The organism is Streptomyces sp. B8-7 (genome assembly GCF_058833805.1).
On the sequence record NZ_JBYRRL010000002.1, the window covers coordinates 1318220 to 1375890 of the forward strand.

The 57671-nt window shown below is 71.5% G+C and carries 52 protein-coding genes and 3 pseudogenes (2 of these 55 running past the window's edge); 32 read left to right on the forward strand and 23 right to left on the reverse strand.

The window, feature by feature from the left end:
• Both AC5K6T_RS14350 and AC5K6T_RS14355 read right to left on the reverse strand, forming a co-directional pair.
• A protein-coding gene (locus AC5K6T_RS14350; RefSeq protein ID WP_493208969.1) for a DUF7848 domain-containing protein crosses the window boundary here: on the reverse strand, positions 1-218 show its 5' portion. The gene continues 28 nt to the left of window position 1, outside the view; the window shows 218 of its 246 coding nt (coding positions 1-218); its start codon is at positions 216-218; the stop codon falls past the left edge of the window.
• A complete protein-coding gene (locus tag AC5K6T_RS14355; protein WP_493208971.1) occupies positions 206-457 on the reverse strand; it encodes a hypothetical protein in 252 nt (83 codons plus the stop codon). The genes AC5K6T_RS14350 and AC5K6T_RS14355 overlap by 13 nt, the downstream gene beginning before the upstream one ends.
• Positions 458-730: 273 nt before the next feature.
• On the opposite strand from AC5K6T_RS14355, the gene AC5K6T_RS14360 reads away from it, so the two are divergent.
• From AC5K6T_RS14360 to AC5K6T_RS14395, 8 genes are all read left to right on the forward strand, one after another.
• Positions 731-1450, forward strand: coding sequence for a DUF5919 domain-containing protein (locus tag AC5K6T_RS14360; RefSeq protein WP_493209359.1), 720 nt, complete (start codon positions 731-733; stop codon positions 1448-1450).
• Positions 1451-1452: 2 nt separating this feature from the next.
• Positions 1453-1923 carry an NUDIX hydrolase gene (locus tag AC5K6T_RS14365; protein WP_493208973.1) on the forward strand — a complete coding sequence of 157 codons (471 nt, stop codon included), beginning with the start codon at positions 1453-1455 and terminating at the stop codon, positions 1921-1923.
• Between the two features lie 130 nt (positions 1924-2053).
• Positions 2054-2491, forward strand: a complete 438-nt coding sequence (locus tag AC5K6T_RS14370) for a DNA/RNA non-specific endonuclease (protein ID WP_493208975.1) — start codon at positions 2054-2056, stop codon at positions 2489-2491.
• Entirely contained in the window at positions 2439-3026 is a 588-nt protein-coding gene (locus AC5K6T_RS14375) for an SMI1/KNR4 family protein (RefSeq protein ID WP_493208977.1), read from the forward strand. The genes AC5K6T_RS14370 and AC5K6T_RS14375 overlap by 53 nt, the downstream gene beginning before the upstream one ends.
• Before the next feature lie 187 nt (positions 3027-3213).
• A complete protein-coding gene (locus AC5K6T_RS14380) occupies positions 3214-3525 on the forward strand; it encodes a S1 domain-containing protein (RefSeq protein ID WP_493208978.1) in 312 nt (103 codons plus the stop codon).
• A gap of 335 nt (positions 3526-3860) precedes the next feature.
• The gene (locus AC5K6T_RS14385) at positions 3861-5108 is read left to right on the forward strand and encodes a helix-turn-helix domain-containing protein (protein WP_493208980.1); all 1248 of its coding nucleotides are present in this window, start codon (positions 3861-3863) and stop codon (positions 5106-5108) included.
• A 157-nt stretch (positions 5109-5265) separates the two neighbouring features.
• Positions 5266-5604, forward strand: a complete 339-nt coding sequence (locus AC5K6T_RS14390) for a hypothetical protein (protein ID WP_493209361.1) — start codon at positions 5266-5268, stop codon at positions 5602-5604.
• Positions 5597-5809, forward strand: a complete 213-nt coding sequence (locus AC5K6T_RS14395; protein WP_493208982.1) for a hypothetical protein — start codon at positions 5597-5599, stop codon at positions 5807-5809. The genes AC5K6T_RS14390 and AC5K6T_RS14395 overlap by 8 nt, the downstream gene beginning before the upstream one ends.
• Positions 5810-5816: 7 nt before the next feature.
• Here AC5K6T_RS14395 and AC5K6T_RS14400 read toward each other — a convergent pair whose 3' ends face one another.
• Together AC5K6T_RS14400 and AC5K6T_RS14405 are read right to left on the reverse strand one after the other, a co-directional pair.
• A complete protein-coding gene (locus AC5K6T_RS14400; RefSeq protein ID WP_493208984.1) occupies positions 5817-7070 on the reverse strand; it encodes an IS256 family transposase in 1254 nt (417 codons plus the stop codon).
• Positions 7071-7409: 339 nt separating this feature from the next.
• A pseudogene (locus AC5K6T_RS14405) lies at positions 7410-8484 on the reverse strand (IS630 family transposase).
• Between the two features lie 609 nt (positions 8485-9093).
• On the opposite strand from AC5K6T_RS14405, the gene AC5K6T_RS14410 reads away from it, so the two are divergent.
• Complete coding sequence (locus AC5K6T_RS14410; RefSeq protein WP_493208986.1) at positions 9094-9438, forward strand: hypothetical protein; 345 nt, start codon at positions 9094-9096, stop codon at positions 9436-9438.
• A gap of 273 nt (positions 9439-9711) precedes the next feature.
• Here the strand turns inward: AC5K6T_RS14410 and ctaD (AC5K6T_RS14415) are convergent, their stop codons facing one another.
• The gene (gene ctaD, locus AC5K6T_RS14415; protein ID WP_493208987.1) at positions 9712-11433 is read right to left on the reverse strand and encodes an aa3-type cytochrome oxidase subunit I; all 1722 of its coding nucleotides are present in this window, start codon (positions 11431-11433) and stop codon (positions 9712-9714) included.
• A gap of 497 nt (positions 11434-11930) precedes the next feature.
• Between ctaD (AC5K6T_RS14415) and AC5K6T_RS14420 the strand changes: the two genes are divergently transcribed.
• A complete protein-coding gene (locus AC5K6T_RS14420) occupies positions 11931-12401 on the forward strand; it encodes a Dps family protein (RefSeq protein ID WP_493208989.1) in 471 nt (156 codons plus the stop codon).
• Between the two features lie 214 nt (positions 12402-12615).
• On the opposite strand, the gene AC5K6T_RS14425 is transcribed toward AC5K6T_RS14420, so the two are convergent.
• From AC5K6T_RS14425 to rpmB, 4 genes are all read right to left on the reverse strand, one after another.
• Complete coding sequence (locus tag AC5K6T_RS14425) at positions 12616-13200, reverse strand: rhodanese-like domain-containing protein (protein ID WP_493208991.1); 585 nt, start codon at positions 13198-13200, stop codon at positions 12616-12618.
• A gap of 97 nt (positions 13201-13297) precedes the next feature.
• Entirely contained in the window at positions 13298-14683 is a 1386-nt protein-coding gene (locus tag AC5K6T_RS14430; RefSeq protein ID WP_493208993.1) for a rhodanese-like domain-containing protein, read from the reverse strand.
• A 542-nt stretch (positions 14684-15225) separates the two neighbouring features.
• Positions 15226-15531, reverse strand: a complete 306-nt coding sequence (gene rpsN / locus AC5K6T_RS14435) for a 30S ribosomal protein S14 (protein ID WP_493208995.1) — start codon at positions 15529-15531, stop codon at positions 15226-15228.
• Positions 15531-15767 carry a 50S ribosomal protein L28 gene (gene rpmB, locus AC5K6T_RS14440; protein ID WP_493208996.1) on the reverse strand — a complete coding sequence of 79 codons (237 nt, stop codon included), beginning with the start codon at positions 15765-15767 and terminating at the stop codon, positions 15531-15533. Before rpmB ends, rpsN begins: the two co-directional genes overlap by 1 nt.
• Positions 15768-15848: 81 nt before the next feature.
• On the opposite strand from rpmB, the gene rpmG reads away from it, so the two are divergent.
• The 4 genes from rpmG to rpsR all read left to right on the forward strand — a co-directional run bounded on the left by rpmG (position 15849) and on the right by rpsR (position 17869).
• Positions 15849-16013, forward strand: coding sequence for a 50S ribosomal protein L33 (gene rpmG, locus AC5K6T_RS14445; protein WP_493208998.1), 165 nt, complete (start codon positions 15849-15851; stop codon positions 16011-16013).
• Positions 16014-16018: 5 nt separating this feature from the next.
• Complete coding sequence (locus AC5K6T_RS14450) at positions 16019-16276, forward strand: type B 50S ribosomal protein L31 (RefSeq protein ID WP_493208999.1); 258 nt, start codon at positions 16019-16021, stop codon at positions 16274-16276.
• Positions 16273-17466: a GTP-binding protein gene (locus AC5K6T_RS14455; RefSeq protein ID WP_493209000.1), complete on the forward strand. Its 1194-nt coding sequence runs from the start codon at positions 16273-16275 to the stop codon at positions 17464-17466. The genes AC5K6T_RS14450 and AC5K6T_RS14455 overlap by 4 nt, the downstream gene beginning before the upstream one ends.
• Before the next feature lie 163 nt (positions 17467-17629).
• The gene (gene rpsR, locus AC5K6T_RS14460) at positions 17630-17869 is read left to right on the forward strand and encodes a 30S ribosomal protein S18 (RefSeq protein ID WP_493209001.1); all 240 of its coding nucleotides are present in this window, start codon (positions 17630-17632) and stop codon (positions 17867-17869) included.
• A gap of 173 nt (positions 17870-18042) precedes the next feature.
• Here rpsR and AC5K6T_RS14465 read toward each other — a convergent pair whose 3' ends face one another.
• Genes AC5K6T_RS14465 through AC5K6T_RS14475 form a run of 3 tightly spaced genes read right to left on the reverse strand, consistent with a single transcriptional unit; the run spans position 18043 to position 21583 of the window.
• Positions 18043-18834, reverse strand: a complete 792-nt coding sequence (locus AC5K6T_RS14465) for a 3-oxoacyl-ACP reductase (RefSeq protein ID WP_493209003.1) — start codon at positions 18832-18834, stop codon at positions 18043-18045.
• Between the two features lie 6 nt (positions 18835-18840).
• Positions 18841-20208, reverse strand: coding sequence for an aldehyde dehydrogenase family protein (locus AC5K6T_RS14470; RefSeq protein WP_493209005.1), 1368 nt, complete (start codon positions 20206-20208; stop codon positions 18841-18843).
• Between the two features lie 10 nt (positions 20209-20218).
• A complete protein-coding gene (locus AC5K6T_RS14475; protein ID WP_493209006.1) occupies positions 20219-21583 on the reverse strand; it encodes a glutamine synthetase family protein in 1365 nt (454 codons plus the stop codon).
• Positions 21584-21661: 78 nt separating this feature from the next.
• Between AC5K6T_RS14475 and AC5K6T_RS14480 the strand changes: the two genes are divergently transcribed.
• The 11 genes and pseudogenes from AC5K6T_RS14480 (at position 21662) to AC5K6T_RS14530 (ending at position 40355) form a co-directional block, all read left to right on the forward strand.
• The gene (locus tag AC5K6T_RS14480) at positions 21662-22390 is read left to right on the forward strand and encodes a FadR/GntR family transcriptional regulator (protein ID WP_493209008.1); all 729 of its coding nucleotides are present in this window, start codon (positions 21662-21664) and stop codon (positions 22388-22390) included.
• A 201-nt stretch (positions 22391-22591) separates the two neighbouring features.
• Positions 22592-24052 (forward strand): ethanolamine permease, encoded by a 1461-nt coding sequence (gene eat, locus AC5K6T_RS14485; protein WP_493209009.1) that lies wholly within the window; start codon positions 22592-22594, stop codon positions 24050-24052.
• A 384-nt stretch (positions 24053-24436) separates the two neighbouring features.
• Complete coding sequence (locus AC5K6T_RS14490) at positions 24437-25126, forward strand: gamma-glutamyl-gamma-aminobutyrate hydrolase family protein (RefSeq protein WP_493209010.1); 690 nt, start codon at positions 24437-24439, stop codon at positions 25124-25126.
• 302 nt (positions 25127-25428) lie between these two features.
• The gene (locus AC5K6T_RS14495; RefSeq protein WP_493209012.1) at positions 25429-25632 is read left to right on the forward strand and encodes a cold-shock protein; all 204 of its coding nucleotides are present in this window, start codon (positions 25429-25431) and stop codon (positions 25630-25632) included.
• A gap of 99 nt (positions 25633-25731) precedes the next feature.
• Positions 25732-27375, forward strand: coding sequence for a DEAD/DEAH box helicase (locus AC5K6T_RS14500; RefSeq protein WP_493209013.1), 1644 nt, complete (start codon positions 25732-25734; stop codon positions 27373-27375).
• A 376-nt stretch (positions 27376-27751) separates the two neighbouring features.
• Positions 27752-28696, forward strand: coding sequence for a DUF1918 domain-containing protein (locus tag AC5K6T_RS14505; protein WP_493209015.1), 945 nt, complete (start codon positions 27752-27754; stop codon positions 28694-28696).
• A gap of 303 nt (positions 28697-28999) precedes the next feature.
• Entirely contained in the window at positions 29000-30700 is a 1701-nt protein-coding gene (ctaD, locus tag AC5K6T_RS14510) for an aa3-type cytochrome oxidase subunit I (RefSeq protein ID WP_493209017.1), read from the forward strand.
• 16 nt (positions 30701-30716) lie between these two features.
• Entirely contained in the window at positions 30717-31073 is a 357-nt protein-coding gene (locus tag AC5K6T_RS14515) for a cytochrome C oxidase subunit I (protein ID WP_493209018.1), read from the forward strand.
• Positions 31074-31581: 508 nt separating this feature from the next.
• Positions 31582-32835 (forward strand): annotated as a pseudogene (locus AC5K6T_RS14520) (DNRLRE domain-containing protein); the annotation flags it as partial.
• Positions 32775-33398, forward strand: coding sequence for a LamG domain-containing protein (locus AC5K6T_RS14525; RefSeq protein ID WP_493209020.1), 624 nt, complete (start codon positions 32775-32777; stop codon positions 33396-33398). The pseudogene AC5K6T_RS14520 and the gene AC5K6T_RS14525, both read left to right, overlap by 61 nt.
• A 210-nt stretch (positions 33399-33608) precedes the next feature.
• Positions 33609-40355 carry a polymorphic toxin-type HINT domain-containing protein gene (locus AC5K6T_RS14530; protein ID WP_493209022.1) on the forward strand — a complete coding sequence of 2249 codons (6747 nt, stop codon included), beginning with the start codon at positions 33609-33611 and terminating at the stop codon, positions 40353-40355.
• A 503-nt stretch (positions 40356-40858) separates the two neighbouring features.
• Here the strand turns inward: AC5K6T_RS14530 and AC5K6T_RS14535 are convergent.
• Positions 40859-41206, reverse strand: a pseudogene (locus AC5K6T_RS14535) (tyrosine-type recombinase/integrase); the annotation flags it as partial.
• Between the two features lie 370 nt (positions 41207-41576).
• Between AC5K6T_RS14535 and AC5K6T_RS14540 the strand changes: the two are divergent.
• A complete protein-coding gene (locus tag AC5K6T_RS14540; RefSeq protein WP_493209024.1) occupies positions 41577-42143 on the forward strand; it encodes a dihydrofolate reductase family protein in 567 nt (188 codons plus the stop codon).
• Positions 42144-42349: 206 nt separating this feature from the next.
• Here AC5K6T_RS14540 and AC5K6T_RS14545 read toward each other — a convergent pair whose 3' ends face one another.
• Entirely contained in the window at positions 42350-43345 is a 996-nt protein-coding gene (locus AC5K6T_RS14545) for a LacI family DNA-binding transcriptional regulator (protein WP_493209025.1), read from the reverse strand.
• A gap of 395 nt (positions 43346-43740) precedes the next feature.
• On the opposite strand from AC5K6T_RS14545, the gene AC5K6T_RS14550 reads away from it, so the two are divergent.
• Positions 43741-44685, forward strand: a complete 945-nt coding sequence (locus AC5K6T_RS14550; RefSeq protein WP_493209027.1) for a nitrilase-related carbon-nitrogen hydrolase — start codon at positions 43741-43743, stop codon at positions 44683-44685.
• 151 nt (positions 44686-44836) lie between these two features.
• Here the strand turns inward: AC5K6T_RS14550 and tsaD are convergent, their stop codons facing one another.
• The gene (gene tsaD, locus AC5K6T_RS14555; protein ID WP_493209029.1) at positions 44837-45910 is read right to left on the reverse strand and encodes a tRNA (adenosine(37)-N6)-threonylcarbamoyltransferase complex transferase subunit TsaD; all 1074 of its coding nucleotides are present in this window, start codon (positions 45908-45910) and stop codon (positions 44837-44839) included.
• Positions 45911-46334: 424 nt separating this feature from the next.
• Here tsaD and AC5K6T_RS14560 point away from each other — a divergent pair, with 424 nt between their 5' ends.
• Together AC5K6T_RS14560 and AC5K6T_RS14565 are read left to right on the forward strand one after the other, a co-directional pair.
• Positions 46335-46907, forward strand: a complete 573-nt coding sequence (locus AC5K6T_RS14560) for a phosphoesterase (RefSeq protein ID WP_493209031.1) — start codon at positions 46335-46337, stop codon at positions 46905-46907.
• Positions 46904-48475, forward strand: a complete 1572-nt coding sequence (locus AC5K6T_RS14565; RefSeq protein ID WP_493209033.1) for an alkaline phosphatase D family protein — start codon at positions 46904-46906, stop codon at positions 48473-48475. The genes AC5K6T_RS14560 and AC5K6T_RS14565 overlap by 4 nt, the downstream gene beginning before the upstream one ends.
• Positions 48476-48819: 344 nt before the next feature.
• Here AC5K6T_RS14565 and AC5K6T_RS14570 read toward each other — a convergent pair whose 3' ends face one another.
• The 6 genes from AC5K6T_RS14570 to AC5K6T_RS14595 all read right to left on the reverse strand — a co-directional run bounded on the left by AC5K6T_RS14570 (position 48820) and on the right by AC5K6T_RS14595 (position 53333).
• Entirely contained in the window at positions 48820-50148 is a 1329-nt protein-coding gene (locus tag AC5K6T_RS14570; RefSeq protein ID WP_493209035.1) for a hypothetical protein, read from the reverse strand.
• Between the two features lie 143 nt (positions 50149-50291).
• Positions 50292-50801 (reverse strand): SigE family RNA polymerase sigma factor, encoded by a 510-nt coding sequence (locus AC5K6T_RS14575; RefSeq protein ID WP_493209036.1) that lies wholly within the window; start codon positions 50799-50801, stop codon positions 50292-50294.
• Between the two features lie 239 nt (positions 50802-51040).
• The gene (locus AC5K6T_RS14580) at positions 51041-51589 is read right to left on the reverse strand and encodes a hypothetical protein (protein WP_493209038.1); all 549 of its coding nucleotides are present in this window, start codon (positions 51587-51589) and stop codon (positions 51041-51043) included.
• Positions 51590-51860: 271 nt separating this feature from the next.
• Positions 51861-52022 carry a hypothetical protein gene (locus AC5K6T_RS14585; RefSeq protein ID WP_493209040.1) on the reverse strand — a complete coding sequence of 54 codons (162 nt, stop codon included), beginning with the start codon at positions 52020-52022 and terminating at the stop codon, positions 51861-51863.
• A 35-nt stretch (positions 52023-52057) separates the two neighbouring features.
• Complete coding sequence (locus AC5K6T_RS14590; protein WP_493209363.1) at positions 52058-52225, reverse strand: CAP domain-containing protein; 168 nt, start codon at positions 52223-52225, stop codon at positions 52058-52060.
• 148 nt (positions 52226-52373) lie between these two features.
• Complete coding sequence (locus AC5K6T_RS14595; protein WP_493209042.1) at positions 52374-53333, reverse strand: helix-turn-helix transcriptional regulator; 960 nt, start codon at positions 53331-53333, stop codon at positions 52374-52376.
• 144 nt (positions 53334-53477) lie between these two features.
• On the opposite strand from AC5K6T_RS14595, the gene AC5K6T_RS14600 reads away from it, so the two are divergent.
• The 3 genes from AC5K6T_RS14600 (at position 53478) to AC5K6T_RS14610 (ending at position 55607) form a co-directional block, all read left to right on the forward strand.
• A complete protein-coding gene (locus tag AC5K6T_RS14600; protein ID WP_493209043.1) occupies positions 53478-54176 on the forward strand; it encodes a YbhB/YbcL family Raf kinase inhibitor-like protein in 699 nt (232 codons plus the stop codon).
• 292 nt (positions 54177-54468) lie between these two features.
• Complete coding sequence (locus AC5K6T_RS14605; RefSeq protein WP_493209045.1) at positions 54469-55071, forward strand: thioredoxin family protein; 603 nt, start codon at positions 54469-54471, stop codon at positions 55069-55071.
• Positions 55062-55607: a hypothetical protein gene (locus AC5K6T_RS14610; protein WP_493209047.1), complete on the forward strand. Its 546-nt coding sequence runs from the start codon at positions 55062-55064 to the stop codon at positions 55605-55607. Before AC5K6T_RS14605 ends, AC5K6T_RS14610 begins: the two co-directional genes overlap by 10 nt.
• Before the next feature lie 212 nt (positions 55608-55819).
• Here the strand turns inward: AC5K6T_RS14610 and AC5K6T_RS14615 are convergent, their stop codons facing one another.
• Both AC5K6T_RS14615 and AC5K6T_RS14620 read right to left on the reverse strand, forming a co-directional pair.
• A complete protein-coding gene (locus AC5K6T_RS14615) occupies positions 55820-56503 on the reverse strand; it encodes a hypothetical protein (protein ID WP_493209048.1) in 684 nt (227 codons plus the stop codon).
• Between the two features lie 337 nt (positions 56504-56840).
• Positions 56841-57671, reverse strand: partial view of a cytochrome c biogenesis CcdA family protein gene (locus AC5K6T_RS14620; RefSeq protein WP_493209049.1) — the 3' portion only. 33 nt of this gene lie beyond the right edge of the window; the window shows 831 of its 864 coding nt (coding positions 34-864); the start codon falls outside the window, past its right edge; its stop codon occupies positions 56841-56843.

The window sequence follows — 57671 nt, forward strand, 5'->3', positions numbered from 1 at the left end:
CGGGTGATGATCTCCCGGTAGGTGTGGTGGGACGGGTTCTGGCCGCAGTGCCGCAATACCCAGTCCTGCGGTTCGGCGAAGTCCTTGCTTGTCGGTGAGGTCTCTCCGTCCACGGCGCACTGCATCGCGTACAGGACTGGCTCCGCGTCCGGTTCGCGGTCGGGCTGGAGCGTCCAGGTCTCGTAGCGCAGGACTGAGCGAGGGGTCACCGTCCCCACCTCCGGTTGGCCACGGCCACCTTCGCGCTCAACTCCTCCGTCGGAGCCGGTGGGCGAACGTCCTCGGGCGGCACGTCCCACTCCCGGCCACCGTGTGGCGGTCGAAGCTGCACGTACGGCCCCACATGCCCCATCACCACGCCTACCTTGCCGTTCCGCCGGTCGACCACCAGGGCGCCGGTATCGGGCGAGACGGTGTGCTCGCCGGTATCAGGGGTGGGGGCCGTCATCGTGACCACCCCGGCGAGGCGGCGCGCGACCGGCCGTTCAGTCGCAGGGCGGGAACACATGGGGTGGTGCTCATTCGCACGGTGACGCTCCTCGGCGGCGTTGATGCGTGCCCCTGGGCCTGTTGGTGCCGCAGGGTCGGCACCGATCCTCACGCCGGTCACCGGGACGAAGGAACCTCCACCAAACCCCACTTCGGGACGTCCTGCACCGTGTAGAACGTCCCTAGTGCCGTCCTGGGACGAAGGGGGAGACTCGTGCCGAACGAGAGACTTCGAGCCGTCATGGCAGCCGGAGGCTGGACGTACGCCGCACTCGCTCAGCAGGTCGAGGTCGACCCCAAGTCGGTCGAGCGCTGGGTGAACCTCGGGCGTATCCCACGTCGTGCCACCGCCCTCCAGGCGGCCAAGGCCCTGGGAGAAGACGTGCACGCACTCTGGCCGGCGCTCCGCCAGGCCCGCCCCGCCCGCGCCATCAGCCCCGAACTGGTCGCGCTCTACGAACAGCGGGCCGACCTCCCCGTCTCGACGTTCACCGACCTGATGGCCCAGGCCCGGGAACGGATCGACATCCTCGTCTACGCGGCCGTCTTCCTCCACGAGGCGTACCCGCGGCTGAACGAACTCCTCACCGAACGCGCCGCCGAAGGCTGCACCGTCCGCATCGCGATCGGGGACGCCGACAGCGACAACGTCCAAGCCCGCGGCCAGGAGGAGCGGTTCGGCCACGGCATCGAATCCCGCTGCCGCCTCGCGCTCATGCACTACAGGCCGCTCGCCAACACCCCAGGCATCGAAGTCCGCACCCACGAAACCACGCTCTACAACTCCCTCTACCGCGCCGACGACCAGCAACTCGTCAACGCCCACGTCTGGGGCGTCAACGCCTACGCCGCCCCCGTGTGGCATCTTCGCCGACACCAGGAGAGCGGCATGTTCGACACCTACACGGAGAGCTTCGACGCCGTATGGGCGACGGCAACCTCCGTACGAGAGGAAGGCTGACCGTGGCGCGAACCGAGTACTACGACGACCCGAACGCCCCCAAGCCGAACAACATGGTCGTCGCCGCATCCGCCGTCGTCACCGACGACCACGGGCGCATCCTCCTCCAGCGTCGCCGTGACAACGACCTATGGGCCCTGCCCGGCGGAGGCATGGACCTCACCGACTCCCTGCCAGGCACGGCCGTCCGCGAGGTCAAGGAAGAGACCGGCCTCGACGTCGAGATCACCGGCCTGGTCGGCACCTACACCGACCCGAAACACATCATCGCCTACACCGACGGCGAGGTCCGCCGCCAGTTCAACGTCTGCTTCACCGCCCGCATCACCGGCGGCCGGCTGGCAATCTCCGACGAGTCCACCGAAGTCCGGTTCGTACCGCCGGAAGAGATCGAGGAGTTGCCGATGCACCACACCCAACGACTCAGGCTCCAGCACTTCCTGGAACAGCGCGAGAAGCCGTACCTGGGCTGAACCGTCTGACGGCAGTAGCGACGGCAACAACCCCGGACAACCACAGACACCCACGCACGTCACCGGACCAGCAAACTGCGCTTGACCTGCATAAAAGCAGGTAGATGGAGCCACGCGGCACACGTACTATGTGCTGGCGGGCGCCACGCCGGTCCTGGTCCACAATTGCAACGCAACCTACGGGGACCTGGATCAGCATGGGCGCGCTACCGGTGTCGAGGCGATGCTCACTCCTAGCAATATCGGAGGCAAGACAAATCCTTCGGTTGACCCAGCCGGTTGGCAGAGCGGACAGGGGTACAATCGCGCGCACTTGTTGGCGGCAGTGCTGGGAGGAGTGAACAATGACAAGAGAAACTTCGTCACGATGCACGCGTATGCGAATTCTCCAGTGATGCGAGGGTTCGAGCTACAGGTTCGTGATGCTGTCAAAGCAGGTGAGAATATTTTGTACAGGGCGACGCCGGTTTACTCTGGAAGTAATCCGCTTCCCTTGGGGGTTACGCTTTCTGCGCGTGGAAACGCAGGATTCTCTCTGGACGTCACGATCGTCAATAGGAAAAGGTGACCCCGAAGTGTCTGTAGCAGAGTTGGCGCGATGGGCAAACGTCTCGTACCCGCAGGCTCCGGGTGAGGTGGACTGGAGCAGCGTCCCTGTAGAGCTTCGCACCCTCCTTCCAGATGATTATCGAGAAATGATCGATACGTTCGGAGGTGGGAGTTTCGACCGACATATTTGGATTCACTCACCCCGAAGGCAAGGGGAGCCTTACGATCTTGCGTCCTGGGCGGTTGAGCGGGAAACGGCACTGGAGCTTCTCTGGGGCGCTGGGGAAGAGATCCCTCCGGAGATTGATCGGGAGAGTGACAGGCTGATTGCCTGGGCAAGCACCGGTGACGGTGAGTACATCTACTGGGTGGTGCCTAAGGAGGGCTCCTTTCCGGCCGGTCGGCGAATTGCAGTCCAAGATTATGACGGGGACTGGGAATTCTTCGATTTGTCGTGCACTGAGTTCTTGCTCCGATGGGTCAATGGAGAACTCGATACGAATCTGATCTCTAGTACATTTGCGGAGTTCGAGAACTCGTTTACTCGCTACTGAGAGGGTGTCTCACGTGGCGAGTTGCGCGAGCTTCTTGTATTTACACCAAGCTCACCTTCAATCGCTCAGACTTCGAGGAGCATTTCGATACAGGTCTCGATTGTGAGGGTGGCCCAGGGAAAGACCGGGAGATATGTCATGAAAAGATTGACCTCGTCAACAAGTTGACGATAGGAAGGGAACAGTTGTGGGCTCCATGGTAGAGGGGCGGGATATCCACGACCTTCCCGTGTCGGAGTGGGGTGAGATCGGCTTCGACCTCGTCGGGAGCGTCGTTGATGCGAGAATCCTGTGTGTTCATCCATTCGGGGTCGGCGTGGAATTGGCTGCGCAAGGTGCCTACGGTCACGTCAATCCTCCGCGCGTCACGGATGAACGCTTCACGGTCGAGGAAACGGCACAGCATATCGGTGAAGTTCGGAGGGCCCTCGTGTTGGCCGTGGACCCAGGTCGGCAGCCCACTCTGACGCTGCGCCCGTCTCAAATCCCCGCCGCCTGAGGGCAGTGGGGCCGAGTGCGGGTGCGGCTTCGTCGTGGTGAGTGGTCGCGGGTCGCGGGTGGGGTCCCTCGCCGTCCGGTCACCGGAGGCGTACCAGGAACCCCCGGGGGCCGCCAAGGACGAGCGCACGCGTCACGAGGTGATCCGTGGCGGCTCCCGGAGAACCCTGGTCCGGCGAAGCTGCCCGACCGACGAGGGACCCCACCCGCTCAGGCCCCGGTCCTGCCGGAGCCCGGCCCGCCGCGTGGTGGGGCACCTTTGTGGGAGGGTGCCTGTCGGATCACCCCGGTTGATGTGCCGGCCGGGCGTACCGTGGAGTGGGAGGTGGTGAGTTGATGACCACGGAGCTGGCTGACAACGTCCGCAAGTACCGGCGTCGCGCGGGAATGAGCCAAGAGGAACTCGCCCACGCCGCAGGCGTATCGCCGGGCACCGTGCGCAAGGCCGAGCAGGGCGGCACCATCCGCATGGAGACCCTGCACACGCTTGCCCGCGCGCTGGGGGTGACCACGTCCGCGCTGATGGCCTCGGATGCACCGGAACCCGTCGGGCAGGCCGAGGAGCCGAACCGGGTCAACCTGATCCAGCTCCGCGCCGCCCTCACCCCAGCCGTCGGGCTCGTGGACCAGGACGCCGAGGTCGTGGCCGAGGAACCGAACCTGCGCACCTTCCGGCGGACGCTGCAAGACGCACGGGCGCTCTACTTCTCCGACAGCTACAAGAGCATCGCGGCTCAACTGCCGGGCCTGCTGCGCGATGCAGCTCAAGCCGTCACCTACTACGACAGCGGGGACGAGCACCGGCAGGCCCTGCTGGCCCGCGCCGAAGCGCTGCGTCTGGCCGGCACCTACCTCACCCAGGTACGGCAGTACGACATCGCGTATGCCGCTGTACGTGGCGCCATCATGGACGCCCGTCAGGCCGGAGACATACTTGCGGCGGGCTCCGGTGTCGGCTGCATGTGCTGGCTGCTGGTGCGGCAGGGACGGTTGGACGAGGCGGAACAGGTCGCCGCCCAGAGCATGGACGCTGTAGAGCCGAAGATCACCGGGGCCGAGCCGGACCACTACGCGGTGTGGGGCGGCCTGGCGATGGAGGCCGCCGCCGCAGCCGCGAGGAACAACCGTCCCGACGAGGCGAAGGAGTACCGCCAAGCCGCCCGGGTCGCCGCAACCGCTGTGGGGGCGGCGCATCGCAACGTCTCCCGGCACTGGTCCGTCTTCGGGCCGGTCACCGCCGCGGTCAAGGCACTCGAAGACTCCCTGGTCATCGGCGACGCCCGCGCGGTGGTGCGCAAGGCAGGCGAGCAGGAGGAGCTGTCGCCCAAGGCATGGAAGCGCCTGGGTGGGCCCAGCACCAACGACGGGAACCGCTTCACCCTCGATGTGGCGCGCGCCCACACCCGGACCGGCGACTTGTCAGCCGCCATGGACGAGTTGACCCGTGCCAGGGAAGCCGCCCCGCAGTGGCTGCGGCACCAGAACGGGGCCGCCGAGACCATGCAGGAGATCCTGCGCAAGCGCAAGCGCACCCTCACGACGGAGATGCGCGAAATGGCTGACTATCTGGGCGTTGTCGGGTAGATGCAGCGCAGCGTGGTAGTTCGTGAATCAAGAGTCGCGAACTGCCATGGCTACCGCCTGGGGTGACGACCAGTCAGTGCTTACGGTCAGTGTGTTCACCGTCAGTGACCCATGCCGGGGGTGCCCAGTGACCAAGCCCAGGAGCGAAGCCGACCGCATGCGTCGCAGAGAGCTGTACGACGCCGCGTCGGGCGGGGGAGGTCCCCGCTTACTGCCGTGGACCAGCCCGGAGGGGAAGCCCTGCTACCTGAGCAGCGACGGTCGGGGCTACCTCTCCACCCTCGCCGACAGCATCGAGACGGTACAGCTCACCATGGGCCAAGAGCTGTTGGAGTACGCCCGCGATACCACGGCGCCCGGTGCGAAGGCTCTGTCGGCGAGCGAATACCGTTGGTTGGCCTGCCGGTTGGTAGAAGCCCTGGCGGACGCGCTCAGGGTCGCGGACTCGCGCGGACAGCGCATCCCCGATCAGGAAGAGGCGGCCGAGGATGCCTGACTCTCCGAAGGGCGGCGCACCAGAACGCAACTCCTCTCGGGGCCGCTACCGCTTCCGCGAGTACCACGTGACCACCGTCCCCGACCCCGTGGCCCTGCCAGCGTTCGAGGCGGTCTGTGTCACGGGCGATGAGCGCAACTGCGGCGCCACGTCAGGCACGCTGCACACCCCGGAGAGCAATTGTCAAGAGTTGTGGTTCGGGTGACGCGTGATCAGGCAGCGGCGGTCTCTGCGCGCTCGACCAGGACGCCGTTTTCGAACGTGGCGCCCGCGCGGACCAGGGCGACGAGGTGGGCTCCGGTGACCGCGCGCCAGCGGGCCTGGGCGGACTCGACGAGCTTGAACACCATCGCGAGGGCCGCGGCCGGGCTGCCTGCCCCGCGGGTGACCTTGGTGCGGAGCTTGACGGTGGAGAAGGTCGACTCGATCGGGTTGGTGGTCCGCAGGTGGATCCAGTGCTCGGCCGGGAAGTCGTAGAACGCCAGCAGTTCCTCCCGGTCGTCGGTGATCTTCGCGACGGCCTTGGGGAACTTGGCGCCGTAGGTGCGCGCGAACGCCTCGATCGCCTTCTCGGCGTGCGTTCGGTCCTCGGCGTTGTAGATCTCCTGCATCGCCTTCGTCGCGCCCGGCTGTGCGGACTTCGGCAGGGCGTTAGTGACATTGCGGGCCTTGTGGACCCAGCACCTCTGGTGGCGGGCAGCCGGGAACACCTCGGCCAGCGCCTTCCACAGACCCATCGCGCCGTCGCCGACGACCAGTTCGGGATCGCGCATGCCCCGGCGGCGGCAGTCGCGCAGCAGGTCGGCCCACGACTCGGTGGACTCGCGCAGCCCCTCGGCCAGCGCGATCAGTTCCTTGGTGCCGTCCAGGCGCACACCCATCAGCACCAGGACGCAGGAGTGCGCCTGCCCGAGCCGGACCTTGGGGTGCACCCCGTCCGCCCACACGTACACGTAGTCGGACTCGGCGAGGTCGCGCTGCTGGAAGGCGGCGTGGTCGTCGCTCCACTGCTTCGTCAGCCGGGTCACGGTCGCCGGCGACAGCCCGGCCGAGCTGCCGAGGAACTGCTCCAGCGCGGGCACGAAGTCCCCCGAGGACAGTCCATGCAGGTAGAGCAGCGGCAGCACCTCGCTGACCTTGGGCGACTTGCGGCACCACGGCGGCAGGATCTTCGAGGAGAACCGCATCCGCTCGCCGGTGGCCGCATCCACCCGCTTGTCGTTCACGCGCGGGGCCGTGACCTCGACGGGACCGGCCGCGGTGGTGACAGTGCGGGGCCGGTGGCGGCCGTTGCGCACCACCAGGCGACGCCCGGCCTCATCCGTCTCGGCGGCCAACTCGGCTATGTACTGGTTGACTTCGGCTTCCAGCGCGGCGGCGAGCATCCGCCGGGCGCCCTCACGGACGATCTCGTCGATCAGGGAGCCGGACTCGGTCGAACCATCGGCATTGACTACGCTGAGCACGGGCGTGCCTTCCCGACCCGCGCTGCGAACGCGGGCCTACTCGGTGACCATCAAAGGATCATTCGGGAAGGTACGCCCTCCGCGTTCCTCCCGGGGTCGATCCACAGGTCTTGAGCATTGCTCCACCCCGGACGAACTGACCCGCTGGATCGCCGGGCACTGCGCCCAGAGCGGCCACGAGCTGTACGAGCAGACCGTCCGCGCTCTCGTCCGCGCCGAACCCGGCGCATGGCAGTAGAGTCCCCCTGCGCCGACACCACGCCAGCGGCAACGCGACCGTGCGACCGAAGCCGCTGACGGCAGTAGCGACGCTGAGGTTGAAAGGGTGGGGTGACAGGGTTACGGGGGCTCCAGCCTCAGTCCGGTCCCGGCGATGAAGCCGTCGCGGATCTCTGGTCGGCGTTGGATGCTGCGTAAGCGGTTCTTCACGAGCGGGGCGAGGTCGTCGATCGCGCGGGGTGCGAGGTTGGCCAGGGGCTTCTTCAGATGGGCCCAGACCCCTTCGACGGGGTTGAGGTCGGGTGCGTACGGAGGCAGCTTGATGATGGTGAGCCAGTCGCCGTTGCGGTCGCAGAACTCCCGCAGGGCCTTGGCGTGGTGGGTGCTGGCGTTGTCCCACACCACGATCAGGGGGGCACCGCCGAGCTGCCGACGGGCTGAGGTCAGCAGGCCGGGGAACTCGCGGGCGCGGAAGCCCTTCTTCTCGCCGGTTCGGCCTCGGTACGTCTGCGTCCGGTAGATCAGGCGGGTCTCGCGGCCCGGTCTGACGCAGATCATCCCGGCCATCAGGACCCGGCCCGATCCCTTCCCGGTCACCTTGACCAGCGGAGTCCGCCCTCGAGGTGCCCAGGTCCGGCCCTTGCCGGGCTTCAGGTCCTGGCCGGCCTCGTCCTCGAAGACTATCCACGCGCCCAGGAGCCGGGCCGTCCTCTTACCCGTGACCACTGCTCCGTCCGCCACCGCTCCACGGCCTGTTCGTCGCGCTCGACGGCCCGGTGGACGGGCACCTGCGGCGACCGGCCCAGCCGGTGCAGCAGGTAGGACACACCGCGCGGGGTGTACCGGTATCCGAGCAGGCGGTGGATCAGCTCCGCGACCCTGGCCAGGGTCCACCGCTGGTCCTCCATCCAGCCGTGCGCCGCCGGGCCGGCCTCCAGCTCGACCTGCAGGCGCTCGGTCTGGTCATCGCTGAGCTGACACGGAACGCCACCAGGCCCCTTCGAGGCCAGGGCTGATCTGCCGCCGTCCCGCCAGGCCGCGTGCCAGGCGTAGGCCGACTTCCGCGACACCCGTAACCTGCGGGCCACCTCCGGGGGCCGCCCCCTTGCTCGAACATCTCCGCGGCCTCGAAGCGCACCGCCTCACGCTTCGCCCGCCCCACAGCGGTCAGACCACCGCCATCCGCGTACCTCATGACTCGACGGCAACGTCAGTGGACGGTGGCTGCACACCGTGGCGGATCGTCGCCGTCGTCGCCGGTCGACTTGTCGTGGGCAGGGCCGTCAAGGGCACTGCCTCCTGGCCGCCCTCGGCCTCACCGGATGAAGACAGACCTCGATCACGCAAGAGCCCCTGAGCCCGACCCGCTCGGAGTTCGCCTTCTCGGTGAGTGAGTCTTCAGGGGCGCAGGGAGACCTTCACGATGCCGGTGGTAGCTTCCAGTCGGTAGGCGGGCGGGTGTGGGGGTGTGCCGGTGAAGGCTGTGGGGCGGGTCTCGGCAGGAGTCGTGGCGGCGGTCTGTGCGCTGAGTGCGTGTGACGCCGTGAGCGGGGGAGGCTCGGGCGGTGGCGCGAAGGTGAAGCCCCTTCCGGCGACCAGCGCCGCGTCACACGCTGGGGACCTCGACGCTGCGGCGCTCGCGCGCGGGGACGCCGACGGTTACAGCGTGACCGCATCGGCCGCCCGACGAGAACCGCAGGTCGCCGAAGACGTCTGCGGCCCTGCCGCGAAGGTGCTCTCGGGCCTGGCGGTAGGAGAGCCCGCGGCAGTGGTCTCGCGGGAGGCGACCGGCGGGAGAGCGGTCGTGACCGTGACCCTCGGGGCGTACGACGGCGATCAGGCGCAGGCGGCGCTGGACGCGTTGGCCGCGTCGGTCGACGAGTGTGCTGAGGGGTTCACCGCGACGGTGGACGGGGAGAAGCGCCGGTTCGGCAAGGTTGCCCTGGAGCTGGCGCCGGAGGGGGCCGACCAGGCCATGGCCCTCGGCGCGGTCGTCGAGCGCGCTGGGGTGAAGACGCCCGTGAAGGCGGTGGTCCTGCGCAAGGGGGAGAGAGTCGCCTACCTCGGCGCAGTACCCGACAGCGGCGCCCCGGCGGACTTCGCCCTGCCCGTTGCCCTCGTCGCTGCGCAGCTGACCAAGCTGTCCTGACACCGGAAGGCGTACCGGAGGCCGCTGGACGGTCCCGGTGCGTGCCGGTTCGTTCCGTCCGCAAGGACCCGAACGGACCGCGAGCCTTTGACGGTCAGGGCGCGGTGAGCGTCGGTTCGGTGGGGTCCGGGAACCGCCGAGCCGGCTGCACCGGGCCAGGGCTGCCCGGACGACCCGGCCGACCGACTCCGGGCCGGCCGCCGCTACCTGGTCGCCGCCCGTCCCCAACGCGGCGCCCCACGCGTCCCGACCCTCCCCGCTCGTCGCCCGGCGCTACCCGCGGTCGTCGCGGAACGGGTCCGGCGGTGCCACGGCGTCGCGCTGCCCGGCGTTGTGCCGGTGCTCCAGCAGGGCCAGTTCGGGTCGGTGCAGGTCGAAGGCCGGGGACTCCGAGCGGATCCTGGGCAGCGTCACGAAGTTGTGGCGCGGCGGCGGGCACGAGGTCGCCCACTCCAGCGACCTGCCGAAGCCCCACGGGTCGTCGGCCTCCACGCGCCTGCCGTAGCGGGCGGTGCGCCACACGTTGTAGAGGAACGGCAGCATCGAGGCGCCGAGCAGGAAGGACCCGATGGTCGAGAAGGTGTTCAGTGCGGTGAAGCCGTCCGCCGCCAGGTAGTCGGCGTAGCGGCGCGGCATGCCCTCGGCACCCAGCCAGTGCTGGACCAGGAACGTGCTGTGGAAGCCGACGAACAGCGTCCAGAAGTGCATCTTGCCGATCCGTTCGTCGAGCATCCGGCCGGTCCACTTCGGCCACCAGAAGTAGAACCCCGCGAACATCGCGAAGACGACCGTGCCGAACACGGTGTAGTGGAAGTGCGCGACGACGAAGTACGAGTCGGAGACGTGGAAGTCCATCGGCGGCGAGGCCAGGATGACACCGGTCAGCCCGCCGAACAGGAAGGTGACGAGGAAGCCGACGGACCACAGCATGGGGGTCTCGAAGGACAGCGCCCCGTTCCACATGGTGCCGATCCAGTTGAAGAACTTGACCCCGGTCGGCACCGCGATCAGGAAGGACATGAACGAGAAGAAGGGCAGCAGCACGGCACCCGTGACGAACATGTGGTGGGCCCACACCACCACGGACAGCCCGGTGATCGCGATGGTCGCCCCGACCAGCCCCGCGTAGCCGAACACGGGCTTGCGCGAGAACACCGGGAAGATCTCGGTGACGATCCCGAAGAACGGCAGGGCGATGATGTAGACCTCCGGGTGTCCCCAGAACCAGAACAGGTGCTGCCACAGCAGCGCGCCGCCGTTCGACGCGTCGAAGACGTGGGAGCCGAACTTGCGGTCGGCCTCCAGCACGAACAGCGCCGCGGTGAGGACCGGGAAGGCCATCAGGACCAGGACCGCCGTCAGCAGCACGTTCCAGGTGAAGATGGGCATCCGGAACATCGTCATCCCCGGCGCCCGCATGCAGATGACGGTGGCGACGAAGTTGACCGAGCCGAGAATGGTGCCGAAGCCGGAGAACGCCAGCCCCATGATCCACAGGTCGGCCCCGGGACCCGGCGAGCGGGCGGTGTCCGACAGCGGAGAGTACGCCGTCCAGCCGAAGGCCGGAGCCCCGTCCGGCGTGAGCAGGGAGCCCAGCACGATCAGCGCTCCCAGCAGGTACACCCAGTACGCGAAGGCGTTGAGCCGGGGGAAGGCGACATCGGGCGCACCGATCTGGAGCGGCATGATCCAGTTGGCGAAGCCGGCGAACAGGGGCGTGGCGAAGATGACGAGCATGATGGCGCCGTGCATCGTGAACGCCTGGTTGTACTGCTCCATGGACATGATCTGCATGCCCGGCCGGGCCAGCTCCGCCCGCATGAGCAGCGCCATCACACCGGCGACCAGGAAGAACACGAAGGACGTGGTGATGTAGAGGGTGCCGATCGCCTTGTGGTCGGTGGTGGTCAGCCACTTCACCACGACGCGCCCGCCGCGATCACGCCCGTGGGCCTGCTGCCGTACCGCCGTGTCACCACCGTAGGACACCGACATAGCACCCCATCACAAGACGTCGTCGTGGTTGCCGCGAGGCCGACGCCGACCCGCCGCTGGGGCCGGCACCAGCGGCACGCTAGCGATACCACCCCGGGTACTCAACGAGACACTCGGGTGCACAGTGGCCGATTCCGGCGCGCCGGTGCCCCGCACCCTGCAGCGTGCGCCTGCTTCCCCGCGCCGACGCCCTGTTCCCCGTTCCGCGTCCCCGTCCGTGCACCGGGTCCTCACGTCCCGGCCCCGGGTCCCGGCCCGTGAGCCCCGGTGCCCGCGGGGGCTCCGGGCCTCTCCGCCGAGGTGCGGCGACTCCCGCCGTGTGCCGGGGCGGGGCATCCCCCGGCGCTGCCCGGGTACCCGGCGCCAGGGGCGGCCGCAGCACGGCGGGTCGCCCCGCGGCGGCGCGTCAGCAGGTCGCCGCGTTCGAGGCGACGGGCCCCATGCCCTGTGGCAGCGTGGGGCTGTCGGGGTAGCTACACACAGGAGTGGAGGCAGGCATGTCCGTGGTGAAGAGTTCCGTGCCGGAGGCCGACCTGAAGGTCCTGGGCGAGGCACTGCAGGGGGCGTTGGTGGACCTGGTGGAGGTGTCGCTGGTCGCCAAGCAGGTCCACTGGAACGTCGTGGGCCCCCGGTTCCGGAGCGTCCACCTCCAGCTGGACGAGGTCGTGGCCACCGCCCGGGTGCACGCGGACACCGTCGCCGAGCGCGCGGTCACGCTGGGCCTCAACCCGGACGGCCGCGCGAGGGCGGTGGCCGAGGCCGCCCCGTTCGGTGACGTGCCCACGGGATGGATCAAGGACAACGACGCCGTCCGGCTCATGGTCCGGGGACTGGAGGCGGTGACGGCCCGCATGCGCGAGCGGATCCGCGCGACGGACGAGCCCGACCCGGTGACCCAGGACCTCCTCATCGCCCTCACCGCCGAGTTGGAGAAGCACATGTGGATGTTCCAGGCCGAGAACGCCTGAGCGCCCGCGGCAGGTGATCGCCACGCGGCCCGGCCACGCGGGCGAGCGGCCCCCGCCACGCGGAGGCCGCTCGCCGTTGCCGTGTGCCGCGACCGCGCCGCGACCGAGCTGCGACCGCGCCGCGACCGAGCTGCGACCGCGCCGCGACCGCGCCGCGACCGAGCTGCGACCGCGCCGCGACCGCGCTGCGGTCCGAGACGCCCTCGGACCGTGTCTACGGCCGCTCGCGCAGGGACGCGACCACGGCGCGGATGTCGGTGCGCGGGCCGCGGTTGTACGGAAGCCTGGACAGCAGCATGCCCATCGCGCAGGTGTTGCTGAGCGCGGCGAAGGTCAGCCCGGCCCCGACGGCCGTACCGATGAGGTGGAGCCCCGGTACGAACAGTCCGGCGACGCCGGAGACGAGGACGATCGCCCCGGCGACCAGGCGGACCTGACGCTCCAGGTCCCAGCGCGGCTCGCCCTGGTTGACGGGGGCCCCGGCCGCCTCCCAGGCCATCATCCCGCCGTTCAGGACGCGCAGGTTGGGCAGACCGACCTCGGCGAGCGCCTGTTCGGCCTGGGCGGCGCGGCCGCCGGAGCGGCAGATGAGCACGACGTCCTCGTCGAGGTGCTCGCGCAGTTCGGTGCGGTGCTCGCGGAGGGTGTCCAGGGGCACGTTGTAGGAACCGGGGATGTGCGAGGTGCGGAACTCGCCGGGCGTACGCACGTCCAGCAGGCGGGGGGCACGTCCCTCCTCGGCCAGCTGCTGGAGGGCGGCGGGGCTGAGACCTGCGGTGCGGGGGGCGTCGAGCGACATGGGAACTCCGTGGTCGGGTGGGCCGGGCCGCAGCGGAGGCGGCTCGGCCCGGGGGTACGGGGGTGGTCGGGTACGGGGGAGGGGGTTGCTGCGGGAATCAGGCGGCGGGCGCGTCGAGCAGGGCCCAGGCCGCGTAACCGCCGAGGACGTCGGAGACGTCGGCGAAGCCCCGGTGGCGCAGCAGGCTGGCCGCGATGGAGGACCGGTGGCCGCCCGCGCAGTGCAGGACGAGGGGCCGGTCGGCGGGCACCTCCTCCAGTCGGCGCGGCAGTTCGCCGAGAGCGATGTGCAGAGCGCCCTCGATGAAGCCGGCGGTGCCGCGTTCGCCGCAGTTGCGGACGTCGACGACGACCGGCGGGTTGTCGCCGGCCAGGGCGGTGCGCAGTTGGGCGGCGGTCAGCCGGCTGGCCGGGGTGATCTCCTCGGACAGGGCGGGCAGGGCACTGTCGGGACCGCGCAGATAGCCGGCGACGCGGTCGAATCCGACGCGGGCCAGCCGGGTGACGATCTCCTCCTCGCGGTTCTCCGGGGCGACGACCAGCAGCTCCGTTCCGGGCTCCAGGACGGTTCCGGCCTGCTCGGCGAACCGGCCGTCGGCCGGCACGTTGAGCGCGCCGCGCAGGTGCCCGGCGGCGAACTCCTGCGGGTCACGGGCGTCGACCACCACGGCCCCGGCACGGCGGCGTCCGGCGAACTCCCGTGCGGTCAGCGGGCGGGGCGCCGACGCCGGGTCGTACAGCTCGCGCTCGCGGCGGTTGAGGTCGGCGTCGTAGGCGAAGTAGCCCGGGGCGGCGGCCTGCCCGGCGGTGACCAGGGCGACGAACTCGGCCTCGGACATCGGCGTGCAGGCGTAGTTCGTGGCGCGCTGCTCGCCGATGGTGGACTGCTTCTCCGCGGAGAGGTTCTTCCCGCACGCGGAGCCGGCGCCGTGGGCGGGGAACACGCGCACCTCGTCCGGCAGGCCCATGAGCTTGTGCTGCACGCTGTCGTACAGCGACGCGCCGAGCTCCTCGGCGGTCACGCCGACCGAGGCGAGCAGGTCGGGGCGGCCCACATCGCCGATGAACAGCGCGTCACCGGTGAGCACGCCGTACGGCACGGCGTCGTCGGCCCTCTCGCGGACCAGGACGCTGATGGACTCGGGAGTGTGCCCCGGCGTCTCCATGATCTCCAGCGTGACCTCGCCCAGGCTGATCGTCTCGCCGTCGGCCAGCTTACGGATGGGGTACTCCGTCTCCGCGCGCCGGCCGTAGCCGATCCACGCGCCGGTGCGCGCGGCCATCTCCAGGTGACCGGCGACGAAGTCGGCGTGGAAGTGCGTGTTGATGACGGCGACCACGGTGAACCCGTGCGCCTCGGCGTCGGCGAGGTACTCCGACACGTCCCGGCGGGGATCCACCACCACGGCCCGGCCCGTGGACTCGTCGCCGATCATGTACGAGGCCTGGGAGAGGCAGTCGAGGTAGTACTGGGAGAAGAACACGCAAGACCTCCAAGACAGAGCAGGGACACACCCTGGGGTGTTCGAGCCGGTGTGCCGGCCACGCCGTCGCCGGCGCACCGGCGCCCGCGGCGGGGGAGTGGCCGTCGGCAGGCCGGCCAGCCGGTTCCGGGCGGCCGCGAGCAGCAGGACGACCGCGACCGCCCTCCCTGATACCCCCACGGGTATTTCGTCATTCGACGGTAAGGGGCCTTTCCCGGCGTTGTCAAATACCCCCTAGGGTATTTTCGGCCGCACCGCTCCGCGCCCGCGGCGCCTCACGGGCCGGCGCCGCCTGTTCGCCGCCTCTGGTCACCCCGCCACCCGCCCGTCCGTCCCTCACGGGGTGCGGACGGGCAACGCCCCGCAGTGCGCCCGGGGGCGGCACTGCGGGGCGTCGTGGGTGCGGTGGGGCGGGGGAGGGTGTCCGGGCGGGCTTCTGGGCGGGCGGTGTCACCGCGCCCCGGTGCGGAGAGGTCCGCCGCGCCGGGCGGCCGGACCCGGTCCGCGATACGGCCTGGTGGGGTGCGGGAGCGGAGTCGGGGTCACCAGCTGCTCTTGGTCACACCGGGCAGCTCGCCCGCGTGGGCCATCTCGCGCACCCGGATCCGGGACAGCCCGAAGGCGCGCAGGTGGCCGCGCGGGCGGCCGTCCACGCAATCGCGGTTGCGCAGGCGCGTGGCGCTGGCGTCGCGGGGCTGCCGGCGCAGCTCCCGCCGGGCGGCGGCGCGCTCCTCGTCGGAGGCGCGCGGAGAGGCGATGACGGCTTTGAGCACCGCACGGCGGGCGGCGTAGCGGGCCACGACGAGGCGCCGCTGCCCGTTCTTCGCGATCTTGCTCTTCTTGGCCATCAGACCTTCCCTCCCCGGGCGCGGATGCGCGCCACCGCGGCCTCGACGCCGATCACGTCGACCGTCCTGATGCCCTTCGCGGAGAGGGAGAGCCGGACGTGCCGGCCCTCGCTCGCCAGCCAGTAGCGCTTGCGCTGGATGTTCGGGTCGAAGCGGCGCCCGGTGCGCCGGTGGGAGTGCGAGATGTGGTGGCCGAAGCCGGGCTTCCGGCCGGTGAGCTGGCAGTGAGCTGACATGCCTGTCCTCCTCGGGGTCGTGGAGGGCACCACTCTAAGCCTTAATGAAAATGAAAACCACTCTCGTGTACGCTGGCGCCCATGGCACGCAACGAACTCCGTCCCGTGGTCAGACTGCGCTCGACCGCGGGCACGGGCTACACCTACGTCACCCGCAAGAACCGCCGCAACGATCCGGACCGGCTCACCCTGCGCAAGTACGACCCGGTCGCCGGGCGCCATGTCGACTTCCGAGAGGAGCGCTGACCGCCGTGAAGCCCGGAATCCACCCCGGCTACCACCCGGTCGTCTTCCGCGACCGGGCCGCCGGCTTCGCCTTCCTCACCCGCTCGACCACCACCAGCGACCGGACCGTGGTCTGGGAGGACGGCAACACCTACCCGGTCGTCGACGTCGAGATCTCCTCGGCCGGCCACCCCTTCTACACCGGAACCCAGCGGGTCCTGGACACCGCGGGCCGCGTCGAGCGCTTCGCACGCCGCTACGGCCGCGGACGGAGCGGGCGGTGAGCGGGGACGGCCGGCGGCTGCCGGTCGCCCTCGTCGCCGGGCTGCACGCCGACGCCCGCCGGGCCGCCGTCGAGGAGATCCTGCGCACCGTCCCGGGCTCCGTCGCCCTGCACCACGACCTGACGTCCGCCGCGGACGGCACCGCGCACCGCACCGTGCGCGACGCCACCGGGCTGCTCGGCGGGGGCCGCGCGCCCCTGGTCAACGACTGCGCCTGCTGCGCGCTGCGCGAGGACCTCCTGCCCGAACTGCTCAGGCTCGCCGACGCGGGCGGGCACCGGCTGGCCGTGGTGGAACTCTGGGACTCCGTCGAGCCGCAGGCCATGGCCGCGGTCGTGGCCGCCGCGGGCGCACCGCTGGCGCTCACCGGGGTCGCCACCGTGGTCGACCCGGCCCTCGTGCTGCCCTGTCTGTCCAACGGCGACGACCTCGCCGAGGTGGGCCTCGCCGCCGCGCCGACGGACCAGCGCACCGTCGGCGACACCTTCTCCCGCCAACTGGAGTACCCCACGCTGATCGCCCTCGTGGAGGACGCCTCCCCCGGGGAGGGCGGGAAGGCCGGGGTGGGCGCGGAGCCCGCCGACGACACCGACCGCGCGCTGCTGGCCCAGCTCACCCCGGGTGCACGAAAGGTGCCCGGGACCGGTGGCACGCTGGGAGCCGCCCTGCTGGCCGGCTTCGATGTCACCGCGGCCGCCGCCCGGGTGCACCCGGCCTGCGCGCTGCTGCCGCAGGACGAGGACGAGCACGGGGTCGGCACCCTGGTGTGGCGGCGCGAACGCCCCTTCCACCCGGAGCGGTTGCACGCCGTCCTGGAGGACCTGGTCTGCGCCGCCGCCCGCAGCCGGGGCCGCTTCTGGCTGGCGGACCGCCCCGACACCCTGCTGTCGTGGGACGCGGCGGGCGGCGCGCTGTGCGTGGAGTCGGCCGGACCCTGGCTGGCGGCCCTGCCGGATGCCGCGTGGGAGATGGTGCCGGCCGAACGCCGCCTCGCCGCCTGCGTGGACTGGCACCCGGAACACGGAGACCGCTGCCAGCACCTGACCTTCACCTCGCCCGGGCTGGACCGCGACGGCCTGCTCGCCGTGCTCGACTCGTGTCTGCTCACCGACGACGAGTACGCCGCCGGCCGCGACGGCTGGAAGCGGCTCCCGCACGCCTTCGACGAACTGCTCGACCCCGTGAACTGACGACACCCGAGAACCGGAAGACGAAGCACCGCAAGACCGGAGCACCGGAAGACCGGCGCACCGCAAGACCGGAGCACCGGAGCACCGGAGCACCGGAGCGCCGGAAGACCGGAGCACCGGAAGACCGGAGCACCGCAAGACCGGAGAAGAGGACCCGCCTGCCATGCCCCGCACCAAGAACGCCGGACGCCAGAGCGCCCGGCGCCGCGTCAACCCGCTCGACGCCGCCGGCATCACCTGCATCGACTACAAGGACACCGACCTGCTGCGGAAGTTCATCTCCGACCGAGGGAAGATCCGCAGCCGCCGGGTCACCCACGTGACCCTTCGACAGCAGCGCCGGATCGCCCGGGCCGTCAAGAACGCCCGCGAGATGGCCTTGCTGCCCTACGGCTCCCGGTAGCCGGTCCGGCGCCGACGCGGCCCCCGCGGCCCCTGCGGGCCCGCACCGCCCTGCGGGGCGGTCGCCGATTGCCGTGGGAGTCCGCCGCCCTGGCGCCGGCGCCGTCCCGTCACGCCCGTCGGCCGGGTGCTCGACGGCGTCCGGCCGACGGAGGGCCACCTGCGGCCCAGTGCCTACAGCGGAGTGACGTAGGCCCCGGCGATGCCGCCGTCGACGAGGAAGTCGGTGGCGTTGACGAAGGAGGAGTCGTCACTGGCGAGGAACGCGACCGCGGCGGCGATCTCCTCGGCCTCGGCGAACCGGCCGGCCGGGATGTGCACCAGGCGGCGCGCCGCCCGCTCGGGGTCCTTGGCGAACAGCTCCTGCAGCAGCGGGGTGTTCACCGGGCCCGGGCAGAGCGCGTTGACGCGGATGCCCTCGCGGGCGAACTGCACACCGAGTTCACGGGACATGGCGAGGACGCCGCCCTTGGAGGCGGTGTAGGAGATCTGGCTGGTGGCCGCGCCCATGACGGCGACGAACGACGCGGTGTTGATGACGGAGCCCCGGCCCTGGCGCCGCATGTACGGCAGGGCGGCCTTGCAGCACAGGTAGACCGAGGTGAGGTTGACCTCCTGTACGCGCTTCCACGCCTCCAGGCCGGTCTCCAGGATGGAGTCGTCGTCGGGGGGCGAGATGCCTGCGTTGTTGAAGGCGATGTCGACGGAGCCGTAGGTGTCGTGGGCGACCTTGAACAGGTTCTCCACCTCCTCCTGGTCGGTGACGTCGACCCGGACGAAGGTCCCGCCGACCTCCTCGGCGGCGGCCTTCCCGGCCGCCTCGTCGATGTCGCCGCAGACCACGTGGGCACCCTCGGCGGCGAGACGGCGGGCGGCGGCGAGGCCGATGCCGCTGCCGGCACCGGTGATGACGGCGGTACGGCCGACCAGGCGTCGGCAGATGTTCTCGCGGGCGGTGTCGGTCATGTGGGCTCAGGCCTCCGTGCTGATGAAGACGTTCTTGGTTTCGGTGAAGGCGGTCAGGGCGTCGGGGCCCAGCTCCCGGCCGAGGCCGGACTGGCCGTAGCCGCCGAACGGGGTCCAGTAGCGGACGCTGGAGTGGGAGTTGACGGACAGGTTGCCCGCCCGGACCGCGCGGGAGGCGCGCAGGGCGCGGCCGACGTCGCGGGTCCACAGGGAGCCGGAGAGGCCGTAGGGGGTGGCGTTGGCGAGCCGGATCGCGTCCGCCTCGTCGTCGAAGGGCAGGACCACGGCCACCGGGCCGAAGACCTCCTCGACGGCGCACGGCGCGTCCTCCGCGACCCCGGTCAGCAGGGTCGGCGGGAACCAGAAGCCGGGCCCCCCGGGCGCCTTGCCGCGGATCGCCTCGGCGTCGTCGGGGACGTAGGCGCGGACCCGCTCCAGCTGGGCGCGGGAGATCAACGGGCCCATCTGGGTGCGCTCGTCGAGCGGGTCACCGACCACGACCTCCGCCACGGCGGGCGCGAGCAGCTCCAGGAAACGGTCGTACACGCCGCGCTGCACCAGGATGCGGGTCCGGGCGCAGCAGTCCTGGCCGCTGTTGTCGAGGAAGGACATGGGGGCGGCGGCCGCCGCGGCCTCCAGGTCGGCGTCGGCGAAGACGATGTTGGGGCTCTTGCCGCCGAGTTCGAGGGTGACCCGCTTCACCTGGCCGGCCGCCCTGGCCATGATCTCCTTGCCGACCCGGGTGGAACCGGTGAAGACGACCTTGGCGACGCCCGGGTGCTCGACGAGGGCGGAGCCGGCCACCCGCCCCTCGCCGGGCAGGACCTGGAAGAGGTGCTCGGGCAGCCCTGCCTCCAGGGCGAGTTCCGCCAGCCGCACCGCGGTGAGGGGTGTGGTCTCGGCGGGCTTGAGGACGACGGCGTTGCCGGCGGCGAGCGCGGGCGCCGCCGCCCAGGCGGCGATCGGCATGGGGAAGTTCCACGGGGCGATGACGCCGACCACCCCGAGCGGTTCGAGGATCGTGATGTCCAGGCCGCCGGGCACCGGGATCTGGCGCCCGGTCAGGCGCTCCGCCCCGCCGGCCGCGTAGTCGAGCAGGTCGCGGACGTTGCCCGCCTCCCAGCGGGCGTTGCCGAGGGTGTGGCCCGCCTCGCGGACCTCCAGCAGGGCGAGCTCCTCGATGTGGGCGTCCACGACGGAGGCGAAGCGGCGCAGTGCCCGGGCCCGGTCGGCGGGCGCGGCGGCGGCCCAGGAGCGCTGCGCGGCCCCGGCGCGGACCACGGCCGCGTCCACGTCGGCCGGGGTGGCGGCCGGGACGGTCGCGACGACCTCCTCGGTCGCCGGGTTCAGTACCTGGAGCAGGGTGCGTTCCAAGGGACGGTCCTCACATGCGTTCGAAGGAGCGGCGCAGCTCCCAGTCGGTGACGGCGGCGTCGTAGGCGTCGAGTTCGACACGGGCCATGTTGCGGTAGTGGGCGACCACCTCGGGCCCGAAGGCGGCCTTCGCGATCTCGCTGTTCTCCCACAGCTCGGCGGCCTCCCGCAGGGTGGTGGGGACGTGCGCGTAGTCGCCGGTGTAGGCGTTGCCGGTACAGGCGGCCGGCAGTTCGAGGCGCTGCTCGACGCCGTACAGGCCGGCGGCGACGAGTCCGGCGACCGCCAGGTACGGGTTGACGTCGCCGCCCGGCAGCCGGTTCTCGAACCGGGTGGACCGGCCGTGGCCGACGACCCGCAGCGCGCAGGTGCGGTTGTCGTGGCCCCAGGCCACGGCGGTCGGTGCGAAGGAGCCCGGCTGGAACCGCTTGTACGAGTTGATGTGGGGGGCGTACAGCAGCGAGAAGTCCCGCAGCGCCGCGAGTTGTCCGGCCAGGAAGTGCCGCATCACGTCCGACATCCCGTCCGGACCGTCCCCGGCCATCGCGTTGCGTCCCTCGGCGTCCTGCAGCGAGAGGTGGATGTGGCAGGAGTTGCCCTCGCGCTCGTTGTACTTCGCCATGAACGTGAGGGAGCAGCCCTCCTGCGCGGCGATCTCCTTCGCGCCCGTCTTGTACACGGCGTGCTGGTCGCAGGTGACCAGCGCCTCGTCGTAGCGGAAGGCGATCTCGTGCTGGCCGGGGTTGCACTCGCCCTTGGCGGACTCCACGGTGAGCCCGGCGCCCGCCATCTCGTTGCGGATGCGGCGCAGCAGGGGTTCGATCCGGCCGGTTCCCAGCACCGAGTAGTCGATGTTGTACTGGTTGGCCGGCGTCAGGCCCCGGTATCCGGCGTCCCAGGCCTGCTCGTAGGTGTCCCGGAAGACGATGAACTCCAGCTCCGTGCCGACATGGGCGGTGAAGCCGTGGGCGGCGAGGCGGTCCAGCTGGCGGCGCAGGATCTGCCGGGGTGCGGCGACCACGGGGGTGCCGTCGCTCCACGCGAGGTCGGCCGTCACCATGGCGGTGGCGTCGTTCCACGGGACGCGGCGCAGCGTGGACAGGTCGGGGTGCATGGCGAAGTCGCCGTAGCCGCGTTCCCAGGAGGACATCTCGTAGCCGTCGACGGTGTTCATCTCGGTGTCGACGGCCAGCAGGTAGTTGCAGCCCTCGGTGCCGTGGTCGAGCACCTCGGCGAGGAAGAACGGTGCGGCGAACCGCTTGCCCTGCAGCCGTCCCTGCATGTCGGGGAAGGCCAGGATCACGGTGTCGATCTCACCGCTCGCGACGAGCGTGCGGAGCTCGTCGACGGAGAGCGGGGGTGTGCGGTCTGCCACGGGATTTCTCCTCCTTCGGCCTGCCGGGAGCCATAAGGTATTGGGAAAGACCATTGCTTGGGAAGGGGAAACGAGAAGGTGGCCACATCGAGTGATCCGGCGGACCGGTTGACACCCGTGCTGCGCCCGGTGCGGGCGGGCAACGGCTTCGAGGAGGCCCTGGAGCAGATCCTGCAGGTCGTGAGGCTGGGCCTGGTGCCGGGCGGGGAGCGCCTGCCGGCCGAGCGGGAGCTCGCCGACCGGATGGGCATCAGCCGGGTGACGCTGCGCGAGGTCCTCAAGGTACTGCAGGACCAGGGCCTGGTGGAGAGCAGGCGCGGCCGCTACGGCGGCACGTTCGTCCGGGAGCGGCCGGGAACCGCAGGAGAGGCGGAGCTGCGCCGCCGGATCGCGGCCGTCGACATGGAGGACACGCTGCGCTTCCGCGAGGTCCTGGAGGTGGGCGCCGCGGGACTGTGCGCCGCCCACGGCCTGGACGACGGGGGCGCGCGGCGGCTGCGGGAAGCGCTCGCGGCCACCCAGGACGCCCCGCTCGGCGAGTACCGGCGCCAGGACACGCTGCTGCACCTCACCCTCGCCGAACTGTCCGGCTCACCGACGCTGACCGCGCAGTACGCGGCCGTCCGCGCCACCGTGAACGACCTGCTGGACTGCATTCCGCTGCTGGTCCGCAACCTGGAGCACTCCCAGCATCAGCACGCCGCGCTCGTGGAGGCCGTCCTGGAGGGCGACGCCGACGGGGCGCGCGAGGTGGCGCGCGAGCACTGCGCGGGGACGGCCGCCCTGCTGCGCGGCTTCCTGTCGTGACGGGTCGCGTCCGCGACCCCGGCGGCCGGGGCGCGCGGCCTTTTGAGCCGGGTGCGCGGCCCCCCGGGGCCGGGGTGCGCGGCCCGTTCCGGCCGGGTGCGCGTCACCCGAAAGTGACGCAGGGGGCTTGCGCTGCCGCTCGGCGGCCGCAAAGGTATGGCTCCAATCCATTGGGCCCGTAGCGGGGAGCTGAACGCTGCCATGACGCTGGACAACACCTCGGACACCACCTCCGACACGACAGGCCGGCCCGGCCCGGCCGACGACTACCTGGAACGGCGCACGCTGCGCCGCGGCAGCGCGGGCTGGCTGCTGCTCACCGGACTCGGCGTCGCCTACGTCGTCTCCGGCGACTTCTCCGGCTGGAACATCGGCCTGTCCAAGGGCGGCTTCGGCGGACTCGCCGTCGCCATGGTCCTGATGGGGGCGATGTACGCCTGCCTCGTCTTCTCGCTCGCCGAGCTCTCCGCCATCCTGCCCACCGCCGGCGGCGGCTACGGCTTCGCCCGCCGGGCGCTCGGCCCGTGGGGCGGCTTCCTCACCGGCACCGCGATCCTCATCGAGTACGTGCTGGCACCCGCCGCCATCTCCATCTTCATCGGCGACTACGTCGAATCCCTGGGCCTGTTCGGCCTGGAGTCCGGCTGGCCCGTCTACCTCGCCTGCTTCGCCCTGTTCATCGGCATCCACCTGTGGGGCGTGGGCGAGGCCCTGCGCTTCAGCCTGATCGTCACCGCCGTCGCCGTCGCCGCCCTGCTGATCTTCGCCCTCGGCGCGCTCAGCGACTTCCACGTGGACGGCCTCAACGACATCCCCGTCGACACCTCCGCCGTCGGCGCGAACTCCTGGCTCCCCTTCGGGCTGCTCGGCATCTGGGCCGCGTTCCCGTTCGGCATGTGGTTCTTCCTCGGCGTCGAGGGTGTGCCGCTGGCCGCCGAGGAGGCCAAGGACCCGGTCCGCTCGATGCCCAGGGCCCTCGCGCTGTCCATGGGCGTCCTGGTGCTGCTCGCCGTGGTGACCTTCTTCGCCGCGACCGGCGCCCGGGGCTCCGCCGCCGTCCAGGAGGCCGGCAACCCCCTCGTGGTCGCCCTGCAGGGCGACGGCGAACCGACCGCGCTGAGCCGCTTCGTCAACTACGCCGGCCTCGCAGGCCTGGTCGCCTCCTTCTTCTCCCTCATCTACGCCGGCTCACGTCAGCTCTTCGCGCTCTCCCGGGCCGGCTACCTGCCCCGCTTCCTCTCCCTCACCAGCCGCCGCAAGTCGCCCTACCTGGGCCTGCTCATCCCCGGCGCGCTCGGCTTCGCCCTCGCCGCCGGCACCGGGGACGGGGCCCGGATGCTGAACATCGCGGTGTTCGGCGCCACCATCTCCTACGCCCTGATGGCGCTCTCCCACATCGTGCTGCGCCGCCGGGAACCCCACCTCGCCCGCCCGTACCGCACTCCCGGCGGCGTGGCGACCTCCTCCGCCGCCCTCGTGCTCGCCCTCTCCGCGCTGGTGGCGACGTTCCTGGTGGACAAGGACGCCGCGTTCATCGCACTGGGGGTGTACGTGGTCGCGCTCGGCTACTTCGCCCTCTACAGCCGCCACCGCCTGGTCGCGAAGGCCCCGGAGGAGGAGTTCGCGGCGCTGGCCGCGGCCGAGGCCGAACTGGAACGCTGACCCCGGCCCCTGCGCGGGGCGGCGCGGACGCCCGCTCCCGGCGGCGGGCACCCGTACGCCCCCGCGGAGCCGGGGCCACGGCGTCCCCGCGGCACCTCGGGCCACCCGCGTCCGCGGCGCCCGGCCGTCACCCGCAGCCCGCCCCCACCCGCGCGGCGACCCGCGTCCGGCCCCGTATCCGTGTCCGGCCCCGCGCTCGTGTCCGGCCCCGCGCTCGGGTCGGTGCTCATACTCGTCCCCCGTACCTCTGTCCCTGTCCGACCTGTACCTGCTTGTACCTGCCCGTACCTGCCTGTATCAGCCTGTACCTGCTCGTACTTGCCCGTACTTGCCTGTACCTGCCCGTACTCGTGTCCGCACCCGTATCGGATTCCGGAGGATTCCGTGTCCAAGCCGCTCATCGGCGTGACGACCTACCTCGACCAGGCCCGCTGGGGCGTGTGGGACCTGCCGGCCGCGCTGCTGCCGGCCGCCTACCCCGAGCTGGTCCGGGCGAGCGGCGGTCTGGCGGTCATGCTGCCCCCGGACGCGCCGGGCGCGGCCGCCGACACGGTGGCCCGGCTCGACGCCCTGGTGATCGCGGGCGGCGCCGACGTCGAGCCGGCCCGGTACGGTGCCGCCCCCGACCCCCGGACCGGCCCGCCCGCGGCCGCCCGGGACGCCTGGGAGCTGGCCCTGATCCGCGCCGCCCTGGACGCCGGCACGCCGCTGCTCGGCATCTGCCGGGGGATGCAGCTGCTGAACGTCGCCCTCGGCGGCACCCTGGTCCAGCACCTCGACGGCCACACCGAGGCCGTCGGCGTCATGGGCAGCCATCCGGTCACCGCGGTGCCCGGCACCCGGTACGCCGCCCTGGTGCCGGAGGAGGCCGCCGTCCCCACCTACCACCACCAGTGCGTGGACGTCCTCGGTGAGGGCCTCGTCGCCTCCGCCCACGCCACCGACGGCACGGTCGAGGCCGTGGAACTCCCCGCTCCGGCCTGGGTCCTCGGCGTCCAGTGGCATCCGGAGATGGGGGAGGACCTGCGGGTGATGCGGGGTCTGGTGGAGGCGGCGGCGACGACGCGGCCGTAACTCCCGAACTCCCGACACGGTTTTCGGTCGCGGTCTTCGGCCGCGGTCTTCGGCCGCGGGGTCCGGCGGCGGTGTCCGGCCGCGGCCCGGACGGAGTCGCGCGGCATGGCCGGGGGACGGGACCGGCAGGACGTCGGCGCGTGTCGTCGGCCATGCCGGGGCCCTCCGCCTGTGCTACGGTTTCGGTGTTGCAGTTGTGGTACCCATGAAACTTATGTGCGCCCGACGGGAATGTTTCTCCCTCGGGCGCATCTGTTTTCCGGATCTCCGGATGGGGCCTCTGCCTACAGAAGGAGATTGCCATGGCACAGGGAACCGTGAAGTGGTTCAACGCCGAAAAGGGTTTCGGCTTCATCCAGCAGGACGGCGGCGGCCCCGACGTCTTCGCCCACTACTCGAACATCGCCACGCAGGGCTTCCGTGAGCTGCTGGAAGGCCAGCGGGTCACCTTCGACGTCACGCAGGGCCAGAAGGGCCCGCAGGCGGAGAACATCGTCCCCGCCTGATCGCCGGACGCGAATCCGCTCACCGGGGTCCGCACCGTCATGGTGCGGACCCCGGTTTGTGCTGTTTCCGAGCTGTTCCCAGAAAGGCAGACCCCCTGCATGTCCCGCAGATCCCAGAAGCCGAACCGGCGCGCCTCGTCACCCCCGTCGTCCGTGCCCGCGCCGAGGGAATTCCGGCTGCCGGAGAACACGACACCCGCACTCCCCGCAGTCGAGGACTTCGCCGCCCTGGACATGCCCGCGGGGCTGCTCAAGACGCTCACCGCGCAGGGCGTGACCACGCCCTTCCCCATCCAGGCCGCCACGCTGCCCAACTCGCTCGCCGGCCGTGACGTGCTGGGCCGGGGACGTACGGGCTCCGGCAAGACCCTCGCCTTCGGGCTGGCGCTCCTGGCCCGCACGGCCGGACTGCGGGCGAGGCCCAAGGCGCCGCTCGCCCTTGTGCTCGTGCCCACCCGGGAGCTCGCCCAGCAGGTGACCGAGGCGCTGACCCCCTACGCGGCGGCGGTCGACCTCCGGCTGGCCACCGTGGTCGGCGGACTCTCCCTCACCAGGCAGGCCGACGCGCTGCGGCGCGGCGCGGAAGTGGTCGTGGGCAGCCCCGGCAGGCTCAACGACCTCGTCGACCGCGGGGACTGCGTGCTGGACGACGTACGCATCACGGTGCTCGACGAGGCCGACCAGATGACCGACATGGGCTTCCTGCCGCAGATCACCAGGCTCATCGAGCACGTACGGCGCGACGGTCAGCGGATGCTCTTCTCGGCCACCCTCGACCGCAACATCGACCGCCTGGTGCAGCGGTATCTCACCGATCCCGTGGTGCACTCCGTGGACCCGTCCGCCGGAGCGGTGACCACGATGGAGCACCACGTGCTCCATGTGCCGGACGAGACCGACAAGAAGGCCGTCGTCACGCGCATCGCGGCCCGGGACGGCCGGGTCATCCTCTTCCTCGACACCAAGAGGTCCGCCGACCGGCTCGCCAAGCGGCTGCTGGCGGCCGGTGTCCGGTCGGCCGCCCTGCACGGGGGACGTTCCCAGCCGCAGCGGAACCGGACCCTGGAGCAGTTCAAGAACGGGCAGGTCACCGCCCTGGTCGCGACGAACGTCGCGGCGCGGGGGATACACATCGACGACCTCGACCTCGTCGTGAACGTCGATCCCCCCACCGACCACAAGGACTACCTCCACCGGGGCGGCCGCACGGCCCGCGCCGGCGGCTCCGGCAGTGTGGTGACACTGGTGCTGCCCGACCAGAAACGGGACGTCACCCGGCTGATGTCGGACGCCGGCATCCGCCCCCGCACGTCCCGCGTCACGTCGAGCTCGGCGGAGCTGGCCGTCATCACCGGTGCCCGCGAGCCGTCCGGCGTGGCCGTCACCATCGAGGTCCCCCAGCCGGCGGCACCGGCGGCGTCCCGCCCGCCCCGGAAGTCCGACGGCAAGCCCGGACGGCGGTCCGGCCGGCGACGCCGTCCCGGCGGCGGCGAACCGGTGGCTGACGCTCCCGCCAGGTCGGGGGGCCGCAACCCCGACCGCCGGGCCGCGGCAGGGGCCGCGGCGTCCGGCGACGCGGCAGGAACCGGAGGACGCGGCTCCGGCCGTCGGGCGCGATCCGGCGGGTCGGCGGGCAGGGCCGCCGGAGCGGGCGCGCGCGGCGCCGACCGCCGCGGCGGACGGCGCGGCTCCGCCGGCCGCGCCGCACCGGACGGGGCCCGCCCCGGTGACGAGTCCTCGTAGCCGGACACAGGCCCGGACACGAGCCCGGACACGAGCCCGGGACCCGGTCGCGCGGCGGGGGGAGCCGTCCTCCGCTGCGGGGGAAGCACGGCGGTGACGGCGGTGCGGGGAAGCGGCCGCCCTCCGTGCGACCGTCCCCTGCCCGCCGGGGTCGCCGACGCGCTGCGGGCGGTCGCGGCCGCCCGCCCACGAGCGGACCGGACCCGGTCGCCGGACGGCCCCACGGATCGGCCCCGTCGCCCTCCCGCGCGCGAACGCCGGCCCTCGCCGGTGGCCGGGTCGGTCCCCGTGTCGCTGTCGCCCTCCCGCGCGCGAACGCCGGCCGCGCGTGGCACGTTGGGGTGAGAGCGGCATCCTCAGGAAGCGGTGGCGAATCATGCGAGCTCATCTCGGCGATCAACTTGTTGTCGAAAGCCCGGCCACCGGGGCCACCAGGCGCGATGGCGAGATCGTGGGGCTCCACCACGAGGACGGTACGCCGCCCTACGACGTGCGCTGGTCGGACACCGACGAGGTGTCGCTGGTCTTTCCCGGGCCCGACGCGCACATCCGGCACCTTGGGCGGGAACCGGAGACGCACCCGTCCTCCGGTCGGGGCCCGGCGGCGGAGGGGCGCCCCGGCGGCGCCGGCGCCGACGTGCCGGAGCCCGGAGAGGCCGCGCCCGCACCCGGGGACCTCGGCCGCCGTGTCGCCGCCGCGCGCGCCCGGCAGGGCCTCACCCGCGCCGAGACGGCCCGCCGTGCCGGAGTGGCGCCGCAGTACCTGGCGTACCTGGAGGAGCAGTCGGCCGACCCCAGCATGGCGAGCCTGATCAGCCTGGCCGCCGCACTGGGAACCAGCGTCTCCGAGCTGCGCGGCGGAGCCGTCGATCTCGCGCCCGGCCAGAGCGCGGCACTGCTGCACCCCGAGATGCGGAGCCTCGGCCCCGACGAGTGCCGCGCGCTGCTGTCCACCCACGGTGTGGGGCGGGTCGCGGTGACCACCCCGGACGGCCCGGCCGTGGTCCCGGTCAACTACGAGGTCGTCGACGAGGAGATCGCCTTCCGGACCGCACCCGGTTCGGTCCCGGCGCTGGCCGCGGGAACGGAGGTCGCCTTCGAGGTCGACCACGTGGACGGGGTGCTGAGCCAGGGCTGGAGCGTGCTGGCCGTCGGACCGGCACGCGCCGTCACCGAGCCCGACGCCCTGCGGACACTGACCGACCGCGCCCACACCACCCCGTGGGCGGGCGGCGAGCGCGACATGTGGGTGATGATCGAGCCGAGCCGCCTCACCGGACGCCTGATCCGCCCTGCCGAGGAGCAACCGGGCGAGTCGTGAGGCGTACGGCGGCGGACGGCCCGGGAGACAGGCGGTGGCCGGACCGCCCGTGAGCAGTGACCGGACGGTCCGCGGAGCGGCGCGGCAGGGGCGGGCCGGACGGCGCGCTCCCCCGCCGTCCGGGGCCGTGCGCCGCCGCCGCGGCCGCCTCCCCGCGGACACCTCTCTCCCCGCCGCTACTGCGTCGGGGTGACGTCGACGTACCGGCCCGCGTGTCGCGCTCCGGCTGCCCCCGTACCCCTGCCCCGGGCGGAACGATGACCGGGGAACGGTCCGGCCACACGCATGGGAGAGCAGCAACCTGTGAGCACCCTCAACGAACCTGGGAGCGCAGGCCCGGTAGAGGACGCGTACGAGAACGAACTGCCCGTCCGGCGCCGGCACCCCGGCAAGGTCGTGGTGACGTGGCTGACCACCACCGACCACAAGACGATCGGCACGCTCTACCTGTCTACGTCGTTCGTGTTGTTCCTGGTCGGCGGCGTGATGGCGCTCGTGATGCGGGCCGAACTGGCCCGCCCGGGGACGCAGATCATCTCCAACGAGCAGTACAACCAGATGTTCACCATGCACGGCACGGTCATGCTGCTGATGTTCGCGACGCCGCTGTTCGCCGGCTTCGCCAACTGGATCATGCCGCTCCAGATCGGCGCGCCCGACGTGGCGTTCCCACGGCTGAACATGTTCGCCTACTGGCTCTACCTGTTCGGCTCGCTGATCGCCCTCGCCGGCTTCCTCACCCCGGACGGCTCCGCCAGCTTCGGCTGGTTCGCCTACTCCCCGCTGTCCGACTTCGTCCGCTCGCCCGGGGTCGGCGCAGACCTGTGGATCATGGGGCTGGTCTTCTCCGGCTTCGGCACCATCCTCGGCTCGGTCAACTTCATCACCACGGTCATCTGCATGCGCGCGCCGGGCATGACGATGTTCCGGATGCCGATCTTCGTCTGGAACGTGCTGCTGACCGGTGTCCTGGTCCTGCTGGCCTTCCCGGTGCTGGCGGCCGCCCTGCTGGCCCTGGAGGCGGACCGCAAGTTCGGCGCCCACGTCTTCGACGCGGCCAACGGCGGTGCCCTGCTGTGGCAGCACCTCTTCTGGTTCTTCGGCCACCCGGAGGTGTACATCATCGCGCTGCCGTTCTTCGGCGTCGTCAGCGAGATCATCCCGGTCTTCTCCCGCAAGCCGATGTTCGGCTACACCGGCCTGATCGCCGCGACCATCTCGATCTCCGGCCTCTCGGTGACGGTGTGGGCGCACCACATGTACGTCACGGGCGGCGTGCTCCTGCCGTTCTTCTCCTTCATGTCCTTCCTCATCGCGGTGCCGACCGGAGTGAAGTTCTTCAACTGGATCGGCACCATGTGGAAGGGCTCGCTGTCGTTCGAGACACCGATGCTGTGGTCCGCCGGCTTCCTCGTGACGTTCCTCTTCGGCGGGCTGACCGGTGTCATCCTGGCCTCGCCGCCGATGGACTTCCACGTCTCCGACTCGTACTTCGTCGTCGCGCACTTCCACTACGTGGTGTTCGGCACGGTCGTCTTCGCGATGTTCGCGGGCTTCCACTTCTGGTGGCCGAAGTGGTTCGGCCGGATGCTGGACGAGCGCCTCGGGAAGATGACCTTCTGGACGCTGTTCGTCGGCTTCCACACCACGTTCCTGGTCCAGCACTGGCTGGGCGTCGAGGGCATGCCGCGCCGCTACGCCGACTACCTCGCGGCGGACGGGTTCACCACCCTGAACACCATCTCGACGATCGGTTCCTTCCTGCTCGGCCTGTCGATGCTGCCGTTCCTCTACAACGTGTGGAAGACGGCACGCTACGGAAAGCCCGTGGGTGTGGACGACCCGTGGGGCTACGGCCGCTCGCTGGAGTGGGTCACCTCCTGTCCGCCGCCGCGCCACAACTTCGAGACGCTGCCGGTGATCCGCAGCGAGTCCCCGGCGTTCGACCTGCACCACCCCGACACCGCGATGATCGAGGCCGAGGCCCGCGGGCAGCGGCACTGAGCAGCCGAGGGCGCATGTGAGCGAGCCACTCCCGCAGCACAGCCGAGCACAACTCGCCGCGGAGGCCGAGGGATACCTGCTCTGGCAGGCCAGGATCGCCGAGGCCGAACGACGGGCACGGGCGTTCCTGCTGCCCCTGGAGTGGCTCACCACGTCCCAGCGCCGGGAGATCCAGCAGCGTTACGTCGCGGACAGCCTCCAGTACGCGCGCAAGGACCTCGAACGCGTCGCCGCCCGGTGTCACTCGCTGCGGTCCGAGTACGAGAACCGCTACCGCAGGCTCCGCCTGCGCTGCGTCGGCCTGACGGTGACCGCATGCGCCGCGCTCGTCCTCGCCGGGCTCGCCCTCGCCACGGGGCCGGTCACCAGATGAGCCGGCGCGCACTCCGCTTGCCACCGGCGTGCCGGCCAGGGAGCCGTCCGAGTGGAGCGAGAGTGGAGCCGGCCCCCATCTGGGCTGCTCGGAACGGCCCCTGACGCAACCTCCGCCGTGAGCGGGCGCTGGGGCGGCGTGCAGCGTGCCCGACTGTGATCAAGGCAACTCCGCCCGCTCGGGGAATGGTTCGGCTTTGCCCGCTTTCCGTGATCGCCGAATCTTTACGAGGCAGCTACCTTCGCGTTGCGAAATGTTTGATCTGTGACGGGGGTGGTGCAGGGTGTGGTCTCGCGTGCGAGGCGTCAGCCGGGCGACGGGGGTGATGATCGCAGCCGGCCTGGCCATGAGTATGGTGCCGATCTCTGCTCATAACTGGTCGCCTGCAACGGAGTTGACTGCTGATCAGTCTGACGCGACGGCTCCTTCCGAGCGTGAGGCTCTGGTCGCGGCCCGGCGTTCCGGGCGGGCGGTGGAGGTCGCTTCCCTGCGGGGTGCGACCAGTGAGGTGTTTGCGACTCCGGAGGGGAATCTGGAGGCGCGGGAGTACCTGCGGCCGGTCCGGGCCCGGGTCGGCGGCGCGTGGAAGCGGATCGACACGGACCTGACGGAGACTGCGGACGGGGCGGTGGCCCCGAAGGTGGCCGCCGTCGAACTGGAGTTCTCCGGTGGCGGGAACACGCCCTTGGTGGCGATGACCAAGGCGGGCCGCAGGCTCGCACTGTCCTGGCCCGGTGAACTCCCGGCGCCGGACCTGGAGGGTTCGACCGCCACGTACCGCAATGTGCTTCCGGACGTGGATCTGCAGATGGGGGCGCAGCAGGACGGGTTCACTCAACTGCTCGTCGTCAAGTCGGCCGAGGCGGCGCAGAGCGACGAACTGTCCGAGCTGCGCATGAAGCTGGCTGCTGACGGCATGGACGTCCAGCAGACCCCCGAGGGCGGTCTGGAGGCTGTCGACGTCGGCGCCCGGGGCGCTGTGTTCGAAGCGCCGAAGCCGATGATGTGGGACTCCAGCACCGGGGCGTCCTCGACAGCGTCGAAGTCGCGCCTCCGGGCGGCGGCTGCGGACAGCCCCTCGGACGGGCCCGGATCCGGCGAGTCGGGCAGGAGGGCGCCGGTCGGTGTGGAGGTCCCGGCCGGGGACGACGAACTGGTGCTCACCCCCGACCAGGACCTGCTGAAGGGCAAGGACACCCGGTACCCGGTGTTCATCGACCCGCAGTGGTACGCGCCGCGTGCCGCGGCGTGGACGATGGCGTCCAAGTACTGGGCGTCGTCGCCGCAGTGGAAGTTCAACGGCGACGCAGACGCCGGCATGGGGTTCTGCAACTGGAGCTACTGCCGGCCGAACGACACCAAGCGACTCTTCTACCGGATCCCTGTGTCGGCGTTCGCCGGAAAGACCGTCCTGTCGGCGGAGTTCGTCGTACGCAACACCTGGTCCGCCTCGTGTTCGGCCCGCCATGTCGAACTGTGGGAGACGAAGGACATCTCCACCACCACGACCTGGAACTCACAGAACGCGTCGGGATTCTGGACGAAGAAGCTGGCGTCCGAGCCCTTCGCCTACGGCTACTCGGGCTGCAGTGCGGCCGACGCCGAGTTCGACGTGAAGCCGGCGGTGCAAGCGGCGGCCGACGACCGGGAACCCACGATGACGTTCGGGCTGCGGGCCGCCAGTGAGACCGACGGCTACGCGTGGAAGCGGTTCTCCGACAAGGCGTTCCTGCGTGTGACGTACAACCGCCCGCCGCCGCAGCCGAGACCCTGACCGCGTGGGCGCAGGCGGCCGCCCTGCCGAGTGAGGCCGTCGCCCTGGCCGGCGCGGAAGGCAGCAGCCGGAGCGCCTTCACCGTGCGGTTCGTGCCGGACGACGATGCCACGGGGAACCACCCCGGGCGCTGGCAACTGACCGTGGCGGACGGCAACGACACCAACGCCGCCGTCGTCGAGGTGGACAACGCCGAGTTCTACGACGTCCGCCAGTGGAACCACCTGGCCCTGGTCTACGACGGTTTCGCCAAGCAGGCCCGCCTCTATGTCAACGGCAACCTGAGCGAAGTGTCCTGCACGGACGCGGACGGCAACGGTGAAGCCGACGACCCCTCGTGCGAGGACGCGGTGCCCTGGTCGGAGAACGTGCTCGCGTTCAAGGCCTCCTCCCTGCAGATCGGCCGAGCCGGCTCCGGATCGGCGGCCGGCTCGTACTTCCCCGGCCTGGTGGACGACGTGTGGGCATTCCAAGGTGCACTGACGGACAGTCAGGTGGCAAAGCTGGCGTCCAGCTACTTCGACGTGCCGACCGAAGTCCCGAGTACGTGACCTGACGAGTGGGGGAGTTGGGGGGGCGCACCCCCGGACTCCGCCACTCCCCGGTCTCCCTCCATCTCCGTCACCTCCGTTGCCGCTCTCCCCGATTCATCTCTGTCACCGTCCCGCGCCTGACGGCCCAGTGCCGGGCGCCCGTTGATGAGGAGCAGATGCCCCATGTACGCCAGATCGCGCCCACGGCGCGCAACCGTCCTGCGGCGCATGGCGACCGCAAGGCGAAGAACAGCATCACTGGGGCGCAGAGTCGCTCTGGGTACGTCCGTCGTCATGGTCGCCACGCTGCTGCAGGCGACGGCGATCGCACCGGCCGCCGAAGCCGCCGGCAAGGGACGGCCCGCGGTGTCCGACCCGGACAAGCCCGTGACGGGCACGTCCGGCGCGAAGGTGAAGCCCCGCACGGTCGAGAAGGGCCCGCGCACCCCCAGGCAGGCACCGCACACGAAGTGGCCGCAAGAGGGTTCGGCCGTCGTCACGCTGAAGGAACCCGCCGCGCAGACCGGTCCGGCGGTCACGGCCAAGAACCTGCCCCTCCGGCTGAACACCCCGGCGAAGCGCACGAGGTCCGCGACCGGCGGCCGCATCAAGGCCGAGGTCATCGGCCACCGGGCGGCGGAGAAGGCAGGCGTCGAGGGTGTGCTGTTCACCCTTGAAGCCAGAGACAAGGCGTCGACGGGCACGGTGGGTGCCACCTTCGACTACGGGGACTTCGCCGAGGCGTTCGGTGGCGGCTACGCCTCCCGCCTCACCCTGGTGGAACTGCCCTCCTGCGCACTGGCCACTCCGCAGAAGGCGAAGTGCCGCACGGCCGCTCCGGTCGCCACGGAGAACGACACCGAGGCGCAGACCCTCACCGCCCGCAGCGTCTCCGTGCGCAGCAGCGCGCCCACCGTGCTGGCCGCGGTCGCCGAGGACGAGGGCAGGACGGGCGACTACAAGGCGAGCCCCCTGTCGGCGTCCGCGACGTGGAGCACCGGGCTCAACACCGGTGACTTCGGCTGGTCGTACAACATGCCGGCACCCGATGTGCCCGGTGGACTCGCTCCGCGCGTGGGCCTGTCGTACTCCTCCGGCCGGATCGACGGCCGCACCGGCAACACCAACAACCAGTCGTCGTGGGCCGGTGACGGGTTCGAGCTCTCACCCGGATTCATCGAGCGACGCTACAAGCCGTGTGCCGACGACGGGCAGAAGGCCGACGACGGCGTCAACAAGCCCGGCGACCTGTGCTGGGGCTACGACAACGCCTACCTGGCCTTCGACGGCAAGGGCGGTGAACTCGTCCCCACCGGGACCGCCGACGAGTACAGGCTGCAGAACGACGACGGCACCGTCGTCCGGCGTTTCCGCAACACGACGCTGGCCAACGGCGACAACGACGGCGAGTACTGGCGGGTGACCACCCCCGACGGCATCCGCTACTACTTCGGCTACAACCGCCCCTCCGGGTGGGCCGCAGGCAAGGACGAGACGAACTCGTCGTGGACCGTGCCCGTCTTCGGAGACGACGAGGGCGAGCCGTGCCACGGCAGCACCTTCGCCGCCTCATGGTGCCAGCAGACCTGGCGCTGGAACCTGGACGCCGTCATCGACACGCACGGCAACCGGATGACCTACTACTACGGCAAGGAGACCAACTCCTACGGCCGCAACCTGAAGGCGGCCGACGACACCCCGTACGTGCGCGGCGGATACCTCAAGCGCATCGAGTACGGACTGCGCGCCTTCTACGACAAGCCGCTCGCCAAGATGGAGTTCACCAACTCCGAACGCTGCATCCCCGACACCCGGACCACCTGCGGATCGATCTCCACGGACTCGTACTACTGGTACGACACGCCGTGGGACATGAACTGCGAGGCCGGTACCGACTGCGACAAGGGCCGCTTCGCACCGACGTTCTGGACCCGCAAGCGACTGACCGAGGTCACCGCTCAGGTCCTCGACGGGGAGGCCTACCACAAGGTCGACTCCTGGAAGCTGGCCCACCGCTGGGGCCAGGCCGACGTCGACTACCAGCTGCTGCTGGACTCCGTCCAGCACACCGGCCACGCGGCATCACCCTCCGTCACCCTCCCGAAGACCACCTTCGCCTACACCCAGCTGGAGAACCGGCTGGACAAGACCGGCGACGGCTACGCGCCCTTCGTCAAGGCACGTCTGTCCACGATCGCCGACGAGGCCGGCGGGCAGATCGACGTCAACTACTCGGCTCCGGCCTGCAACGCGGGTTCCCTGCCGAAGCCGGAGACCAACACCACCCGCTGCTTCCCCCAGCTGCTGGGCGGTTCGGACACCGAGGCGCCCGAACAGCACTGGTTCAACAAGTACGTGGTCACCTCGGTGACCGCCACCGACCGCACCGGCGGCGCGCCGGACGCGGTGACCGCCTACGAGTACCTCGACGGCGCGGCCTGGCACTACGACGACGATGACGGCCTGACCAAGGAGAAGAACAAGACCTGGTCGCAGTGGCGCGGCTACGGCCACGTCCGCGTCAAGACCGGCGGACAGGGCGGGGCCGCCGCCATGAAGACGCAGTCGGACAGCTACTTCCTGCGTGGCATGGAGGGCGACCGGCTGAACGAGAACGGCGGCACGAAGTCCGTCAGCGTCACCCTCGGCTCCGGCGAGGGCGACCCCATCACCGACCACGCGTCCGCGGCGGGCTTCGCCTACAAGTCCGTCACCTACTCCGGCCCGGGTGGCAGGATCCTCGGGAAGAGCGTCCAGCGGCCCTGGTACCACCAGACGGCGCAGAAGGTACGGGCCTGGGGCACGCTGACCGCCAACTTCACGGGCACCGCCGAGTCCCGGACATGGGTCTCGCTGGACGACGGAGCGGGCAGCAAGTGGCGTACCACCTCGGTCGCCACCACGTACGACACGGTCGCGGGCCGGGTCGTCCAGGTCGACGACCGGGGCGACACCTCCACGACGAGCGACGACCGCTGCACCCGTACCACCTACACCGCCAACACCGGCGCCAACCTCCTCAACCGGACCTCCCGGGTGGAGACCGTCGCGGTGTCCTGCGGCACCACTCCCGACCGGACCAAGCAGGTCATCTCCGACGTACGCAACGCGTACGACGGCGGCGCCTACGGCGCGGCACCCACCAAGGGCGACGTGACCGGTACGGCCACGCTCGTCCGGCACGACGGCGTCACCGGCACCTACCGGGAGTCCGGCACCACGTTCGACCTCTACGGCCGCTCACTGTCGGCCACCGACCTGACCGCGGACGTCACCGCCACCGAGAGCGGGACGCCGGTGCGCACCACGCGTACCGACGGCCTGACCAGCACCGTGGCCTACTCTCCGGGCTCCGGGTTCCCGACCACGGTCACCACCACGACACCCCGGGCCAAGGCGTCCGACGCCACCTCCGCACAGTCGACCGTCACCACCCTGGAGCCCCTGCGCGGCCTGCCCAGCCAGGAGCAGGACACCAACGGCAAGGTCACGAACCTCACCTATGACGCGCTCGGCCGCGCGGACAAGGTGTGGCTCCCCAACCGGAAGACCGGACAGACCCCGTCCTACGAGTTCGACTACTTCATCGAGGAGGGCGAACCGGCCGCCGTACGCAGCCTCACCCTCAACAACGGCGGCGCCCAGATCGCCTCGTACACCCTCTACGACGGTCTCCTCCGTGCCCGCCAGACCCAGAGCATCGGGCCTGACGGCGGACGGCTGACAGCCGACACGTTCTACGACGAACGCGGCCTCGTCAGCAAGGAGTTCGCTCCCTACTACACCACCGGCGCGCCCAACCGGAGCCTGTTCGAGCCCGCCGACGCCCTGAGCGTGGAGACGCAGATCCGGCACGTCTACGACGGGCTGAACCGCGAGACCACGACCCGGCAGATGGCCGGCAACGGTGACGGCGGCGCCGACCTCGGCACCACCACGACCCTCTACGCGGGCGACCGGACCACCGTGATCCCGCCGCCCGGCGGCACCGCCACCACCACCCTGACCGACGCCCGCGGGCAGGCCGTCGAACTGCGCCAGCACCACTCGCGCAGCGCGACCGCTCCCTACGACGCCACCACCTACAAGTACACCCCTGCAGGCAGGCTGTCCCGGGTCACCGACCCCGCGGGCAACAACTGGGAGTACGAGTACGACCTGCTCGGCAACCAGACCAAGGTCACCGACCCCGATCACGGCATCACCCTGAGCACGTACGACGAGCGCAACAGGCTCGTCACCACGAGGGATGCCGAGGACCGCGTCCTGTACCGGGTGTACGACCAGCTCGGCCGGCAGACCGAGCTGCGCGACGCCGGCGCCTCCGGCCCCCTGCGCGCGTCCTGGACGTACGACGCGATCTTCGGTGCCAAGGGGCAGCTGACCTCGGCCACCCGATATGTGAACGGCGCCGCGTACACGAGCCGGGTCACGATGTACGACCAGCTGTACCGGCCCATGCGCACCGCGGTGACGATCCCGTCGTCCGAGGGCGCCCTGGCCGGCACCTACCAGGCGAGCACCAGCTACCACATCTCCGGCCTGGTCGCGGGTGTCTCCTACTCGGCGGTCGGCTCGCTTCCCGGCGGTTCGTACTCCTACACCTACGACTCGGCCCTGCGGCCGGTGTCGCTCCTCGGTGACGGCTTCAAGTCCGAGACGACGTACTCCCTCACCGGAAAGCCGCTGCAGTACGCCTACGGGACCAGCGCGAGCGGCTCAAGGAAGACCTGGGTCACCAATACCTACGAGTGGGGCACCCAGCGCCTGTCCACCTCCCGCGTCGACCGGCAGGACGTCGCCGGAGTCGACCGGCACAGCACCTACGGCTACGACCAGACGGGCAACATCCTGTCGATCGCGGACGTCTCCCGCGACGGCACCGACACCCAGTGCTTCACCTACGACCACCTGCGCCGCCTGACCCAGGCGTGGACCGAAGGCGACACCAGCTGCTCGGCCACCCCCTCCGCGGGCGTACTGGGCGGCGTGGCGCCGTACTGGCACTCCTACGCCTACGACAAGGTCGGCAACCGCACCGCTGAGACCCGGCACGACCTCGGCGGCGACACCGCCAAGGACACCGAGCGGAGCTACGTCTACCCGCCGGCCGGCGGGCCGCAGCCTCACACGCTCACCGAGTTCAACGAGACCGGGCCCTCCGGCGCCTCGAAGACCAGCTACCGCTACGACCAGACCGGCAACACCACCGACCGCGTGATCCGCGGCACCACCCAGAAGCTGCTCTGGGACGCCGAGGGCCGCGTCAGCAAGGTCACCCAGCCCGTCGAGGGCAAGCCCGACGAGGTCACCGAGTACGTCTACGACACCGAGGGCAACCGGCTGATCGCCCGCGGACCGAACGAGACCACGCTCTACGTCGGCAACGCCGAGGTCGTACTGCCCAAGGGCGCCACCAAGACCAAGGCCACCCGGTACATCGACCTCGGCGACGGCAGCCAGGCGGTCCAGTCCGACGACGGCTCGATCACCGTCACCATCGCCGACCACCTCGGCACCGGCCAACTGGCGGTCAAGACGTCCGACCTGAGCCTGTCCCAGCGCCGCACCCTGCCGTTCGGCGGCACCCGCGGCAGCACGACCGGCGTCTGGCCGGGCACCAAGGGCTACGTCGGCGGCACCGACGACACCGCAACCACCGGCCTGACCCACCTCGGGGCCCGCGAGTACGACCCCGAGACCGGCAGATTCATATCCGTCGACCCGATCCTGGACCCCGCAGATCCTCAGCAGATCAACGGGTATTCCTACGCGAACAACAATCCGGTCGCCATGAGTGACCCGGATGGGCTCCGCCCCATCACCGAGTGCGAACTCGGATGCTACGAGGAAAGTTCTCATACGACCCGCCGGGATTGGATGACCCCGAATGGCGATGGCACTTGGAACTACCACTACAAAGTGACGAAATTTGTCCTGGACGCCGAGGGAGACGTCCACAGTACCTATACGATAGGTAGTGACCTGCCGTCAGCTGGGGAGGAGGTTGTTTTCAAAGAATACGACACGGAGTCACAAGAAAAGGCTCTCGCAGTCATTGGCTTCTTTCTGCCGAATATTCAGGAATGGAAGAAGTGCTGGGATGATGTCGGTGTAAACTCGCACTGTCTTTCCACTGTGGCTGACGTTCCTGCGGGGAAATGGCTGAAACTTGTTCCCGATTCAGTGAAGAAGAAGGGGCTTAAAGCCTTCAAGGACTGGCTGGACAAGTTCCGCAAGGGCTGCAAGAAGTGCTTCCTCGCCGGAACGGAAGTTCTGATGGCTGATGGCAGTTCGAAAGACATCGAAGATGTCGAGCCCGGAGACGAGGTTCTCGCAACCGACCCGGAGACCGGGGAAACTGGGCCTCGCGAAGTCACGAATCTGATCATCACCGAGGATGACAAGCACTTCAACGAACTTTCCATCGCCACCGAGAACGGCATAGAGAAGCTCACGGCAACCTACGAGCACCCCTTCTGGTCACCCTCAAAGCGTGACTGGGTCGATGCCAGTGATCTCCTCCCGGGGATGACGCTCCTCACCGATGACGGCGAAACGGTCATCGTCACAGGCAACCGCTCGTACACTCTGTACGCCACCACGTACAACCTCACGGTTGACGACCTGCACACGTACTATGTACTTGCTGGGCGGACGCCGGTCCTCGTTCACAATTCAGATTGGTGTACCCCTGAGGAACGCATCGAAGATGCTGCGGACATCGGTAACGGTCACGCGGGAAGCAAGCATGCCGGTGACTTTCCGGGACATTCGCCCAAGGATATTGGCGACCTCGCCCGGGACGTGATGCAGAATCCGGCCCGTACGAAATCGCTGGGCGGCGGGCGGAGAGCGTATCAGGGGAAGGACGGGTCCACGATCGTGATTCACGACCCGATGCATCCGGATGGCGGTACTATCTTCCGCCGAGATCCGACGACGATTGACGATTACTGGGACGGGTTGAACTGATGCCTGAAACTCCTGTAGCGGCGAGTGACCTGCTCACCGCGGACGAGGTCGCCTGGCTGCGGCGCGCACTCCTGGAATGGGGTGGTCCGGCTCGATGCGGCGATGAGCTCGCTGTTGGCATGGGGTTCGAAGGTGTGCAGGATCTGCTCGACCAATGCGGCAGGTTGCGTGCCGAACTCGGAGAAAGCGTTCCGATAGCCCCGGTCGATTGGGCGCGCGTATTGCTGGCCGTAGAGATTGTCTTCGTTAGCGATCTTGCTGGTTCGGGATGCGAATGGACGACAACCACAGGATTTAGCGACGAGTCGAGCATTCGGACTCTGCGTGCAATCCAGTTCAAGTTGGCCAGAGTGGTAAGACCGTACTTTGGCAAGCGGCCGAGTCTGTGAACTCTGCCCGATTCCGCAACCCTTTTGCTGGATAGCTGCAGCAAATTTGAAGCCCCGTCAGGTGCGTCCTGGCGGGGCTTCTGGGGTGGTTGACGGCAGTAGTTGACGGCAACGTCAGCGGACAGGGGCTCCGACGAGGGGTGGTTCGTCGCCGTCGTTGGGCTTGCCGGTGATCTCGGCGGGGTTTCGGAGCGCGTGGCCGAGGAGGTCGATGGCGTCGCGTTGGAGGCGGAGCCGGACGTGGGCGTAGACGGTGGCGGTGACGCCGATGTGGGCGTGGCCCAACAGCTCCTTGATCACGACGAGTTCCACTCCCTGCTCCAGGAGGAGGGTCGCCGCCGAGTGACGGAGATCGTGGAACCGGATGAGGCGGAGTCTGGCCTGGCGGAGCAGGTTGTTGAAGTGCCGGGTGAGGGTGGACCCCTCGACCGGAGCGCCGTCCGGGCGGGTGAAGACATATTGAGCCGAACTCTTCGGGTTTCTTCATGCGACGCTGCGACCTGCTCCGATGCCGCAACGGGCTCCGCAGAGCAAGAGTTTCGGATCAATAAGAGCGCTGCAGTGAGGTGAGCTTGATCGGTCGGCTCCGCGATTGACATCGGCTCAGCTGTGCGCCGCGGCGAGACGGTAGCTCACATCGACAGAGAGGTCGGCCGACCAGGGTCCTTCCGGAGACGGGGGCGGGAATGCGCCCGTGGTCGGTGGTGGGGCAGGCCAGTAGTCCAGCAGCCTTGTCCTCTCTGGTCGAGGATCGTCACCTGATCGGGTCAGAAGCCGCGAGCTCCGGCGTCCGGCGGCCGTACGGTGGAACCCGGTGGCGAGAGGACGGCCGATGCGGAAGGTGACCTGCTCGATGGGTGTCTCGCTCGACGGGTACATCGTCGGGCCGGACGGTGGCTTCGGATGGACGGCTCCTGATGAGGAGGCCTTTCGCTTCTACACCGACGAGTTGCGCGAGGTCGGCGTCCATGTGATGGGGCGGCGGCTGTACGAGACGATGCTGTACTGGGAGACCGCCGACCAGGACCCGTCGCTCGACGACGCCATGCTCGAGTGGGCCGCCCTCTGGAAGCCGCTGCCCAAGGTGGTGTTCTCCAGGACGCTGACGGAGGTGCGGGGCCATGCCCGCCTTGCGGTCGGCGGACTGGCCGAGGAGATCGGGCGGTTGCGGGCGGAGCCGGGGGAGGGCGACATCGCGATCGGCGGCGCGACTCTCGCCGCCGGAGCGGCCGCGCTGGGGCTGATCGACGAGTACCGGCCCAGGGTCCACCCGGTGCTGGTCGGTGGCGGCGTTCCGTTCTTCGCCCGGGACGAGCGCCGGGTGGATCTCGAACTCGTCGAGACCCGCGTCCTCGGTTCGGGAGTCGTCTGCCTTCGCTATCGTGTGCCGCTCCGGTAGCCGACTCGCGGCGGAAGGCGGCAGCCCCCGTGCGTGTGCCGCGCGTGCCGGTGTCGGGGTGTTTCGCTTCGGTCCGGCTGCGAGGGGGCGGGGTGCGGGGAGGCCGATGCCGGTGGCGGCTCGGTGTGGCGGCAGGGCCGCTGACCCGCGCGGGGCGGCGTCATGGCTGAGCGGCAGCCCCCGTTGCGGTGCCGTGGCCTGTTGCGTCAACCGCTGGTGGACGCCCGGATGTCCAGGGCCCACTCGTGTGCGCGCACGGTGTCCCGGGGGGTGCGGTCGGCGAGGATGTCGCAGAGGAGGTCCGCGCAGGCCCGGCCGTATGCGGTGGGGCGGAGGTCGACGGCCGTGATGGGCGGGTTGCCGCTGCGGCAGGCCGTGCCGTCCACGCAGGACGCGACGAGGAAGTCCTCGCCCACCCTCCGGCCCAGGGAGGCGGCCGCGTGCACGACTCCTGGGGCGGCTCCGTCGGGTGCACAGATCACCGCGTCGGTGTCCGGGGCGGAGGCGAGGAGTGCGGCGGTGGCCTCCTCGGTCTCGCGGGCGGTCGCCGCGAAGGAGACCGTGCGGATCTCCACGGGCAGGCCCCGGGCGTGCCCCCACTGCCGCGCCGTGGCGTGCAGGGCGGCCGCCCAGGCCGAGGTGTCCGCGGGGGCCAGGAGGGCGGGGCGGCGGGCCCCGCGGTCGCGGACGTGGTCGAGGAGTGCGGCGAGGGACGCGGAGTTGTCGCACACGACCGCTCCGGTGGGAACCGGCGCGGGGCCGAGGTAGCGCTCGCCCGTGACCACGGGGACACCGGCGTCGAGCAGCGCGGGCACGGCCGGGTCGCCGACCTCGGGGTCGATGAGCAGCAGCCCGTCGACGCGTGAGGCCAAGGGGCCGTGGGTGCTGCCGGCCGGGGCGAGGAGGACCACGTCGAGGCCTTCCTCCTGGGCCCGCGCGACCACCCCGAAGGCCAGGTTCATGTAGTAGTCGAGCCGCGTGGCGGTCTGCGGCAGGTGCAGGCCGACGGCCCCGGTGCTGGCGCGACGCAGTCGGCGGGCGGCGCTGTTCGGGCGGTAGCCGAGCCGGTCCGCCACCTCCCTCACGTGCGCGCGGGTCGCCTCGGCGACGCGGCCGGAGCCCTGCAGGGCGTCGGAGACGGTGCTCTTGGAGACGCCCGAGGCGCGGGCGACGTCGAGGAGGGTCACGGGGCGGGCGGTCACGTCCGGAAGTCTAGACGTTCGAGCCGGGTCTTGCCGGAACGTTCCGGCAGTGGGTACATTCCCTTCTGCCGGAACGTTCCGGCAGGGCGTCGGCCCGTGCGGTCGTGCCGCGCGGTGTGGTGCCGCCGCCACCCGTCGGGCGGGGCGTCTGCCGCGACGCGCAGCCGTCGTCCTGACCGGTGCGCCGCCCCGGCCGTCGGCCGGAGGGGCGTGGGACCGGTCTGCCGTCCCGGCCCGGTCACCCCGTCCGGTCCGGTCGCCCTGCCCCAACCCGTCCGAGCCCGTCCGACGTCCTGAGCCTGTCCGAGCCGTCCCACCGGGCCGTCCCAAACCATCCCAAACCGTACCGAGCCGTCCCGTCGTCCCTCGTCCCCTGCGATCTCCTGGATGTCCCCATGCGTCTGATCACCGCGTACAACGCTCCGGCCTCTCCCGCCCGGACCCGTCCCGCCGGCCGCGCCCCGCTGCGCGTGGCCGCCGTACAGCAGCGCTGGCACAGCGACCCGGCCGAGCACCGGGCCGCCCTGCGCGAGGGCATCCGCCTCGCGGCCGCCGAGGGGGCGCGGGTGGTGTGCCTGCAGGAGCTGACGCTGTCGCCCTACTTCGCCGTCGTCCGCAAGGCCGACCACCCCGCGCCCGCCGCGCCCGAGGACCTGCTGACCGGCCCGACCTTCGCCTTCGCCGCCGAGGCCGCCCGCGAGTACGGGCTGTACGTCCACGCCTCGCTGTACGAGAAGGCCCTCGCCCCGGGCGGTGAGGACGACGGCCTCGGCTACAACACCGCGATCCTCGTCGCGCCCGACGGCACGCTCGCGCACCGCACCCGGAAGATGCACATCCCCGTCTCCGAGGGCTACTACGAGGACCACTGGTTCCGGCAGGGCCCGCCCGGCGACGAGGCCTTCGCCCCCGTCCGGGTCGACGAGGTGAGGATCGGGCTGCCGACCTGCTGGGACCAGTGGTTCCCGGAGCTGGCCCGCGCCTACTCCCTGGCCGGCGCCGACGTACTCGTCTATCCGACCGCGATCGGGTCCGAGCCGGGCCACCCCGGCTTCGACACCCAGCCGCTCTGGCAGAAGGTGATCACGGGCAACGCCATCGCGAACGCCACCTTCATGGTGGTGCCCAACCGCATCGGCGCCGAGAACGGCCTCGTCTTCTATGGCAGCTCGTTCATCGTCGACCCGTACGGCCGGGTCCTGGTCCAGGCCCCGCGCGACGAACCGGCCGTCCTCGTCGCGGACCTCGACGTGGACGCGCGCCGTGACTGGCTGGAACTCTTCCCGTTCCTGGCCACCCGCCGCCCCGACGCGTACGCCCCGCTCACCGTCACGGGCTGAGAGGTCACGGGCTGAGTCGTCATGGGCTGAGAGGTCACGGGGCGAAGCGTCGTGGGGTGAGACGTCGTGGGGTGAGACGTCGTGGCGTGGGCACGGGCGCGAACGTGCCCGCGCTCACCCCGGCCGGGACCGGCGCCCGCCGTCGCCCGGGTCAGCCGGCCGCCCGGAGTGCGGCGGCCGGCAGCGGGGTGAGGGAGGCGTACTCCAGCGGCGCGGACGGGTCGACCGAGAGCTCCAGCGGGGCGGGCTCGGCCCCGGAACGCACCAGGAGGTCGCCGACGGCCGCGATCATGGCGCCGTTGTCCGTGCACAACGTCATCGGCGGTACGCGCAGTTCGACCCCGGCGGCGGCGCAGCGCTGTTCGGCGAGGGCCCGTACACGGGAGTTGGCGGCCACGCCGCCGACCACGACCAGCGTCCCGACGCCGTACGCGCGGCAGGCGGCGAGCGCCTTGCGGGTCAGCACGTCGGCCACGGCCTCCTGGAGGGCGGCGGCCCCGTCGGCCACGGGGGGTTCCTCGCCGCGCAGCCGGTACCGCTCGACCCAGCGGGCGGCGGCCGTCTTCAGGCCGGAGAAGGAGAAGGCGTACGGGTCGTCGCCGGGCCGGGTGAGCGGGCGCGGGAAGGCGACCGCGCGGGGGTCGCCGGTCCGGGCCGCCCGGTCGACGGCGGGTCCGCCCGGGTACGGCAGGCCCAGGATGCGGGCCGCCTTGTCGAAGCACTCGCCGGCCGCGTCGTCCAGGGTGTCCCCGAGATGCAGGATCGGCTCGCGCACCAGATCGCGTACCAGGAGCAGGGAGGTGTGCCCGCCGGAGACGATCAGCACCACGCAGGGCTCGGGCAGCGGACCGTGCTCCAGGGTGTCGGCGGCGACATGCCCGGCGAGGTGGTGTACTCCGTACAGCGGGACTCCCGCCGCGTAGGCGAGGGACTTGGCGCCCGCGAGGCCGACCTGGAGCGCCCCCGCGAGGCCGGGCCCGGTGGTGACCGCCACGGCGTCGATCTGGCCCAGCCGCAGACCGGCCCGGTCGAGCGCCTCGCGGACGACCGGGGTGAAGGCGTGCAGGTGCGCGCGGGCCGCGATCTCGGGCACGACGCCGCCGAAGCGGGCGTGCTCGTCCATGCTCGACGCGACCACGTGTGCGAGGAGTCTGCCCTCCCGCACGATCCCCGCGCCGGTCTCGTCGCACGACGACTCGATTCCCAGGACCACCGGTCCGCCCATCACTCACTCCTTCTGCACTGTTCAAGCAACTGCAATATAGGTGCAGTAAGTTCTCCTGGCTGCCCGGGACCAGGGGTCCGGCGCCGGGCCCGCGGCCGGGCCGCCCGCGCCCCGGACTGCCGACCGGCTTCAGGGCCCGGCGAGGTGACGGTCTGTCGGAGTGAGCAGGGCACCGTCGGGACGGCCCGGGTGGCGCTCCGGTGCGGGTGCCGGGTGACCGGCGCTCGGGTGGGGTCGTCCGGGAGGCCGTGTGCGGAGGGGGTGATGACGCCAGCGGGCCGGCCGAGACCGGTCCGGAGGTTCACCGCCCCGAACTTGTCTGGACAACTTGCCGTCTTCGTTACCCGCACCGTCGCCCCCGGTTCACCCCCGGCTGCTGCGATGTGCGCATGGTTCCCCATCACCTTCGATCGAGGAGACCTGCGTGAATCTCGTAGTCAACGGCGACGCCGAGAGCGGGCCCGGAGGGTCCGCCGAACCCGTCGCGGACGTCGCCGGCTGGGATGTGCGGGAGGGCGCGCCGGCGCTCATCGCGTACACGCTCGGGGGCGGATACCCCGGGCCCGACGACGCCGGACCGCCGGCGCGGGGCAGCCGCTTCTTCTCCGGCGGCAACAGCCCTCGTACCGCGCTCGTCCAGGACGTCGCCCTGCCCGCACACGGAAGCACGGGCCGGCGGGCCGTCGACGCCGGGCAGGTCCGGTACACGCTGGCCGGATGGCTGGGCGGGTACGCCGGACAGGAGGACGGCGTCCGGCTGTCCGTGGAGTTCCGGGACGTCCGGGGGACGCCGGTCGCCCTCTCCGTGCTGGGCCCGGTGACGGCGGCCGAACGCCTGTCCCGTACCGCGCTGGTGGAGCGCACCGCGACCGCCACCGTGCCGCCCGGTGCGCGCACCGCGCGCGTGCTGCTGGTCTTCACCCGTACCGGCGGCACCTCCAACGACGGCTACGCCGACGCCGTATCGCTCACCCTGTCCGCGGGAGGACGCGCATGACCCGGCTCGACCGACGCGGACTGCTGAAGGCGGCCGGTGCCGCCGGAGCCCTGGGCGCCGTCTGGCCGCTGGCCGCGGGTCTGACGCCCGCCCAGGCCCTGGAGGCCGCCGAGGCCCTCGGCGCCGACTACGACCCGGCGCCCTTCACGCTGGGGGTGGCCTCCGGCGACCCGCAGCCCCACAGCGTTCTGCTGTGGACCCGGCTCGCGCCCGAGCCGCTGGCCGCCGAGCAGAACCTGCCCGAGATCGTCGAGGTCGACTGGGTCGTGGCCACCGACCGACGGCTGCGGCACGTCGTCGCGCGAGGAACCGCCCCCGCCTCCGCGACCCTCGGTCACAGCGTCCACGTCCCCGTGGGCGGGCTGCGCCCGGGAACCCGCTACTGGTACGCCTTCAGGGCGCTGGGCGGGCAGAGCCGGACCGGCCGTACCAGGACCGCACCGGCCGGCCCGGTGACCGCCGTGCGCTTCGCCGCCGCCAACTGCCAGGCCTTCCACGACGGCTTCTTCGCCGCCCACCGCGGCATCGCACGCGAGGACGTCGACTTCGTCGTCCACCTCGGCGACTACATCTACGAACACGGCCAGGTCGGCGGCGTCCCCGCCGACCACGTCCGCGACCACGAGGGCGCCGCGGTGTTCACGGTCGCCGACTACCGGCGCCGCCACGCGCTCTACAAGGGCGACCGCTCCCTGCGGGAGGCGCATGCCGCGCACCCCTGGTTCCTGACGTGGGACGACCACGAGGTCGCCAACGACTACTCCGGTACGGGCGGCGGGGCCCCCTTCATGCAGCGGCGGGCCGCCGCGTACCAGGCGTGGTACGAGAACATGCCGCACCGCGACACCGCCGGAGCCGCCTTCGCCCTCCCCGACCCCGAGATCCACCGGGTGCGCCGCTGGGGCGACCTGCTGGAGCTGACGGTGCTCGACCTGCGCTCGTACCGCTCGGCGCAGAACCTGTCCGACGGCACCATCCTCGGCGCCCCCCAGAAGGAGTGGCTGAAGCAGAACATCGACCGGGCTCCGGACGCCTGGCACGTCTGGGCCAACTCGATCATGCTCAGCCAGCTGCGCCGCAGCCCGGGGGGCCCGTACATGTTCACCGACCAGTGGGACGGCTTCCTCGCCGAACGCAAGGAGGTCCTCGGACATGTGCACCGCTCCGGCATGGAGGACCTGGTCGTCATCACCGGCGACTGGCACTCGGCCTTCGTCGATGACGTCCGGACCGACTTCGACGACGTCTCGTCGCCGGTCGTCGGTACGGAGTTCACCGCACACTCGGTGACGTCGGGCGCCTACTCGCCCGACTGGAACGAGCGGAACGGACCCGTGATGGGCGCGGCCAACCCGCACCTGAAGTACTTCGAGGGCAACCGCTACGGCTACGACGTCCACCACGTCACCCCGGAGCGCTTCAGCGCCCACCTGCGGGTCATCGGTGACCGGCGCGACCCTGACTCCCCGGTCACGACGCTGACCACGTTCCACGTGGACCGGGGCCGGGCCGGTTCCTACGAGGACCCCGCGACGAGGGACTCCCCGGCGCAGTACCGCCGCGACTGACCCCTGCGCCGGTCGCGCCCAGAGGACCGGCCCGGCCGGGCCGGTCGCTCCTTGGGGGCCGGCCGCGGCAGCCCGGACCGGGGCCGCCGGGCCCGCCGGGCGTCACAGGGTGCCGCCGGGCGTCGCGTGGCGCCCGGCGCACCGGCTCCGTTCCACGGGGACCGCCGTGCCTGATCCGCTCGTCGAGGCGCGGCAGTCCCCTGCCTACGACGACGGTGAGTACGCCCGCTGAGGGGCGAGTGCACCCCGAGCGCCGGCAGCGGCCACAGCCGAGTTCGCCCGGGCCCGCGAGGGCGGGGCCGACCCGCCGTCACCCGTGCGGCGCACGCGCCGGCCGGCCCGCCTCAGCGCATCGCGTCCCACTCCGGGCTGAGCGCGATCCGCCGCAGCTCCTGCAGGGTCAGCGCGGGAGTGTCGCGGCTCGGTTCGGCGTGCGCGGCACCGTTGTTGAAGGCGCTGATCACGACACGGAAGCCGTCGGCGCCGGGCCGCAGGGTGTCGACGGTCCACATCACGACTCCGGGCACACGGTCGTCGCCGGCGCCCCGACGCGTGGCGACCCGGGTACCGTCGGGGAGGGTCTCGCCGGAGCCGAACAACTCGTCCGCGACATCGGCCATGCCGTGCTGGACGTTGATCTGGACCAGGCTCCTGCCCTTGCCGTCGTCGACGACGACGTAGGCGTACTCGTCCTCCTGCCCGCCCCGGCCCACGACCTCCACGTCCCCGGGCAGCAGCGAGGCCAGCGTCTCACCGACGGAGCCGTCCGGTGCCGGCGAGGAGGCGGTCGGGGTCGTCGTGGTCTCCGGCGGCCCGGGCAGCGCGTCGACGACCGCGCGCCACCCCTCGGCGGTGACCACCTCCTTCAACCGGTCCAGGGACAGCGGCGGTTCGGCACGGCTGACCGGCTCGCCCTTCTGCGCGGGGGAGTTCCACTCGCTCACCGAGACGTGCTGTCCCGCCGCCGTGACCAGGTCCGCCGACCACCACTTGGTGTCGACCCGGCGGTCCGGGTACTCGTAGCCCTGGAAGAGCATCAGCACCGAGCCGTCCGGCAGCCGGCTGCTGGTGCAGCTGTCGTGCGGGACGAGCACCTTGTCGGGGCACCGGGTGGCCTCCCGCGCCTGCTCGCCGCCGGGCTCGACCCGGCTCAGGCCCAGCGCGATCGCGGCGCCGCCCCTGCCGTCGTCGTACACGAGCCCCGCGCTCGCGCCGAGCTCCTCCGCGGTCCCCCGCGCCTGCTCCTGGCTGAACTCGCCCTTTGGCAACAGGTCCTTGAGCATCCTGAGGATGTCGTTCCCCGAGTACTCCCCGGCGGGGGCGCCCGGCGAGCCGGAGGCGGTGTGGGAGGCGGACGGGGAGCCCGAGGGAGAGGCGGATCCGGGGGCGGAGACGGAGGCGGAGGCGGGGGAGGCCGGGCCGGCCGCCGTGGACGAGAACCGGGGGTCCGCGGCGTCTCCCGGGGCGAGCAGGAGAGCCCCGCCCACGCCGATGGCGGCGATCCCGGCCGCGCCGCCGAGCACGGCGACGCGCCGCCGGGCTCTCAGCTGCCGGCCGCGCCGCTGCCCGGCGGCGGCGAGGGCGGTCCGGTCGGCGTCGAAGCCTCCGCCGGCCTCCCGCAGGGCGGCGGCGAACCGGTCTTCGAAGGCGTCCTGGTGCTGGTGTTCGGGCATGGCGAACCACCGTTTCCGCTAGGTGTGACTGTGAGGGTCGAGGGAGGGGGCGGGGCGAGGGGGAGTGGCCGGGGGTGTGACGCGGAGGGGAGGAGAGGAGACAGGGCGGACCGGCTGCGGCGGCGTCGCAGCGGGGGAGGGGCTCAGGAGCTGACGTACTCCGTGAGGTCCTCGCCGAGCAGCTCGCGCAGCCGCCCGAGGGCCCGTACACACCGGGTGCGCACGGCCGCCGAACTGACGTTGAGCACATCGGCGGTCTGCTCGACCGACCGGTCCTCCCAGTACCGAAGGACGACGACGGCCCGGTCCCTGGCGGGCAGCCGCGCCAGCGCGGCCAGCAGGGTCAGCCGCAGCGAGGCGTCGCCGTGGCCGGCCGCGGGCAGGTCGGGAAGGACGTCCGTGGCCCGCTCCCCGCTGCTGCGCCGCCGCTGATGGGCGAGGAAGGCCCGGGTGAGCACGGTCTGCGCGTACCCGGCCGGGTTGCCGATCCGGGACATCCGTCCCCAGCGGACGTAGATCCGGCCCAGTGTCTCCTGTACGAGATCCTCCGCCAGGTGTGTGTCGCCGGCCGTGAGCAGACAGGCGGACCGGTAGAGATGCCCCGTCCGCGCCGCCGCGAACTCCGCGTACTCCTCGGCCCGGCCCTGTCTCATACGTCGGTCCCCCTGCTCAACTCTGTTCGTGCGCTGCGATGCCTACACCTCTCTGATGCGGTGGGCCCGCAGAAATGTTTCACACGAGTTCCCCGGCTCCCTGCCGCCCCCGTTCCGGGGCGCCCCCGCGCAGCGGCGGCGGCCGGGCGACCGTGGCCGTACCGCACGGGAGTCGCTCCGGCACCGCCGAGGGGCCGGCCGGGTCAAGGGGTCCGGGGCAGGCCGGGGCGACCGCCCGCTCAGGCCGGGCCGAGGTCCTCCGTCGCGGCGGACAGCGCCTTGGAGATCATGCGCGTGGCGAAGTCGCGGTCGTCGGTGATCCGGTTGATGTGCTCGGCGAGCAGCAGGGCGGTGGCCTCCAGGGGGTTCATCTCGTCCCTGGTCCAGTCGCCGTACTGCTGCCGCCACAGGCTGGGGCTCAGACCGGTGCCGGCCGCGACGACCAGACCGGTCATGGTGGGGATGACCTCCGGGCGGACGCTCCTGGGCATCAGGCGCATCGACGCCACGAAGCTGGGCACGACGTACTCGATGACGTCCCTGTCGTGGTCCTCGTAGGCCATGCGCAGCCACTGCATGAACATGTAGATGAGCGTGCACGCACCGTCCAGCAGGTCGTCGGCTCCGTCGGGGCCGATCGACGCGGTGAACTGGTCGTTGAGTTGGGCCTGTTCGGGATCGGTCTCGGACCTGCCGTCGTAGACGGCCTTGAGCTGAGAGTCGATCATCATCAGCGCGGCACCCACATCGCCGACGGGAGCGTACCGGGGGTCGCAGGGCGAGGGCACAGGATTCCTCCGCAGGGTGATCGTGGACGACGCGGCGTCTGTGACGGTAGCCCGGCGCGGAGGCCGCAGTCGGGCGATTCCCGCGGGAGGGTCCTGGGCCGACCCGGCCGGCCGGACGGGTGGCGACGGCCGTCACTTCACCGGTACCATCCGGCCCCCCTGCCGAGGGTGTTGGCCCCGCGCGGCCGGCCCGGCCCCGTCCGGGTCGGCCGCGGTGCCGGCCGCAGGAGTGCTCCCGCGGCCGGCATGCGGGAGTGCCCCGCCGGCCCGGTCAGCGGGCGTCGGGGAAGTTGTGCACGCCCCACCAGCCGGAGTCGTCGTGGTACATCCCCACACCGACCTCGGTGAACGAACTGCTGGTCTGGGACTTGTAGTGGCCCGGACTGTGACGCCACATGGCCTGGAACCTCTCGGCGGCCTCCTGGGCGGTCATCGTCTCGTCGCTCCACCGGACGATGTTCTCGCCGGTCAGGTACGGCCGCCCGTCACCAGGTGTTCCGTGTCCGAGCTGCCGGAGTGGCCGAAGCCGGAGGTGCGCAGGTGCCGCGCCCACATGCGGGCGAAGCCGCCGAGATCCGTGCGCAGCGTGAGTGGAGGCAGCCGGACGGTCGCCCGTTCGGCGTTGAGCGGCTGCAGTGGGCCGGGCGATGCCGAGCCGTCCCGCGGCGCAGGTCACGTGCCCGGACCCGGGAGGACGGCGCTGGGGCGACGCCCTGCGCTCGGTCGCCCCGGCGCGGCGGGCGCCTCCACGGTGCGGCCCGGGTGCGGCGGGGCGGGGCGGGGGTCAGCGGTGGCCGGGCTCGTGGTGGCCGGGCCCGTGGTGGGCGGCCGGGCCGGACCGGGTGACCGCACCGAGTGCCTCGGGCTGCCGGTCCTGCGCGGGCAGGGCGTGCAGCACCGGTCCGCCGAAGGAGCCGGCGCGGTCGACCAGCAGCGTGCGCAGACACCGCTCGGCGGACAGGTCGGCCGGGGTGAGGACGATCAGGCACTGCCCGGTCCCGTCGAGCGTGGCCAGCGTGTCGTAGTGGACGGTCATCTCGCCCGCGCAAGGGTGAGTGATCCGCTTGGTGCCGTGGGCGCGCTGGCGCACCGTGTGGTCGTCCCACCAGAGGGCGAACTCCGTTCCGGAGGACCGGAGTTCGTCGATGACCCCCAGCAGTCGCGGATCGTCGGGGTGATGGGCGAGCGTGGTCCGCAGCTGGCCCACGGTCTCGCGGGCCACCCGCGTCCAGTCGAGCTGCATCGCGCGCAGGCGGGGCGACAGGAACAGCATCCGCGCCAGGTTGTCCGCGTCGCCGGTGCCGAAGTCCTCGCCGAACAGTGCCTCCGCGGCGCTGTTGCGGGCCAGGACGTCGAGCCTGAAGTCGACGACGTAGGCGGGCAGGAGAGGCATTCCGTCCATCAGGACGCGCAGGGAACCGCTCACCGGCAGCTGCACGGGGCGGGTCGCGGGCGCCTCGCCGCGGGCGATCATGTGCAGGTGCCGGCGTTCGACGGGGGAGAGCCGCAGCGCCCCGGCGAGGGAGTCCAGTACCGCCGTGCCGGGTTCACCGGCCCGTCCCTGCTCCAGCCGCACGTACCACTCGACGCTCACGGCCGCCAGCTGGGCGACCTCCTGGCGCCGCAGCCCCGGTGTGCGGCGGCGGCCGAGGTCCGGCAGCCCCACGTCGCCCGGCCGCAGACGTGCCCGCATGGCCCGCAGGAACTGCGCCAGTTCCTCGTTGCGCTCTCTTCGACGATGCACCACGCCACATCATCGCCGCGCGGCGGGCCCGCTTGTCCACCGCGGGGGGTGGTACCGCGCGTACCAGCATCGGCAGGGCGTCCCGGCCTGCCCGCCCGTTCTCCGACCATGGGTCCGCCAGCCCCCGAGGTCCAGGAGGATCCGATGAAGAAGTCCCTGCGCACCGGCGTGGCGGCGGCCGTCGCCGTCGGCACCGTGCTCACGACCGTGACCGGATGCGAGGACACCGCGTCCACCGAGGCCGCGTCGTCCACCGAGGCCGCGTCGTCCACCGAGGCCGCGTCGTCCGCCGCTTCCGCCCCGGCCACCGGGTCCCCGACCGCCTCGCCGGGCTACGGATACTCACGGGTCCGCAGAGGCGTGCCCGACTCCGCCCGGCGCTTCACCGTGACCAGCCCGGACGTGCGCGACGGCGAGGCCCTCCCCGCCGACACCTGGGCCGACACGTTCGGCTGCACCGGCGACAACCGGCGGATCCGGCTGTCGTGGAGCGGCGCTCCGGAGACCACCCGCAGCTACGCGATCACGATGTTCGACCCGGACGCGCCCACGGGGGCCGGCTTCCGGCACTGGCTCGTCTGGGACATCCCCGCCGGCGAGTCCGGCGTGGACTCCCGCCTGCCGGACGGCGCCGTCGCGGGCACCGGGGACTCCGGCGACGCCGGCTACCTCGGGCCCTGCCCGCCGAGCGGTGACCTCACCCATCACTACGAGATCGCCGTGTACGCGCTCGACGTGCCCGAACTCGGTCTGCCGGCCTCCACGCCGCCGGCCGTCGCGGCCTTCACGATGTCCGGCCACATCATCGGGTACGCCCGGATCACGGGCACAGCCCGCCGCTGACCCCGGTCACCGGCCGGGTGGTCGTCGGCGACGCCGCCGGGGCCCGCACCCAAAGGGGCGCGGCGCCGTCACCGCCGGACAGCGGCCCGCCCCGCCCCGACCCCGCCGTGGCGGTCCGCTCCGTCGGGGAGAGCTGGCTGTCACGGGGCGAGGCCGCGGCGGCCGGCGGCAGGCCGGGCCGGCCCGTGTGCGAAACTGCGGGCGCAGCTGCCGCCTTCCGGCAGAACCCCCAGGACACCGGCGGCGCCCACCAGTGCCCCGGGACACCGAGAAGAAACCGACGAGGAGTCACGTGAGACGTCCCCTGCTTCCCGCGGCACTGGCACTGGCCGTACTCGTCCTGCCGGCCGTCAGCGGCTGTGACGGCGAGGCCGGCGCCACCCCCCGGAGCGCCGACGGCGGCCCGGCCGTCCCCGCCGAGGAGCCGGCCGCGACCGCGGTGCCCTCGGCGTCACCGGACAACGGGAAGGCATCCGCCGAGGCGGAGGACACCCCCGAGGCGGAGGACACCCCCGAGTACGACCCGGACGCGGACGCCGCGGCGGACATCGCGGCCGCCCTGAAGGCGGCGAAGCAGGACGGCCGTCCGGTGCTCGTCGACTTCGGCGCCGACTGGTGCCTGGACTGCCGTGTCCTGAGCACCCTGTTCGAAGAGCCCGGACCGTCCGCACTGCTGGCCGGGTACCACCTGGTGAAGGTGGACGTGGGCGAGTTCGACCGCAACCTCGACGTGGCCGAGCGCTACGTCGACCTGCGCACCAGCGGCATACCCGCCCTGGCCGTCCTGGACCCCGCGTCCGGGCGGGTCGAGGTGGCCACCAACGGGGGCGAGTTCGCCGGGGCCCGGACGATGTCGGCCGCTGACGTCGAGGAGTTCCTGAAGCGATGGCAGTAGCCGTCCGGTTCCGGTCCCGCCGCGCAGGGACCGGTCGCGCACTCGTGGCGGCCGCCGCTGCCGCACTCGCCGGATGCGCGGGCCCGGCGGAGAGCGGGGCCACGGCGGCCGCCGACCCGTTCTCGGCCGGCGGGGTGGCGGTGAGGGTGTGGGCGGAGCCCCGCGACGGCGGTCTGCGGGTCCTGGCGGAACTGCGGCCGGAGGAGAAGGGGTTTCACCTCTACAGCCTCGGCCTCCCGGACGGCGGCGTCGACGGGATCGGCATACCGACCCGCATCCGCGTCGAGGGCGGTCTGCGGGCCACCGGACCGGCCACCGCCGACGCGGAGCCGAGGGTGCTGCGCCCGGCCGGTCTCGACGCCAGGGTTCCGGTCTACGAGGACGGGCCGGTCACTCTGGAACTGCCCGCCGGCCGGGTCGAGGGCGTCGACGGCGCACAGGTGTTCCTCACGTACGGGGCGTGCAGCGAGACCGCCGGCTGCCTGCCGCCCGTGCGCGACCGCGAGGTGACGCTGCCGCTGGGCACGCAGACCTGAGGCCTTGTGGACCCCGCCGGGAACGCCGGCCGTGAGGCGTCGCAGGCGGCGGTACGGTGCCCGGATCGGCCGGGGTGGAACCGCGGCCCGCGCGGGTGCCGCGGAGGCTCCGGTCGACGACCTCCGCGGCCCGCTCCGGCATGCCCTCCGTCCGCGGGTGCACCCGCTCGAAGCCGGTGACGTCGGTGTGGGGGTCCGCACCGGTCTGCGCCTCACGGGCGGCGACTCACCTCCCGCACTCCGTCCGGGAACCGGAACAGCACCGCCCGGCTGCCCTGCCCGGGGCGTTCGTCGGTGAGCGAGATCCGCAGGTCCCGGTCGAGGGACGCCACCTGCCGGAGGCCTTCGGCCAGCACGGGGAAGGAGTACCGCGTCGTCTCGAAGATCCCGGTGTCGGGCCGGAAGGCGATGGTCGTCCCGCTTCCGGTCGCTGGGCCCACAGTGGCGGGCGGGCCGACCGCGACACCGCGCGCGTACTCCTGGACCCGGCGGGTTCCGCCGTACCGCACCTGAGCCGTCAGCCGGCTCGACAGGGCGTTGACGACGGCGAGTCCCGCACCGGAACGGCTCAGGGCAGCTCTGAGCGGGCCGTCGGGCTCGACTCCGGCGTAGAGGGTGGTCAGCTCCGCTTCGAGGCCCGGGGCGCCGAGAGCCCCCGTGGCCTCGAAGGGACCTCCCGGCCCGTCGTCGGCGACGCGCACGCCGCCGTCCGGCGTGAGGGTGACCTCCACGGAGCCGCCGCTGCCGAGGAGGGCCTGCTTCACCCCCCGCTCGGCGACCGCGAACACCAGTTCGTGGAGCCCGCGTTCGCCGAGCGAGCCGACCCACATCCCCGGCCGCGTCCGAACGGCCTCCAGCCCCTCCAGCACCTCGATGCGGGCAGCGTCGTACCTCATGTCCCGCCCGTTCACAAAAGCCTCTTGCACAAGCCCCTCCCACAAGCCCCTCGCACAAGCCCTTCCCGCAGCGCCCGGCGGACCGCCCAAGCCTAGGCGGAATCAGGGAGAATGCCAGGTCACAGCCGTCTTCTCAAAGCCTTGGACCGGCGGGTGAGGGACTGTCGGGGCGTGGTCGGCACCGGGCTGCCCCCGCGTGCCCGGAGCGGGTCCAGGCACCCGCTGAAGCCGTTCGCGCGCCCGTTCCGGATGGCCCTCAGGTCTCTGATTCCCTTGCTGGGCGGGTCCTCTGTGCCGGTGAGGGTGATCCTCGGGACGTCCCTGCGCGCCGGCTCGCTCAGGCCTCCGGGCCGGTGCCCCCGCGCGTGCGCCGACGGCGTCGGAGCAGCAGTGCCGCGAGGAGCAGGACCGCGAAGCATCCAAAGAGCACGGCCGGACCGGCGGAGTCCACCGCCTCGGCGACGGTCCGCTGGATGCCGGCGGCCGCCTCGACGAGGGGGTCCGTCGTGGCCGGGTCGTCCTGGACGCGGATCTCGTACCAGCCGTAGGAGGCGACGTACCCGCCGGCCAGGAGGAGCAGGCCGCCGCCGAGCCGCGGGGCGATCCGGCCGAGGCGGCGGAGCCGGGTGACGGCGGTGCTGCGCGTGAGGGCGACGGTCAGCGAGGCCGCGCCGACGATCAGGCCCATTCCGGCGGCGTAGGCCCCGAACAGGGCCACACCCTCACCGGTGGAACCGCTGCGGAACGCGGAGACGACGATGGCGAGGAACGGGGCGATGGTGCAGCCGAGCGAGGCGGTGGCGTACGCCATGCCGAACAGCACCATCGAGGGCACCGAGCGGGTGAGGGCCGGGGCGCGGCGCAGCCCCGGCGCCGGGGACGGCAACCGGCGGCCCGCCAGCAGCCAGGCCCCGGCAGCGGTGATGACCAGGCCGAAGGCGATCGTGAACCAGGGCAGGTGCTGCTGGAGGCGGCCGGCCACGGGCTGGACGACGAGGCCGAAGACGCCGAAGAAGACGGCGAATCCGGCGGTCATGGCGGCGGTGGCGGCGAGCGCCCGGCCGACGCCGACGGTACGGCTGGGCGTGCGGTCGCCCAGCACGAGCAGCGACAGATAGGCGGGGAGCAGGGCGAAGCCGCACGGGTTGACGGCGGCGAGCATTCCGGC

Excerpts from the sequence above, each read along its gene's own strand:
- rpsN (WP_493208995.1), bottom strand. The coding sequence starts at position 15,531 with ATGGCCAAGAAGAGCAAGATCGCGAAGAACGGGCAGCGGCGCCTCGTC.
- AC5K6T_RS14420 (WP_493208989.1), top strand. The coding sequence starts at position 11,931 with ATGTCCGTGGTGAAGAGTTCCGTGCCGGAGGCCGACCTGAAGGTCCTG.
- rpsR (WP_493209001.1), top strand. The coding sequence starts at position 17,630 with ATGCCCCGCACCAAGAACGCCGGACGCCAGAGCGCCCGGCGCCGCGTC.
- AC5K6T_RS14425 (WP_493208991.1), bottom strand. The coding sequence starts at position 13,200 with ATGTCGCTCGACGCCCCCCGCACCGCAGGTCTCAGCCCCGCCGCCCTC.
- AC5K6T_RS14495 (WP_493209012.1), top strand. The coding sequence starts at position 25,429 with ATGGCACAGGGAACCGTGAAGTGGTTCAACGCCGAAAAGGGTTTCGGC.
- AC5K6T_RS14540 (WP_493209024.1), top strand. The coding sequence starts at position 41,577 with ATGCGGAAGGTGACCTGCTCGATGGGTGTCTCGCTCGACGGGTACATC.
- AC5K6T_RS14570 (WP_493209035.1), bottom strand. The coding sequence starts at position 50,148 with ATGCCCGAACACCAGCACCAGGACGCCTTCGAAGACCGGTTCGCCGCC.
- AC5K6T_RS14600 (WP_493209043.1), top strand. The coding sequence starts at position 53,478 with ATGAAGAAGTCCCTGCGCACCGGCGTGGCGGCGGCCGTCGCCGTCGGC.
- ctaD (WP_493208987.1), bottom strand. The coding sequence starts at position 11,433 with ATGTCGGTGTCCTACGGTGGTGACACGGCGGTACGGCAGCAGGCCCAC.
- AC5K6T_RS14360 (WP_493209359.1), top strand. The coding sequence starts at position 731 with ATGGCAGCCGGAGGCTGGACGTACGCCGCACTCGCTCAGCAGGTCGAG.
- AC5K6T_RS14395 (WP_493208982.1), top strand. The coding sequence starts at position 5,597 with ATGCCTGACTCTCCGAAGGGCGGCGCACCAGAACGCAACTCCTCTCGG.
- AC5K6T_RS14505 (WP_493209015.1), top strand. The coding sequence starts at position 27,752 with ATGCGAGCTCATCTCGGCGATCAACTTGTTGTCGAAAGCCCGGCCACC.
- AC5K6T_RS14465 (WP_493209003.1), bottom strand. The coding sequence starts at position 18,834 with ATGACCGACACCGCCCGCGAGAACATCTGCCGACGCCTGGTCGGCCGT.
- AC5K6T_RS14530 (WP_493209022.1), top strand. The coding sequence starts at position 33,609 with ATGGCGACCGCAAGGCGAAGAACAGCATCACTGGGGCGCAGAGTCGCT.
- AC5K6T_RS14565 (WP_493209033.1), top strand. The coding sequence starts at position 46,904 with ATGACCCGGCTCGACCGACGCGGACTGCTGAAGGCGGCCGGTGCCGCC.
- AC5K6T_RS14610 (WP_493209047.1), top strand. The coding sequence starts at position 55,062 with ATGGCAGTAGCCGTCCGGTTCCGGTCCCGCCGCGCAGGGACCGGTCGC.
- AC5K6T_RS14575 (WP_493209036.1), bottom strand. The coding sequence starts at position 50,801 with ATGAGACAGGGCCGGGCCGAGGAGTACGCGGAGTTCGCGGCGGCGCGG.
- AC5K6T_RS14390 (WP_493209361.1), top strand. The coding sequence starts at position 5,266 with ATGCGTCGCAGAGAGCTGTACGACGCCGCGTCGGGCGGGGGAGGTCCC.
- rpmG (WP_493208998.1), top strand. The coding sequence starts at position 15,849 with ATGGCACGCAACGAACTCCGTCCCGTGGTCAGACTGCGCTCGACCGCG.
- AC5K6T_RS14500 (WP_493209013.1), top strand. The coding sequence starts at position 25,732 with ATGTCCCGCAGATCCCAGAAGCCGAACCGGCGCGCCTCGTCACCCCCG.
- eat (WP_493209009.1), top strand. The coding sequence starts at position 22,592 with ATGACGCTGGACAACACCTCGGACACCACCTCCGACACGACAGGCCGG.
- tsaD (WP_493209029.1), bottom strand. The coding sequence starts at position 45,910 with ATGGGCGGACCGGTGGTCCTGGGAATCGAGTCGTCGTGCGACGAGACC.
- AC5K6T_RS14615 (WP_493209048.1), bottom strand. The coding sequence starts at position 56,503 with ATGAGGTACGACGCTGCCCGCATCGAGGTGCTGGAGGGGCTGGAGGCC.
- AC5K6T_RS14550 (WP_493209027.1), top strand. The coding sequence starts at position 43,741 with ATGCGTCTGATCACCGCGTACAACGCTCCGGCCTCTCCCGCCCGGACC.
- rpmB (WP_493208996.1), bottom strand. The coding sequence starts at position 15,767 with ATGTCAGCTCACTGCCAGCTCACCGGCCGGAAGCCCGGCTTCGGCCAC.
- AC5K6T_RS14585 (WP_493209040.1), bottom strand. The coding sequence starts at position 52,022 with ATGACCGCCCAGGAGGCCGCCGAGAGGTTCCAGGCCATGTGGCGTCAC.
- AC5K6T_RS14385 (WP_493208980.1), top strand. The coding sequence starts at position 3,861 with ATGACCACGGAGCTGGCTGACAACGTCCGCAAGTACCGGCGTCGCGCG.